The organism is Nonomuraea sp. B10E15 (assembly GCF_039871615.1).
GTDB lineage: Bacteria > Actinomycetota > Actinomycetes > Streptosporangiales > Streptosporangiaceae > Nonomuraea.
In genome coordinates this window covers 222420-279182 of the sequence record NZ_JBDPMB010000003.1, presented here as the reverse complement: position 1 = coordinate 279182, position 56763 = coordinate 222420, and the positions used below count along the sequence as shown (strand labels likewise).

The window sequence follows — 56763 nt, the reverse complement described above, 5'->3', positions numbered from 1 at the left end:
CTCCCTTTCGGAGTCGGGCAGGTCGGTCGCGGCCTGTTCGGCGATGGTCCGCCAGGCGCCCACGGCTTGGCCGAACTGCGCCTGGTCGGCGGTAGTCAGCCGCCTCTCGGCGAGCGCGCCGGCAAGGAGCGCGTCCTCCCGGGTGAGGAGCTCTCCGGCGCGGCTCAGAGCGACGAGGGTGCGGACGTCTTTGGCGATCTCCTTGTCGTCGAGCGTCCCTATCGAGCCGTAGAGGTCGTAGACGGGGTCGATGACGTCGTTGTACGCGTTCGTCGCCTGCACGCGGCCGAGATTGCCCGCGTCGATGGCCTCGCGTATCTTCTTGACCGAGTCGAGCTGCCCGAGCAGGTGGGCGAGCCGCTTCTGGCCCTCATCGTCCAGTGCCCAGCTGACCAGCCCGGCGCTGGCCGACTCCCGGAAAGCGGCGATGATGTGGTCGTTCTGCTTACGCTGTGTTTCGAGCTCTTTGCGGGACCGGGCGGTCTTCTCGCCCAGCCGCACGGCCGAAAGCCGACGCTCTTTTTGCAGGCCGAAGAGCACCGGATCGCTGGGGGCTGCTATCGCGGAGTCGAGTTGGGAGGTCCACAGGAGGTTTACTCCCTCACGGAGGGTGACCCATGCAGCGAAGACCCACAGGGCCGTCAAGGAGAGCAGCAGAGCCGTGATCTTGGTCCGCAGCCCCGTCTTGCGGAAACGCATTATCGTAACCACCCTGTGAATGTCATATCTCTGTGTCGGTCACCTTGCGTGCGGCAGGTTGCATGCAGTGTCGGTCGCGTAACTCTAGCGCACTGGCAAAGTACCTCTCAAGCAACATTAATCACATATGTCCGAACTTCTCCATGTATAGTCAAGGTTGTAACAAAAGAGGTCAGAAATCGGAATCCTTCACAACCGGCCCACCCTCTCTCCAGATATTTAGTGCTCAGCCGTCGCCTGACCTTCACGGGTCGCCGGGCGCGGGGCGGAGAAGCCCTCTTTCCCGCCACCGACGCCAGCCTCTGCCGTGGCGGCGCGGGGGCACGCCATGGACACCAGGCGTGTTCGCCGGTTCATCGACGCCCCAGACGATGGCCATGGAGATCGGGCCTGGCCCGCCGCTCGCCGGACCGGCGCGTACCGTGGGCGCCGCCCACGTTGTGTCATCTCGGTCGCGGTGTGATCATGAGCTGATTCCGAACAACGCGCAGCGCTGAACCCCCGGTATCCCCTGTGGCCGGGAGTACCTGTTAGGAGCCGTCATGAGCCCCTCGCCGTCCCTCCCTGGCGAGCTTTCGTCCGGTGAGATGTCCGCCCGCGCAGCGGGATGTGCCCGTGACCTCCGCCACACCGCCGCGAGCTACCCCGAGCTCTTCGACACCGGTGAGTTCGCCGAAACCCCTGGTCACGTAGCGAACATGATGGTCTATGGCACCCCGCGCCATGGTGCGGACGTGTTGCGGAGCCCCTCCCGGCTGGCGTTGTGGATCTTCCCGCTCGACGCTGCCGTCGACCGTGATGCGACCCAGCGATCCCAGGTACGCGCCATCGTCGAGGAGTGCAAGGACGTCATCGCCGGCGACGACCCGCATACGCCCCTGGCCCGGCTACTCGCTCACATCCGCGACGACCTGGCTCACGCGCCCGCGTTCGGTCGTCTGGGACCGGCATGGCGCACCGAGTTGGCCGCGATGCTCGATGCGATGGCGCGGGAATGGGAGTGGAAGACCGCGGCCCGGCAGACCGCCGCCGTGCCCACCCTGGAGGCGTACCTGGGTAATGCGGCGAACTTCGGCTCCACGTGTGTCGGAGTGGCCCGTTTGATCAGCACCGACGAGCCGGAGGCCACTCGCGAGCACCTGCCGGCGATCATCGACGCCGCCAATGCGACGCAACGGGTCATGCGCCTGGTCAACGACCTGCGCACCTTCGAACGCGACCGCCAATGGACGGACCTGAACGCACGAATGCTGGGGCTCGACGAGCACGCTCTGCTGGAACTGACCACCGAAGAGCGCAAGGCATGTGACCTGGTGCTGGATCGGCTTGCGCGGTCCTGTCCCGGCGTGGCCGGAGATCTCCGCCACCAGATGATGGCCACCTGGGGCTTCTACTTCAACGGCAGTGATTTCTGGACCGTCTGAGCCCGAGCGGTCGAGGGGCCGGAGGGGCCGGCTCCGCGACAGCGATCGCGGCACCGCCCGCCGACCGTGTGCAGCGGCGGACGGCAGCGCGGGTGCGTGTCCTTCGGCGGCGGCCGGCCAGGGACACGCACGCGTACATCGTCCGGGATCTCGCCGCGGATCTCGGCGCTCATCAGGAGCTGTACCGGGCCTGCCGGATGAGGTGCGACGAGGCGATCATCGCAGCGCGGGTCACGGCGAGCGGAACGTACAAGTCCTTGTCGTGCCAGAGCGGAGGGTGATCGTCGCCGGTCGAGCGAACCAGGTATTCGTGACCCCGATCCGCCGCACGCATGCGCCGCGGATCCGTAGGATCCCCGGGTAGCAGCAGGATCTGCACAGCGTACGCGGTCTCCTCGGCTGTGCCCTCCCAGCGGCCCCAGGAGCCGTCCGGCCGCTGAGTCCTCAGCGTCCACTCGGCCGCCGCGCGCACCGCCTCCCGCGAGACGTCTCCGCCGAAGTCATCGAGCGCCAGCGCGCAGCTTGCGGTGGCATAGTACGGCGACGCGTGCCACCGGTCCGTCCAGCTCCCGTCCGGCTGCTGGCGATCGCGGATCCAGGCGGCGAGTTCGGCGATGGTCTCGTCGTAGTGCGGTGTTGCGGCCGGCCGGCGGCGGACGTACTCACCGAAGGCGTCCAGCACGTGCGCGTTGACGCTGACCGACACGCCCTGCTCACCGGGCCAGGTGGAGAAGTGGGTGCCGGAGCGGAACCCCCACAGGCTGTCCGGTTCGTGCGGCGCGCCGAGCAGTGCCAGGGCGTACAGCGCCACGGATGTCGTGTCGGCGTCGGCGGGCAGCCCGGCTCCCGCGGGCGTGCCGGCAGGACCTATGGCCGCCCTGATGTCGGTCACCATCTCCGGCGGCACGTCGACGGGCACGCCCGCCCGGAGCAGCCAGCTCAGCACCCAGCCTCGTTCGAACACGGTGATGGGGAATCCGACGGGTACGGGCCCGCCGTGCAAGCGGACCACCGCCTCCAGATGCCTGCGGGTCGGCTCGTGCGCGTCGCGTCCCCCGTGCTCTCCCAACCAGGCGGCGGTCGCCGCGGGCGAGGCGCCGACGCCGCCGATGGGCGTGGGCCGGATGCCGGGCGCTTCGGCGGCATCCTCGGCTGCGATCTCCAGGGCGTGGAGCAGCTTCTCCGGCACCTCCGCGCCGGACCTGACCCACGACCGGACAGCGTGGAGGGTGTCGTAGCTCATGGCATCGGGCAACGGTATCGGCGCCCGGCCCGGTAAGCCCTCGATGTGCTGGTTGATGCGGGCGACGAGGGAGGGGACGATGTGCTCGATCGCCGGCATGTCGGGGAGCTCGAGCGGGCTGCTCAGCCAGGTGGCGAGCACCCCCAGGCCGCGGTCCGCCGCGTCGGCGAGGCGTTCGCGGTCCGTGTCCCGGTCCTCGCGCGTCAGCGCGGAGAGGATCCCCTCGGTGGCGCTCAGGGTCGGCACCACGCCGTACCCGTCGGGGGCGCCCCAGGCGCCGTCCTGCCGCTGCGTGCTGATCAGGTAGTCGATGCGTTCCAGGTGGCCGGTCAGCCAGGGGGCGAGGGCGACCAGCCGCCCGGTCTCGTAGACCGAAGGGGAAACCTGCCCCCACGGCCTGAGCATGAGGCTCGAGACGAGGTCGCCCGCTTCCGTGGTGATGTCCGCTGCTTCGCCGATGCTCACGCCGCGAGATTCCGTTCGATCGGGTGTAGCTGGAGGAAGAGCTTCTCCTTGGGCCGCAAGGTGGCCGCCCCCAGCACGGGCGTCAGCTTCTGCGGGTAGGGCAGCGCCGGCCGGTACCTGGTGAACAGATTGGCGATCAACAGGGATGCCTCGATGTAGAACAGATGTTGTCCGAGGCAGACGTGCGGGCCCGCGCCGAAGGGGATGAACGAGTAGCGGTGCCGGCTTCCGGTCTTCTCGTTGGCCCAGCGCTCGGGATCGAACTCCGTCGGCCGGGGCCAGAACTCCTCCAGCCGGTGGGTGGCGTATGGGCTGATCAGCACCTGCGAGCCGGCCTTGATCCGGACGCCGCCGATCTCCGTATCCGCCACGGTCTGGCGAGGGACGACCCAGGCGCTCGGATAGATCCGCACGACCTCCTGCAGGACCATACGGATATACGGCATCTCGGCGACGTGCGACGGCCGCACCGGGCCCCCGCCCACCACACGGTCGACCTCCTCCTGCAGCCGGGCGTTCACCTCCGGGTGGTCGTGTAGCACGGTCCACAGCCACATCAGCGACATCGCCGTGTTCTCCGAAGCGGCGCCGTAGACGTTCACCAGGTCGTCGCGGATCTGCCGCACGTCGGCATCGCCCCCCTGCCCGAGCCTGGCCGTGAGCAGCGCCGAGACGACGTCCTTGCCCCCGGATTTCTCGCGCCGCGCCCGCTCGATGAGGGGGTCGACGATCTCGTGGATCTTCTTCGTGGATCGCAGGAAGGCGCGGTCGCCCGGGACCCTGATCGAGTACGGCGCGGAGGGGAAGAGCATGCGGAAGCCGATCGAGCTGGCGCACGTGGCGAACTCGGGCGCCAGCCGTTCGGCGGTGTCACGGGTGATCCGGCCGCCGAACAGCAGTTGGATGACGGCCTGGTTGACGATCGAGGTCATCTGGTGCTCGACGTCGATCGGGCGGCCCGTCCGCGCGAAGTCGTCGAGCTCGACGATGCGCTCGGCGATGATGTCGGCCATGTCCTCAGCGAGTGCGGCCGTGTAGCGAGCGGTGAAGAGCGGCTGGAGGATCTTCCGGGCGGATGCCCATGCCTCGCCCTCGCCCATGATGCTCTGACCGATCAGACGCTGCAGCGGCTGCCAGAACATGCCCGCGCGCACGAAGTTGGTCCAGTCCGTCTTGAGCACTTGCTGGACGTGGTCCGGATGCGAGATCAGGTAGGGGCGGAAGGGGCCGAGGTCGAGCCGGACGACCTGCCCGGCGGCGTCGGTGGCCATGCGGGCCAGCTCGGTGATCGGGTCTTTCACTAGCCGGGGGATGGCCCGGTAGAAGGGAACGACATGGGGTCTGATCACGGATGTCCCAGTGGCATGTGGCATGGTGGCGGTCCCCGATCGGGATGGCGATGGACGTAGAGTCAGGTGAAGATATCTAGCGACTTATGCTGTTCTCGGACAAAAGTCCGTTTGCGACGGCTATCGCTCATGGGCTTGAGGGTCCCTTCGCGGCAGGAGGACGGCTCGCCCCGTTCTCTGTTGATCGCCCGCCGCGTCGAGAGCTGCGGGCTGAGGTCTGGGCCGAAGGGTGCCCGCGGTGGCGGCACGAGGACCGTCCGGCGCCGCGTGGTGCGATCCGGCGGTCTGCCCGGCCCGTGTGGACGAAGCCAGGCAAGCCAGGAGCGTGGGAGGAACGGACGCGTTCTGATGGGGCGGCGTCGATCGCCACGGGTTATTCCTCCATCGCCTACGGTGTCCATCTCATGGCATGGACATTCCCTGACAAAAGTCAACCGATGAGTGGAGTATCACATGCTTATGCATGTAGGTTCAAGATCGTACCGGGGTAGGAGTACCTGTTGAATCTCAGCCATCCGTTGGGCGGCGGCGCCATGGGCCGCTGCCGGGACTTACTCGAGCCGGCTCTCAGGGAGGCCGTTTCGGTGCTGCATCCGTGGGGCGCCGGCATGGCCGGATTCGCTCTGGGCTGGTCAGACGCGGACGGCAGGCCCGGCAACGGTGAGCGTGGCAAGGCCGTGCGGCCGGCCGTCGCCATGCTCAGCGCCGAGGCCGTAGGAGGCACGGCGGAGTCGGCGCTGCCGGGCGCCGTGGCGGTGGAGCTGGTGCATGCGTTCTCGCTGGTGCACGACGACATCATCGACCACGACGAGCGGCGCAGGCACCGCGAGGCGCTCTGGAAGGCGTACGGCGTGGGGCCTGCCCTGCTCGCCGGCGACGCGCTCCTGGCGCTGGCCGTCGGCCAGCTCGCCGCGCAGTCCGAGGCGATCCCCTACCTGTCGAAGGCGCTGGTCGAGCTCGTCCAGGGGCAGACGGCCGACATGGCCTTCGAGGACCGTCCGTGGCGAGGGCCGGACGAGGTCACGGTCGCCGAGTACGCCGACATGGCCGCGGGCAAGACCGGCGGCCTGCTGGGCGCCGCCGCGGCCACGGGCGTGGCGCTGGGCGGCGCGCCCGAGCTCGCGGACCGCCTGTGGGACATGGGGCGCGACCTCGGGGTGGCGTTCCAGATCGTGGACGACATGCTCGGCATCTGGGGTGACCCTGACGTGACGGGCAAACCCGTGCACAGCGACCTGCGGCGTGCGAAGAAAACGTTTCCGGTGCTGGCCGCCCTGGCCGCCGACGTCCCGGCCGCCCGCGAGTTGTCCGCGCTCCTGTCGGCGGGAGGCATGGACGAAGACTCCCTGCGGCACGCCGCCGACCTCGTGGAGGAGGCGGGCGGCCGCGACGCCGCCCGCTCCCTGGCGGACCGCTACATGTCGTCCGCGCTGGAGGTGGTCGACCGGCACCTGCCGGACGCCGAGGAACTGCGCGCGGTGTGCGACTCCCTGGTCAACCGTGTCCACTGAAAGGCCAGGACCAGGGGTCGCGGCGAGCCGTCTCGGGCGAGTGCGGATAATGACGGGATGAGATCGCTCGGCACTACCGGACTGTCCGTTTTCCCGCTGTCGCTCGGCGCCAACGTGTTCGGCTGGACGGCCGACAAGGAGACCTCGTTCGCGATCCTGGACGCCTACGTCGCGGGCGGCGGGAACTTCATCGACACCGCCGACGTCTACCCGTCCTGGGAGACCGGCGAGTCCACCTCGGAAACGATCATCGGTGAGTGGCTGGCCGCCCGCGGCAACCGCGAGTCCATCGTGCTCGCCACCAAGGTCGGCATGCTGGAAGGCCTGCGCGGGCTCGCCCCCGCCACCATCCGCACGGCGGTCGAGGGCTCGCTGCGGCGGCTCCGTACCGACTACATCGACCTCTACTGGGCGCACGTGGACGACCAGGACACGCCGCTGGCGGAGTCGCTGGCGGCGTTCGACGCCCTGGTCCGGGAGGGCAAGGTGCGCCACGTCGGGGCGTCCAACTACGGGGCGGCCCGGCTCGCCGAGGCGCTCGCGATCTCCGACGCCGAAGGACTGGCCAGGTACGCGGCCCTCCAACAGCAGTACAACCTGGTCGAGCGCGCCTACGAGGGCGAGCTGAGGGACGTGGTGACCAGGGAAGGCCTGGCCACCACACCGTACTTCGGGCTGGCGCGCGGCTTCCTGACCGGCAAGTACGCGCCCGGGGTCCAGGTCGACAGCCCCAGGGCGGGCAAGGCCTCCGCGTACCTGGCGACGGCACACGGGCCGAGGACGCTGGAGGCGCTGGGCAAGGTGGCGGCCGACCGGGACGTCGCGCCGGCCACGGTGGCCCTGGCCTGGGTCGCCGCCCAGCCGACGATCACGGCGACGATCGCGAGCGCGCGCGACGTCGGGCAACTGGAGACGCTGATGGAGGCCGCGTCGCTCACGCTCAGCGTCGGCGAGCTGGCCCTCCTCGACGAGGCCTCCCGCCCCTGACCCCGCAACACGATCCGCACCGGACCGCCCGCTCCTCGCCCGCCCGCCGCCTGGCCGGCCCACGGCGTACGCGCCCGCCGCCTGGACGCTTCGCGTCTCACGCGCCCGCCGGGCGCCCCGCTGCCCGCCGCTCGTCTGGCGTACGGGCGGCGCCCGCGTTCAGGCCAGGCCGTGCCGGCGGCACCACTCCTCGACGCTCTCGCCCCCGCGCTCCACGGCGCGCACCCAGTGGGCGTCGGCCGCGATCGCGTCAAGGACGGTGTCGTGGATCGGGAACACGGCGGTGAGGCCGGTGATCGTGAAGATGCGGACGATCCGGTCAGTGCCCATCACGAGGGCGAGTGACCCCTCGTGGGAGCGCAGCCGCTTGAGCGCGCCCACGAGCACCCCCAGGCCGGTCGAGTCGAGGAACTCCACGCCGCCCAGATCGACCACGAGGTGGACGACCCCCTTGGCCACGAGGTCGAGCACCTGCTCGCGCAGCCGTGGCGCGGTGAAGACGTCGATCTCTCCGACGACCTTGACGGCGGCGCAGTCGCCGGTCGGCCCGAAGACCTCTAACTCGATCTCTCGCATCTGGAACCCCTCAGCTCACTCAGTCGCGTCATTCGTGGTGATGACGGGGGAAACTGTACGTTGACATTATGCGGTGAGCGGCGTTCGCGTCAATAAACAGCTTTCGGCGTCATTGTGCACGATGACAGGAGTGGGGGATGGGATGCGCGTCGAGGAGGCCATCGGGTTGCAGATCGCACACCTGCGGGCAGAGCGGCGGATGTCGCTGACCGAGCTGGGTGAGGCGCTGGGCCGCTACCTGGACAGGCCGTGGAGCCGGCAGGCCGTCCACCAGGCCGAGCGCGGGCAGCGGGCGTTCACGGCCGCCGAGCTGACCGCCCTCGCGCTGGCTCTCGACACTTCCGTCCCGGCGCTGTTCCGCGCCGACGGCGACCGGATCGAGCTGCCGGGTGGGGCGGTCTCTCCCGAGGAATACCGCGGCATCCTGCTGAACAGGGAGCGGAACACGCCCCTGGACGGGGTCGAGGAGCTGATCATCGCGCTGCACGACATCGGGGAGGTTCTCTCCCGTCCCGCCCTGGTCCGCCTGGCGCGCATCGGCGAGGTGGCCGACCAGGTAGCCGGCCCGGAGCCGCGCCGGCCCTGACCCCCACCCCGCCGGCCCGGCAGGCTGTCCGGGGCCGGCGGGGTGATGGCCGTCCGGCCTGCCCGGCAGTTGATCAGGGCCGGCGCGGCCACGTCTCCTCCACGGCGTCCCCGGCGCTGCCCGGGATGTCGTCGGCGAGGCTGAACAGCAGGTCGCGGTGGGCGGGGAAAGGGTCGCGGGTCATCGGGCGGCGTGGCCGGAGACGCGCAGCGCGCGCAGGGCGCCCTCGGCGGCCATGATCGCGCTGTTGATGGAGATCTCGCCGCGCATGCCGGGCGCGGCCACCATGTCGCCCGCCAGGAACACGCCGTGGCCCCGGTCGACCGCCGGACGGTCGCGCCAGGTCTGACCGGGCAGGTCGAGTGCTCCGGTACGGTGCTTGGCCGTCCCGGAGCGCTGCCAGGTGACGCGCTCGCGCCAGCCGGGCACCGCCAGGTCGGCCAGCGCCCGCACCCGCCGGGCCGCCTCGGCCCTGGTCTCCTCGTGCCGGACCGGCATGTCGATCTGGAACAGGGTCTCCCCTCTGGGAGCGGCGGTGGGATCTTGCATGGAATAGCTCTCGTGGAAGCCGCCGCCGTCGAGGTCGAAGCAGATGAAGCGGTCGCCGCGCGCCGAGCGTACGGCGAGGTCGAGCAGCACGACGTTGCCGCTCCGCCAGTGCAGGCCGTCGTCGCCGAGCAGTCTCCGGGCCGAGGACAGTTCCGTCGCCACGATGGTGGGCTCGCCCGGCAGGTCGTGCACGCGGGAGCCGAGCTCGACGTGTACGCCGAGGTCGCGGGCGCGGGCGGCGAGCCGGTCCATCACCGACTGCCAGCCGCCGACCACCCAGCGGACCGTCGGTACGCGGAAGGCGAACACCCGGCGCAGCAGCTCCCACACGAACGCGGCCGACAGACGTCCCGTGTCGGCGTCGTACGTCACCACGCCGATCGCGTTGGCGGCAGCCCTGGCCGTGTCCTCGCCGTACCGGGCGGAGGCCCACGTGTGGAAGTCCACGTCCACCGGCGCCGTGCGGGGGCCCGTCGCCAGCATCCGGAGGAACCCGGCCGGCGGCAGCGACCGCAGCCGGCCGTCGCGTACGAACCCCAACCTGGCATCACGCACCGCCGGCCGGCCCAGCGCCCCGACCAGGCCCCGCTCCCGCAACCACGTCCAGTGCGGGCCGTCGGCGTAGAAGACATGAGGACCCTCATGCGCCAGATAGGGCCCGCCGGTCGCCCGCCCTCGCCCGCCGAGCCGCTGGTGCGCCTCGTGCAGCGTCACCTCCGCACCCGCCTCCGCGCAGACGATGGCCGCTACCAGGCCGGCCAGCCCGCCGCCGACCACCACGATCTTCTTCGTCACCACTTTCCCCTTCCTTCTCACCCCATAAGAAGGAACGAGGCGCCGCCGATGTGACATCACCCGCTCGGCGTGCTGCCGCGCCTCCCCTCTTCCGCGCGCAGCGCGAGATCGTGCGCGGCGGAGGAGCCCACAGGGCGACGGCGGCCCGGCGTGAGCAGCCACACCGCGACCGTGCCGGCCAGCAGCAGAACCGCTCCCGCCCCGCCGGCCGGCACGAGCGACTCGGTGAACGCCGCCCGCGCCTGCTCCGCCAGCGGCCCGCCCTCCGCCCCGAGGCTCCGGGCCACGGCGAGCGCCGCACCCAGCGACTCGCGTACGCCCTCCCCGCCGGGCCCCTCGTACGCCAGCCCGCTCCGGTAGGCCGCGGCCGCGACGCTGCCCAGGACGGCCACGCCGAGCGCCCCGCCGACCTCGTAACTGGTCTCCTCGATGGCCGCCGCGCTGCCCGCCTTGGCCGCCGGCGTGCCCGACATGATGACCGAGGACGCGGTCGCGAGGGCGCCGTTGCCGACGCCGATGAGCACCAGGGCGCCCGCGATCGGCCAGTAGGTCAGCGGCCCGGGGGCGGCGAACAGCAGCAGGAAACCCAGCCCGGTGAGGCCCAGCCCGCCCGCCAGCACCGCCCGCGCGCCGACCAGGGCCGCCACCCCGGGAGCCAGCGGCGAGGCGACGATCGCGGCCAGCGCGGCGGGCAGCAGGCGCACGCCCGTCTCCAGCGGGGAATAGCCCTGGACGAGCTGCATCCACTGCGCCAGCAGCAGCAACACCGCCGCCATCGCGATCGACGTGGTCAGCGCCGTCACCACTCCGGCCGAGAACGGGCCGCTGCGGAACAACCTGATCTCCAGCAGCGGATCCGGCCTGCGCAGGCACCGTGCCACGAACCAGCCCAGCGTCACCGCCGCCACGGCGGTCGCCGCCAGGGCGGCGGGGGAGCCCAGGCCGTACTTGCCGAAGTCCTTCACGGCGAACACCAGCGCGACCATGCCCGCCATCGACAGGACCGTGGCGAGCGCGTCCCACCGGCCGGGCGCCGGGTTCCTGGACTCCGGCAGCAGGAACAGCCCGGCCGCGATCGCGACCGCCATGACGGGCACGTTCACCAGGAACGCCGAATGCCAGCTGAAGTGCTCAAGCAACAACCCGGCCAGGATCGGCCCCAGCGCCGCCCCGACCGCGGCCATCGCCGCCCAGACGCCGAGCGCCCTGGCGCGCTCCGCGGGGTCGGTGAACATGCTGCGGATCATCGACAGCGTCGACGGCATGATCATCGCCCCGCCCACCCCGAGCAGCGCCCGTACGGCGATCACCTGCAGCGGGCTGCCCGCGGCCAGCACCGCCAGCGAGGCCAGCCCGAACACCGCGAACCCGGCAAGCAACATGCGCTTGCGCCCCCACCGGTCGCCGAGCGCGCTCACCGTGACCAGCAGCCCCGAGAGCACCAGCGCGTACGCGTCCACCATCCACAGCAGCTCGATCGAGCCCGGCCGCAGGTCCGCGGACATGGCCGGGAGCGCGACGTTGAGCACGGTCATGTCCATGACCACGAGCAGCACGCTGGCGGAGAGCACGGCCAGGCCCAGCCGGCGCCTCGTGACGGAGACCGGCGACGCGGTCGCCGTCATGGCTCCTCCCGCCGGGCCGCGCCGTCCTCGAACGTGGTGAGCAGCAGCCGGGGCACGTCCCGGCGTGCGACGTCGCCGCGGCGCAGGCTCTCGCGCACGGCCACGAGCAGGCCGTACACCGTGCTGCTGATCCATCGGGCGGGCAGGTCGGCGCGGAGCAGCCCCGCACGCTGCGCCGCGGCGTAGAAGGCGATCTCGCGCTCCTCCAGCTCGTCGGAGCGGCGCTTCAGCTCGGGATCGACCAGCATGGCGTAGTCGGTCAGGCCGAACCCGTAGGCGTCGGCAACCGCGATCAGCCCGCCCAGCATGGCGTCGAGCGCCTTGCCGATCACCTCGCGATCCCCGGAGGCGGTCGCGTCGACCAGGCCGCTGCGCTCCTGCACCTGTTCCCACTGCTCGTGCGCGCGATGGCCGAGGGCGAGCATCAGCTCCTCCCGGCTGCTGAACTGCCGGTGCAGCGTGGCCCTGCTGATCCCGGCCGCCTCGGCGAGCTGCGCCATGGAGGCGAGCGGGTTCTCGTTGAGGTGCCGGATCGCCGCACTCATGATCTGCGCCCGGCTCATCGCCATCGCGCAGCACTCTCGTATGAGACTCTCATGTCTCATACGATACATCATCGCTTCATTCGGGTCGCTCGTGTCGCCCTGCGAGCGGTGGACGAACCTCCTCGACCGGACCGCTCGTCCCGGATGGGGAAGGCGCCGCCGTTCAAGGTCGCGGCCGCGGATCGCCTGGCCGCGGGAGGCGCGGGTGATCGGCTGCCCGGGCGGGGACTAGCATGCCCGTATGCGCCTCACTGTTCGAGAGTGTGACGGCCCTGCCGATCGCACGCTCCTGGTGGTTCATGGCGGGCCTGGCTGGGACCACAGCTACCTGGTCGAGCCGCTGCGCGAGCTGGCGGGTGATCGGCGCCTGCTCTTTCCCGACCTCCGTGGATGCGGTCGCTCCCCTGCCGCTGAGCCGCTCACCCCTGATGCGATGGTGGCCGATCTCATCGAGCTGATCGGATCGCCGGCTGTGGACGTGCTCGGTTTCTCGTACGGCGGCCTCATCGCCCAGCGCCTGGCCATTCAGGCGCCGCATCTGGTCCGGCGTCTGATTGTCGCCTCAAGCAGTGTCCTGCCCGTGCCCGCCGGCGCCTTCGACGGATGGGAGGAATATGAGCGCCGCGCCGCTGCCCATCCCTCCCTTTGGGAGGATCCGGCCCTGGACGGTGTGGAGCTTGTCAGGGCTGAGGCGTTCCGGAACGCGCCGCTCAACGTCTGGCGGGAGCAGTCGTTACCCGGCTATCGCAGGCGGCTGGAGCGGGTGATGTTCACCGCCACATATCTGCGGGCCTGGCGGGAGGGCCGCCTTCCTTCCGCTCGTCATCCTGACGCGGTCGAGCGTCTTTCCGGAATCCCGCTGTTCTTGTTGCATGGACGATATGACATGACCTTTCCCGCCTCTTTGGTGGCACTTACGCCGTGCACGGATGCGATTGTCCTGGACGAGGCTGGCCATATGGCACATATAGACCAGCCGGAGGCATGGCTTGCGGCTGTTTCCCGATTTCTGGGGAATGACGAAAATTCACGCGATCGCGTGATCGGCCAGTAATAATAAATATAGGGCATGCCTGCCCTTTCGGGGGCGATTCGGCGCAGTGAATGCGGCACCTCTATCCGGTGACCACGTCAAGGGGATGGCGGACGACGGCGTCGAAGTGATATCCGAAAGGATGGTGGGGCGTGACGAGGGGCTGGGTGGCGCCGCTCGCGTCGGTCGCGCGCGCCATGAGCACGTGAGCTCCCGTGCGCCGGGGAGTCCACGCGATGTGCCACGGCAGCCAGGTGCTGACCAGGTGCCGGCCGTGGTGCTGGGCCTCGCGCCAGCTCGCTCCGCCGTCGAAGCTGACCTCCACCCGGACGATCCGGCCTCGCCCCGACCATGACCGGCCGTGCAGGATGTGCGGCCCGCCGACGGGCAGGCGGGCATTCCAGGCGAGCTCGAAAGCGCTCTTGGCCGGATTTGTCGTGACATCGGCATAGAAGACCGTGTTCCATGGCGTCTGAAGCTCGCTCGTCGAAACCTCTATATCGCCGAGCCACTTGATGGACGCCACGCCCACCCACCCCGGCACCACCAGCCGCGCCGGGAATCCATGGTCGGCGGGGAGCGGCACGCCGTTCATCTCGTAGGCGACGAGGACGTCGTCCATGGCTTTGTCGATCGGCAGCGGGCGGCTCACGTGCCCGTAGCGCTCGAAGGGGGCGTCGAGGCCGGTGGGCAGCACGTCCACCGCCCCTGGACGCACGCCCACCTCCTTGAGCAGGTCTTTCAGCAGCACGCCCCGCCAGCGCGCGACCCCGATCGCGCCCAACCCCCACTGGGTGCCGGGAGCGGCGTCGTGCTGCTGCGTGCCGTAGAACCGCCGGCCGTTGCCCGCGCACTCGATCGCCACGTCGAACGTCCGCGACCGCATGCCCCGCAGCTCGTCGTAGCCGAACTCGCGCGGACATCGAACCCCCGCGCCATGGACGCGCAGGCGCCAGGTCGTCGCGTCGATGAGCGGTGTGGAGGTGTGGTTGCGCACGAAGAACCGGTCGTTGGGGGTGTGGTAGCCCACCCCGGACATGGCTTCCCATCGCATCTCGGCGCTCTCACCGTGCACCCTGAACAGATGGTCGGGCAGCGGCTTGACGATCGTCGCCGTGGCCTGCTTCATGGACGTCACCTCCGGCACTCGGTATTTCCTACCTGGAAACCATTTAATCTCCTCTCGTGCCCTGACGGTGCTTCTCGCGGCAATCCGTGTCCGACCGGTTAGGAACGTGCTCCACTTGTGCAGCACCGTTACCCCTGCCCCCACCTGCAGGAGCACATGCCCGGCCACGCTAGCCGGGGAACGGCTCACCGGCGTTGAGACGCTCGATCAGGGTCGCTAACGCGGCCCGGCCGCCGTGGTCGCGCAACCAGCGGCTCACCTGGCAGGCGGACTTCGCGTACGTGCCGGCGTCGCGGCTTGCGGCGGCCAGCCACTCCTCCAGCGTGACAGGCAGAGCGCCGGTGGGCTCGACCAGGCAGCGGTCCCCGGCGGACGCGGGGGCCAGGTAGCGGGCGTCGCCGGAGACCACCACGGCCAGGCCCTCGTCGAACCACTGCGGCATGTCAGCCCCGGCGGAGAGCCGGGCGTGCAACTCGACGTGGGCCATCTCGTGGGAGGCGATCACCGCGTTCACCCCGCGGGGCGAGAGCATCACCGACCGGTTGAGCACCGCCACCCCGCGCTCCTTGCCCCCGCCGATGCGCGCATAGCAGTCTTCCGTCAGGCAGACGAGCAGGTCGGGGGCGCTGACCGGAGCGCCGTAGAAGGCGCTGACCCGCCGGCGTGCCTGCTCGGCCACCTGCTTCACCCGGGCCCGCTCGGCGTCCTCAAGATCGGGCTCCGTGTAGATGCCCTCCTCCGCCTCGGTCAGGCCGTAACAGCCCGGGCACGTCGTCGCGGCCATGGAGGGATAGGCGAGCGCGACACCGGCGACGGCCGCGATGAGCAGCGCGGCGACAGCGGCGAGAACGCGCGCCCCCAGCTTGCGCGCCTTCCTTGTCGGGGAACCCATCGTGTCCTCCTCGGGGTGGCCGGCTCGGCGAGGACACTCTCCCGCATTCCCGGCCGCCGCACATCCACCCGGGGTCGGTCAACCCCTGGTAGGAGACCGGCCGCGGAGGAGGTCAGCGCCCCAGGAAGGACAGGAGGCGGTCGAGGGGCCAGGTGTTGATGACATCGTCGGTGGTCAGCCACGCCCGCTGCGCGATCCCCACCCCGAACCGCTGGTTGGCGAGGTGCGGGATCGCGTGCGAGTCGCTGTCGATCGAGAACTTGACCCCATGGTGCCTGGCCAGCCGCACCAGGTCGGCCGGCAGGTCGGAGCGGTCGGGGTAGGAGTCGATCTCCATGGCGGTGCCGGTGCGGGCGGCCGCCCGGAAGACGGCGTCCCAGTCGGCGTCGACGGGCGGGCGCTTGCCGATCTTCCTGGTCGTCGGGTGGCCGATGATGTCGACGTACGGATTCTCGCAGGCGGTGATGAAGCGGCGTGTCATCTCCTCGCGCGGCATCCCGAAGTGGGAGTGCACCGAGGCGACGCACACGTCGAACCCGCGCAGGACCTCCGCCGGCCAGTCGACCGATCCGTCGGGCGCGATGTTGAGCTCGGTGCCGTGCAGCAGCCGCATGCCGGGATGCCGGCGCTGCAGCTCGGCCACCTGGCCCCGCTGCTCCAGCGCCTTGTCCAGGGTCATCCGCTGCATCGCCAGGTCGGGAGCGTGGTCGGTGACCGCGTAGTAGGAGTAGCCGCGGGCGCGGCCGGCCGCCACCATGTCGTCCAGCGAGGCGATGCCGTCGGTCAGGTCGGTGTGGGTGTGCAGGTCGCCCTTGAGGTCGGTGAGCTGGATCAGGGTGGGCAGCTCACCGCGGAGCGCCGCCTTGACCTCGCCGCCGTCCTCCCGCAGCGGCGGTGGCACGAACTGCATGCCGAGCGCGTCGTAGATGTCCTCCTCGGACGCGGCGGCGATCACCCGGTCGCCCTCGAACAGCCCGTATTCGGACAGCTTCCAGCCCTTCTTCACCGCCATCTCCCTGATGGCGACGTTGTGCTCCTTGGAACCGGTGAAGTATTGCATCGCCGCGCCCCACGATCCGGCCGGCACCACCCGCAGGTCGACCTGGACCCCGGACGTGGTGCGGACCGAGGTCTTCTTGTCGCCCGCCGCGATCACCTCGGCGACGTAGGGCTGGGCACGGAAGGCGGCCATGACGGACTCGGGCGCGACGGCGAGGATGTCGATGTCGCCGATCGTGTCCTTCATCCGCCGCAGCGAGCCCGCGTAGGCCATGCGCTCGGCCTCCAGCGAGGCCATCACCTGCTCGGCCAGCGACATGGCGATCCCGATGTGCACCCGGCGGCCCGACTGCTCGAGCTGCTCGACGCCCTTGCGGAGATTGGCCAGCGTCTTGGGGCCCAGCCCCTTGACCCCGTCGAGCCGGCCGGCGGTGATGGCCTCGCTCAGCGCCGTGGGCGAGTCGATGCCGAAGTCCTCGAACAGCATGATGGCCGTCTTCGGCCCCAGCGTCGGCACCCGGGTCAGCCTGCGCACGCCCTCGGGCACCCGGCCGCGCAGATCGTCGAGCTGCCGGAAGCTCCCGCGCCGCAGGAACTCCTCCATCTTCTTGGCGATCGCCTCGCCCACCCCGGGAACGACGCGCACGTCGGTGACCGAGATGTCCTCGGGGAACCCGGCGATCGCCTTGGCCGCCTTCTGGTAACTCCGCACCCGGAAGGCGTCGCCGCCGCAGAGCGCGAACAGCTCCGCGTATTCCTGCAGCGCCGCCGCCGCATCCTCATTCGCCCGCATGGAACCACCCTAGGGTCCGGGGCCGACAATCTCGCCTCTCAGAAGCGCACCTCACGCGGCCGGTACGGGGCCGCGAGGAAGTCGAGCTCGTCGGCCGACAACGTCACCGACACGGCGGCCACCGCGTCGTCGACGTGCCGGTCCTTCGTGGCGCCCACGATCGGGGCGGTCACGGCAGGCTGGTGCAGCAGCCAGGCCAGGGCCACCTGGGCGGGCGGCAGGCCGCGGTCGCTCGCCACCTGCGCCACCCGGTCGATCACGACCTTGTCGTTCTCCGGGTCGTACAGGTGGTCGATGCGCGCGTCGGACCCCGTCCTGGCCGTCGTGGCGTGGGAGCCCGCCCTGGCGAGCACGCCGCGCGCGAGCGGGCTCCACGGGATCACGCCCACGCCCTGGTCGGCGCAGAGCGGCACCATCTCGCGCTCCTCCTCGCGGTAGAGGAGGTTGTAGTGCGGCTGCATCGAGACGAATTTCGTCCAGCCGTGGGCCTCCGCCACGTGCTGCGCCTTGGCGAACTGCCAGGCCCACATGGACGAGGCGCCGACGTAGCGGGCCTTGCCCGCCTTGACCACGTCGTGCAACGCCTCCATGGTCTCCTCGATCGGCGTCTCGTCGTCCCACCGGTGGATCTGGTAAAGGTCGACGTGGTCGGTGCCGAGCCGGGAGAGCGAGGCGTCGATGGCGGCGTGGATGTGCTTGCGCGACAGGCCGCCGTCGTTGACCCCCTTGCCCATGGGGAAATAGACCTTGGTGGCCAGCACATAGTCCTCGCGCCGCGGGAAGATCGCGCGCAGCGCGTTTCCGGTCACGACCTCGCTCTCACCCCGGCTGTAGATGTCGGCGGTGTCGAAGAAGTTCACCCCGGCGTCGGCGGCCCTGCGGATCATCGGCTCGGCCTCGGGCTGCGGCAGCGCCCACTTCTGCCGGGCCGGATCGCCGTAGCTCATCATGCCGAGGCAGATCCGCGACACGTTCAGGCCCGTGTTGCCAAGTCGTCTGTAGTCCATGGCCTGATTTTATGACTCCGGCCGGCGCTCAGGGCGCTCCGTGCGGAGCCCTGGGAACGATCATCGTGACGCCCGGCACCGAGCCGATCGAGACCAGTGCCTTGCCGGCGTCGGCCAGCCCGATCGTGCGGGTGATCAGCTGGTCGGGATGGAGGATGCCGGCCCTGATCATCTCCAGCATCGGCGGGTAGGCGTGCGCGGCCATGCCGTGGCTGCCGAGCAGCCGCAGCTCGTGGCCGATCACGCGGTCCATCGGCACCGGCGTCGGCCCTCCGGGCAGCAGCCCCACCTGGACGTGCCTGCCCCGCCTGCGCAGGCTCTCGACGGATGCCAGGCACGTCTGAGGGCTGCCCAGCGCGTCGACGGACAGGTGGGCGCCGCCTCTGGTCAGCTCCCTGACCTGGGCCGCCGCGTCGCCGGCCGAGCCGTTGACGAAGTGCGTCGCACCCGCCTGCTCGGCCAGGTGCAGCGCGTCGGTGCTGATGTCCACGGCCACCACGCGCGCCCCGGCCGCCGTCGCGATCATGACGGCCGACAACCCCACGCCGCCGCAGCCGTGCACCGCCACCCACTCGCCGGGACGCACCTCCCCGACCTGCGAGACGGCGCGGAAGGCGGTGGCGAAGCGGCAGCCCAGCCCCGCGGCGGTGACGTAGGCCATGTCCTCGGGCACCGCGACGAGGTTGACGTCGGCGTGCTCGACCGCCACGAACTCGGCGTACGAACCCCAGTGGGTGAAGCCCGGCTGCGTCTGCCGCTCGCACACCTGCTGGTCGCCGGTGACACAGGACGAGCACGAGCCGCAGGCGCAGACGAACGGCAGGGTCACCCGCGCGCCGGGCAGCCAGCCGCGCACGTCGGAGCCGACCGCCTCCACCACGCCCGCCAGCTCGTGGCCCGGCACGTGGGGAAGGGAGGTGATGTCGGGGTCGTGACCCTGCCAGCCGTGCCAGTCGGAGCGGCACAACCCCGTCGCCTCGACCCTGATCACCGCCCCGTGCGGGGCGGGCGACGGGTCGGGCAGCTCGCGAACGTCGAGTTCGCCACCGAAGAGGTCAAAGGCAACCGCTCTCATCTCACGAGCTTAGGGTCAACTCCCGCAGCTCGCGCAAGGCCCGGTGTGCGGGCGAGCCCGGTGCGGTCGTGTAGGGGACCAGGCGGAGGTCGTCGCGGTCGGGCACCGGCATGACCTGGCAGATCGCGTCGATCGTGCCCACCTGGGGGTGGTGGATGCGCTTGCGCTGCTCCCTGCGGATCCCGACCTCGTGGCGAGCCCACAGGGCCGCGAACTCGGGACTGAGGCCACCATCTCGGTGATCAGCGCCTGCAGTTTGCGGTCACCGGGGTAGCGGCCCGACCCTCGGCGCCGACGGCCCTACCGGCTCCTACCAGCAGGACGACGGCTTCCTTCCCCGGTGAGGTGTCAACCATGACGAGGGGGACAGTTAGGGGTGATGGGACGAGATCTGGATAAGGAGCGCTTCACCGAAGCGGAGTACGTCCGTTTCGGCGAACGCCTCCAGGAGCAGGTGGGCGTGCTCCGTGAGCTGCTGGCCACCCCCGGCTTCGGTCAGGGCCCCGCCACGATCGGGGCGGAGCTCGAGCTGTTCCTCATCGACGAGCGGGGCAGGCCGCTGCCGCGCAACAGCCAGGTGCGGGAGGCGCTCGGCGACGAGCGCGTCGTGCTGGAGCTCGGCCGCTTCAACCTCGAGGTGAACCTCACCCCCACGCCGCTCGCGGGCACGCCGTTCGAGACGCTGAGCGCCGAGGTCCAGGAGACGATCAGCAAGGTGGACGGCGCCGTCGAGGGTGGTGGCGCCCTGCCCATCGGCATCCTCCCCACCCTCAGCGCCGACGACTTCACGGTGGGCGCGATGAGCGACCAGAACCGTTACCGCGCGATGAGCAGGGGCTTTCGCCGGCTGCGGCTTGAACCGTTCCTGGTCAAGATCGAGGATCTGGAGCTGTCGGTGGAGGACGTGATCCTCGAGGCCGCCAACACCTCGTGGCAGGTGCACATCCGTACGCCGCCGGAGCGGTTCGCCCGGCTGTTCAACGCCGCCCAGCTCGCCATCGGCCCGGTGCTGGCCGTCTGCGGCAACTCGCCGTTCTTCCTGGGGCGCGAGCTGTGGGAGGAGACCCGCATCGCGCTGATGGAGGAGGCCGCCGACGACCGGGACGTGGCGCGGCTCGGGCGCAGGGACGGGCGGGTCACGTTCGGCTCGGACTGGGTGCATGAGGGCGCGCACGAGCTGTTCGAGCGGTACGTACGCGACTACGAGCCGATCGTGCCCGACCTCACCGAGGATCCGCGCCCGCACGAGGTGCCCGAGCTGCGGCTGCACCAGGGCACGATCTGGCAGTGGAACCGGCCCGTCTACGACCCGGCCGACAGCGGTCACCTGCGGATCGAGATGCGCGCGCTGCCCGCGGGGCCGTCCTGCGCGGACATGGCCGCGAACACGGCCTTCCTCCTGGGGCTGACGTTGTCGCAGGCGGAGCGCGACCTGACCGGCTACCGCTTCGCGCAGGCGTACCAGAACTTCTACCGCGCGGCCATGCACGGGCTGGACGCGAAGCTCTCGTGGCCGGGCAGCGACGCCGAGTTCGAGGCGGGGGAGCTGGTGCTCTCGCTGCTGCCCGAGGCGCGGGAGGGGTTGCTCGCGGCCGGGGTGGCGGCGCACGACGCCGACCGGGCGCTGGGCGTCATCGCGCAGCGGACCCGGCTGCGGCGTACGGGCTCGGTGTGGCAGCGCGAGGCGCTCGCGCGATTCGGCGGCGACCGGGAGCGGCTCGTGCGCAGCTACCGTGAGCTGGCACTTTCGGGATTGCCCGTGCATTTGTGGGATTGAGCGCAACCTCTGCCCTGCCTGCTCCGTCAAATCCAGTCAAGGGACGGGAAAGTGAGGGAGATATGGCGGCAAAGGGGATGGTTCCCACCGATAAGGCCCCCTATGCCTTGTCGCGCGCGACCGGCGACCTGCCCGAGGGGGCGGCCAAGCTGGCGGGAGAGATCGGCGCCACCGCTGTGGAGGCGGTGCTGGCCCAGGCCAACAGGACCGCCGTGCGCAAGGGCGCGGCGGGCGCGCTGGGGTCGATGCAGCCGGAACCGGCCGAGTGGTACGCCTTCGACGACGGCGACCAGCGCACCCCCGACTGGTACCCGCAGGGCCTGACCGGCGGGGCGGACTCCGGCACCATCGGCGTGCCGGTGTTCATCGTGAGCTGGTACTTCCGGCCGGAGGCCGGCGAGCGGGGCATCAGGGTGAGCTTCCTGAGCCCGCAGACGCTGAAGTACCGGCACGCGCTGCTGGTCACGGCCGAGCCCGACGGCTCGTACGCGCCGATCGACATCCACGCGGGCGGCATCGCCTGCCACGGCGACCTGCTCTACGTGGCCGACACCGTCAGGGGCCTGCGGGTCTTCGACCTGCGCAACCTCCTCGACCTGCGCACCGCCCAGAACGACCTGGGCGACCCCGGGCGGGTGGGACGGCACGACGGCAAGTTCCACGCCTTCGGCTACCGCTACGTGATCCCGCAGACCGACCTGTGGCAGGTCGCCGCGGCGGGGCCGCGGTTCTCGTTCGTGTCGGTCGACCGCAGCGGGGCCACCCCACTGCTGATCACGGGCGAGTTCCGGGGGGACGACCCCGGCGGCTGGGTCGCGCGCTGGACCCTGGATCTGGCCGGCGGCGAGCCCCAGGACGCGTTCGTGCTGGGTCACCCCAAGATCCAGGGGGCGCTGTCGTCCGGCGGCACGTGGTACCTGAGCCAGTCGGCCGGCTCGACCGCGAACGGCAAGCTGCTCGTCCACGCCGGCGAGACGACGCGGACCAGACCCTTCCCGATCGGGCCCGAGGACCTGACCGTGCAGGACGGCAGGCTGTGGAGCGTCACCGAGTACACGAACAAGCGGGTGATCTTCGGGGTCGGCCTCTGACATGCCGGTCGGGCTCCCCTGTCAGAGCTCGTCCGCCGGGCGACTCCGGGCCGTCCCGGACCCGGAGTCCCTGGTCAGGGTGTAGCCGCGGGTGACCGCGGTGAGATCGCCGTCCTCCCTGGTGGCCGCGACCAGGTGAGGAGGCCTGGGGACGAAGCCCGGCACCGCGGTCAACCCGTCGGTCTCACCGATGACGGTGAGGCGGATCCGGTCCGCCTCCGGTGTGCGCACGGTGATCTGGACTCCCTGGGCAGGGATGCCGCGGAAGCGGATCTCCGAGGGCCAGGTCCCGGCTCGCGTACCGGTGACGGGCACGCTCGCCGACCCGTACCGGCCGGCTGACGCGGTGGCGTGGGTGATCGGCCGATCGAGCCGCAGCGTCACCGAGCGCGCGCCCTTCCCCGCTCTCACGTGCAGTTTGAGCGTGTCCTCGCTGTGGGCCAGGACGGCGGCTCGCGGGCCTGTGGCGGCGATCGCCGGCGCGCGCCCGGTCCACAGCGTGCCTCGTGCGTATCCGGGGGGCAGCTTGGAGGTGTCGTGGCCGGACACGTACCGCCTGGTCCACCGCGCCGGGTCCGCGTCGGCGCTGACCCAGTGGGCGGTGCGGGTGCCGGCGTCCATGACGTACGCCAGATGCGTGCGCTGGGGCTGGTCGGCGTCGAAATCGTCCACCACGAGCCCGGAGGCGACCAGCGCCGCCGTGAGGAGCAGCGCCGTCATGGGCACGAGGAGCAGGGCGGCCCGTTCGCGCCGGGTGGCGGGATCGGGCAGGAACAGTTCCGCGATCGGCACCAGGACCAGCCCGAACACCGTCAGCACCAGCGCGCTCGCCCCGCCGAGTGCCAGCCCCATCCCGTCGAAGACGTCCCCGGCCAGGGACGGCAGCAACATCGCGGCCGTGATCGGGCCCAGCATCGCCGCGACGGTCCGCGCCCAGGCGGGCGTGCGGAGCAGTACCGCGGCCAGCCAGCCGAGCGCGCCCGCCAGCGCCGGCAGGGCGAACAGGAAGGACGCCCCGGGAGCGACCCACGCGCACAGCACGCCCAGCCCGGCGAGCCAGAACAGCGCCCCGACCGCCGGCGCCGCCGGACCGAACCTGCGCCGCAGCACCAGGTACCAGCCGAGGACCGCCAGGGCGCACAGGACCGCGATCGCCGCCTGGTACGGCCCCGGACGGTGCAGCAGCCCGCCCATCAGGTCGTAGGCGGGCCGCCAGGCCACCAGCAGTTCCCACAGTCCCTGCGCCAAGGCGGCCGACAGCACCAGCGGCACCACGGCCGAGACCGTGGCCGCGATCAGCCGGGGCAGGCTCAGCAGCCGCCTGACGCGGGCCAGCAGCGCCAGGCCCGCCACCGCGGTGAAGGCCAGCGCCGCCAGCGGCCAGACGAGCTCACCTGGATAGGTGATCATGGTGCCGAGCGCGCGGAAATAGGTGACGTCATGGTCGGAGTCCAGCGTCCGCAGGTCCGCGTCGCCGAGGGCGCGCGCCAGCGCCAGCATGTTGGTGCCGTGATGTTGCAGGCTGCCCCGGTTGAGGTTGGCGATGGAGTCGCCCGCGGTGTGATAGAGCGAGGAACGCTGGATGTAGGCGAAGTTCATACCGGCGAAACCGGCCTTGGTCAGCGGGGTGAAGTCGGTGTTGTTGGGCAGCAGCCGATACAGCTCCACCATGGCGGAGTGACCGCGCGGCGCGGGGACCGCACGGACGAAGGTCTCGACCAGGCGGGCGTTGTTCGCCGAGGTCTCGAACATCAGCGAGGGGCCGCTGACACCGCGGGCCTCCCAGTTCAGCAGCACGCCGCCGGCCTTGCCCAGGGGGTGGCCGCGGACAAAGGCGTCGGCGCCGAGCACGCCGTCCTCCTCGCCGTCCGACATGAGCAGCACGATGTCGTTGCGCGGCCGGGGACCGTCGCGCAGCGCCCGGACGGTCTCGATCATCGCGGCCACCGCGGCGCCGTCGTCGGAGGCGCCCGGTCCCATGGCCGCCGAGTCGTAGTGCGCGGCGATGAGCACGGTTCCGGTCGAGCCCGTTCCCGGGAGCCGGCCCACGATGTTGTCGGCCTGGCCGAACGTCGCCAGCCCCGCGGCGGTCCGGGCGCCGACCGAACGCTGGATCTCGACCCGCAACCCTGCCGCGCGCAGTTGCCCGGCCAGGTAGTCCCGGGCGCGGCCGCTCGCCGGGCTGCCGATGGGGCGCGGTTCAGCGGCGAACTTCTTGAGGTGAACCAGCGCTCGCTCGGCGCTGAACCGCTCGCCCGGGGCGGTGGCCGGCAGGGGCTGCATGGTGCTGTCGGCCATGGCGGACACCATGACCACCACCATCAGGGCGAGCAGGGCCGCCGTCCCGGCCGGCAGCCGCCGCGGGACGTCGAACAACTTACTGATCATGGCCAGGAAGGCTAAGCCGGGTCACTCGCCCTGCGGAATGAGGCGCCTGCCCGCGCGCACCTGGGGTTTTCCACAGCTATGAGACGGCGATGCGCCTCATTCCAGGCCTGCCGCACCACTCGTACCCTCTGATGCATGACACGTCGGCCGGCTGAGAGCGCGCCGCGCAAGGAGCGGTCGGCGCGGTGTCCGTCGAACCATCGTGCACGGCGGTGGCCGGACGTCGCCGCCCCAGCGAGAGGCATGAGGAGAACCTAGGTGGAAGACCCTGTGAACAGCCCGGCGGCAGACCAGGCCGGCAGGCCGGGCGGGCCGTCGCTCGTAGGCGCCCTCCGTCTCCCGGACGGCTCCTGGATCCGCGGCCGTGGCCTGCGCCATCCGCTGCCGGAGGGGCCGGTGCCCGATTTCGGCCTCTACCTCGGCTCCGACCGGCTCCGCCGGCGCCACGAGGACGGGCTGCGGTGGCCGCACGCGTGGGTCCTGTGGCCCGACTTCCTGCTGCCGCGCGACCGCGATCTGGCCGTACAGCAGATCCGCGCGCTGCACGAACGAGCGCGCACGGGCGCCGCGGTGGAGGTCGCCTGCGGAGGCGGCATCGGACGCACCGGTACGGTCATCGCCTGCCTCGCCGTCCTGGCCGGGCTGGACCCCTCCGACGCCGTCGCCTGGACGCGCGAGCACCACCACCACCGGGCCGTCGAAACCCCGTGGCAGCGCCGCTGGGTACTGCGCTTCCCGCCGGCCCGCGACAGCCGTTGACCTCCTTCGGCACACCGCGGATCAGGTCGCCCGCCGACGGCGAGAGGAGGGTGGAGCGATCCGGCCGCGTCGGCGCCCCTCGAGCGGGTCAGCCGCTGAGATGCCGGTTGAGCACCTCTCGGTAGCTGCGGTCGAAGGCGTCGTAACGGACCCGCAGCTCCGCGCCCGGCCAGCCGGGCGGCAGCAGCTCGTCCGGCAGCAGCGGATCGGCCATCAGGTGGCGCAGCACCGCGGCCGACACGACGAACCCCTCGGCCAGGCCGTCCGCGTGGTCCAGCGCGCGCTCCAGCCGGCGGGCCTCGGCCGCCCAGCCGTCCAGGTCCCACAGCAGGGGAGTGGGGTCGTCGTGCGGGCGGCCGTCGATCAGCGTGCACTGCGCGGTGACGATCTCCGGCCACGCGCCGCGCACCAGGTTGGCCGGCCGTAGCCAGGCGCCCTCGCGCAATTCGGCCAGTCGCAGCGCGGTCATCGTGTGCCGCAGGGCGGCCCGGTCGGCGGGCGCGCGCCGCTCGGCGGTGACGACGGCCACCTCCCATGTGCCGTCCCACGGCCTGGTGTGCGGATCCCGGCTCTCGTCCTGCCTGGCCTGGCGCTCGACCAGCCGCTCCGACAGCGTGTAGAAGCCGTCCTCCTGAACCAGGTCACCGGCCGCGACCATGCGCGACAGGGCCACCCGCACGGTGCCCTCGGCGATGCCGAACAGCCCGCCGATGCGCACCAGGTGACGGGCCGGCAGGCGCGGCGGGTGGCTGCCCAGCAGCGCGCTGAGCACGGCCGACCTGGCACTCAGGGTGTTACGCTCTTCCATCGCGTGTCGAGTATATGTAACACTCCGGATATGAGGCGCTATCTCAGCGAGCCGTTCGACGGCAGTGACCGCTACGCCACCGAGCGCTACCAGGGCGCCGCCGGGCGCAACTGGTGGGCCTGCGACCCCACGCTCCGCCTGCTCATGCGGCGGCACCTGGGCGACGGCTACACCTGGGCGGAGCCGCACCTCGACCGGCTCGGGGCGCTGATGGGCGGGCTCGTCGCCGAATGCGCCGAGGAGACCGACCGCAACCCGCCGCGGCTGGAGAAGCACGACAAGTGGGGCAGGGACGTCAGCGAGGTCGTCATGCCGCCGTCGTTCCTGACCGCCAGGCAGGCGCTCATGGAGAACAACTTCACCGCGCCGTCGTTCGCCGAGGAGGCGCGGGCGCATGGAGCCGATCCGTCCGCGCTCGCCGCCGCGTGGACGTACCTGCTCGACCAGGCCGACATCGGGATGGGCTGCGCACTTGGCACGGGCGGCGACATGGTGGTCTCCCTGGCCGAGAAGCACGCGCCCGAGGACGTACGCGAAAAGGTGCGGGAGATCTTCGCCAACGGCTTCTACTCCGGCGAGGCCGCTCAGATGTTCACCGAACGGACGGGCGGCTCCGACCTGGCCGCCCTGGAAACCGCCGCCCTCCCCGACGGCGACGCGTGGAGCCTGTCCGGGCTCAAGTGGTTCGCCTCCAACGCCAACGGCTCCGCGTTCGTCGTGCTCGCCCGGCTCCCCGACGGTGACGTGGCGCCCTTCCTGGTGTTGTGGGAGCGGCGCGACGGCACGCGCAACGGCGTGCGGATCCGGCGGCTCAAGGACAAGCTCGGCACCAGATCGGTCGCCTCGGCCGAGGTCGAGTTCACCGCGGCGGAGGCGTTCCTGCTGGCCGGATCGGATCCGGGCGCGGGCTCCGGCCTCGGCACCATGATGAAGCTCACCAACGCCTCCAGGCTCGGCGTGGCCATGATGGGCCTCGGCGTGGCCAGGCGGGCGCTGGTCGAGTCGATCTGCTACGCCAGGGCGCGCGAGGCGTTCGGGCGCCCTCTCATCGAGCAGCCGCTGATGCGCCGCAAGCTGGCCGAGCTGATCGTCGAGGTCGAGGCGGCGCAGGCGATGGTGTTCGACGCGCACGTCAGCCCCCGGCTGCGCCTCGCGCCCGCCCTGACCAAGCTGCGCGCCGCCCGGCTCGGCGTCACCGCCGCCGGCGACGCGATCGAGGTGCACGGCGGCAACGGCTACATCGAGCAGTGGCCGGTCGCCAGGCTGCTGCGCGACGCGCAGGTCAACCCGATCTGGGAGGGCGGGGACAACATCCTCTGCCTCGACGTGCGGCGGGCCATGCTCAAGGAGCAGGCGCACCTGCCCTTCCTCGACCGGCTGCGCTCCTTGGCCACCTCCGGCCTGGTCGGGGCCCGCATCGACGACCTGGCCAAGGCCATCGAGACGTGGCACACGCTGGACCGCGAGGTGGCGGAGGAGCGGCTCTACCCGCTCGCGCAGTTCATGGCCGACGTCTACGCCGCCGCGCTGCTGGAGGACCAGGCCCGCTGGGGGCTCGACGACGGCCGCAAGGCGCTCGTGGCCCGCTCGTACGCCGAGGCGCACCTCGTGGATCACGGCCCCCTGCGCGGACTCGACCGCCCCGCCGGGGACCCGCAGCGGTTCGACGACCTGCTGTCGGGGGTGTTCACCGGCTGACCATCCCGCCACCGCCCTCCGTCACGCGCGCAGTACGGTGATGTGGCGGCCGGAGGGTGTGGTCGCCTGCTCGAAGCCGCCTCGATCCTTCCAGGGCGGGGCTTCGGGGCGCCGGTCGAAGATGACCAGCACACCGGTGGTGAGGGTGAGCCGGTCCAGATAGCGGTCGAGTTGTGCGAGACCGTCGGGCTTCGGGTCGTTCTCTCCGGCGCGCCATACCTTGAGTTCCATGGCCTCGCGCTGCATGAGCCGTTCGCCGCCTGGGCCGGCGTAGGGCCAGCGGATCAGTACGTCGAGGCGTTTGGTGCCGGCGGCGTATTCGCGGTCGAGATGACCTCCGCCGTTGACCAGGCGGTGCAGGAAGGCCATGAGGATGATCTGGCAGGCGGCTTCGTGGTAGCCCTCCTGCTGGATGAGGACCTCGCCGTGCTCGCGCCAGAACACGACGAACTCCTGCAACAGGCGCGGCAGGTCGAACCGGCCGTCCGGCAGGAGGAAGCTGCGCGGATCGGCCATCACGTACTGTTCCGACGGGGCTCCCAGCACCCGAAGGACGACCTCCCGGTAGATCGGGTTCGCCACCTCCAGCGGAGGATTCTGCTTGATCAGGCCCAGGTCGCGGACGTAGGACAGATCGTCGGAGAAGGTGAAGTCGATGTCGGGCAGGACCCCGGCCACCATGGGCTCCATCACCCGCTTGACCCGTGGCTCGTGCAGCCGGGCCACCAGGGCGTCCAGGTGGGTGGCCCGCTTGCGGATCAGCCGCTCCTTGGCCTCTTCCACCTCCTCGGCGGTGACGGCGCCGGTCGTCCCTCTCTGGAGGATGATGTCGAAGGCGAGGGCGTTGACCAGCCATGGTTGTCCCTGGGTGAGCTCGAAGACCCGGTCGATCGCGTCCTTGGTGAACTCCTGGCCGGTGGCCTGGGTGTGCTGGCCGTAGAGCTCGGCGATCTCGTCGGGGGTGAAGTCGCTCAGGCGCAGAGACTCGGCGACGATGTTGAACGGGCTGGCCGGATTGCTCCTTTCGGGGTCGCCACCTGAGGCGACCTTGTAGTCGCGCAGGTCACGCAGGCCGCACAGTGCCACGGATGCGGGGAACGGGTGGCCCTCATGCCGGGCGTTGTGGCCGTGGCGGAGCTGGCTGAGGATGCTGACCAGGCTGTTGCCCTGCAGGGCGTCGATCTCGTCGAGGAACAGCACCACCCGGCGCGGGCAGCGGCGGCACCACTCGCTCAGGGCCGAGCCGAACCGGGCGCCCGGCGTGACCTGCGGCCGGGGATCCGGCGGCAGCAGGTTCTCCGGCCATCCCGTCCGCTCGGCGGCCTCGCGGAGGGAATCCAGCAGCAGCGACTCCGCGGCGGCGTAGTCGTCGCCGGCCGCCTTGGCGCGTTCGCAGGAGAACAGCAGGGCCGCGGTGTCGCCCTCGGCGGTCAGCTCGGACGCCAGGGCGCCCAGTGTGGTGGTCTTGCCGGTCTGCCGGGGCGCGTGCAGCACGAAGTAGCGGTCCATGTCGATGAGCTCGCGCGCCTGAGGGAGCCGCTGAGCGGGGGACAGCATGTAGTGGTGCTGTGGGCCGCAGGGACCGGTGGTGTTGAAGTATCTCGCTCGGGGTGGGCGCATGCTCACATTCTGTCATCATGCGCCGTTCTGGTGTGAGGTTCCGCGTCGAGACCGTCGGCGCCTGCCCGGATCGCGCCCGTTCGAGCTCAAGGAGCTGGTGTCCCTTTCGCCGGCGGTGTGAGCCTGGCCTGGCCGCACTCGTTCATCGCCGCCCGCGCCTGGGAGATCGACATCGGGGGAACGGGTAGCCCGTGGGCCGCGGTCGAGCGCAGACCGTCGAGGGTGAGGGCGAGGTGCCGCCGCCAGGCCCCGGGCGCGGTCCCGAACGTGGCCCGCACGGTCGCCGCCACGCCCCAGATCACGAAAGCCATGTCGGCGAGCGTCACGTCACCGCGCAGAGCCCCGGATCCCTGGGCTCGTTCGATGATGCGCACCATCGGCTCGATTCCCTTGCCGTCTCGTGCGGCGAGGTCGTTGTAGCCGAGGTCGGCCGCCTGCAACTCGCAGACGCCGGTGAGGAACGCGACGAAGCCCTCCCATGGGTCGTCCGCGGTCAGGGCCTGTTCGGCGATCGCGGCGACCGTGGCCGCCCGGTCCTCGAAGACCGCCTCCACGAGGTCCTCCCGGGTGGCGAAGCGGTTGTAGAGCGTTCCGATGCTCACCCCTGCCGTCCGGGCGATCTCTTCGAGCGGCACGTCTAGCCCTCGGTCGGCGAACAGCCGCCGGGCCGCCTCCAGGAGTCGCTCGCGGTTGTGTACGGCGTCCTTGCGCATGCCCGCCAGCCTAGCTAAGTTGAGGCTCTATTCAACTTGAGGAGAGTCTCAACTTATGTCCCGAACGATCCTGATCACGGGTGGAACCCATGGCATCGGCCGGGCCCTCGCCCGCCACTACGACGAGCGCGGCGACCGGGTGATCGCGGTGGGCAGCCGCGACGCCGACCTCAGCTCGCTCGAGCAGACCCGTGACCTGGCCGAACGGGTCAGCGCGGAACACCCGGTGATCGACGCTCTGGTGCTCGGCGCCTTCAGGTACCACCCGAGGAGGATCGAGACCGAGGAGGGTTTCGAGGCGACCTTCGCCCTTTACGTGCTCAGCCGCCGGCTCCTGGCCGTGGCCCTGCGCACCTCGCTGGAACGGGCCGGCAGGCCGGTGATCGTCAACCTGTGCGGGACCGGCCCCGGGCGGATCCACTGGGACGATCTCCAGCTGACCACCAGGTACCGCCCTCTCGCCGCCATCACCCAGGGCGCCCGAGCCAACGCGCTCCTGGGTGCCGCCTACGCCTCGGAACGGACACGGTACGTGCTCTACAACCCGGTCTTCGTGGCGACCGGCCTCCACCGGCCCTTCAAGCAGCCGGTACGAGGCATCGTCCGCGCGGCGTCCGCGCTGTTCGCCCAGCCCCCGGCCGAAGCCGTGCCGCCGATCGCCGCGCTCATCGACGATCCCCCCGCCGGACGGCTCACCGCGTACAAGAAGGGAAAGCCCGTCAGGCTCGACGCCGATCCGGGTGAAGCCCGGCGATTCGAGGAGCTCGTCCGATCGATGACGGATCACGCGCGGCGCTGCGGGTAGCGGCGGGGCGCGGTCTCCGACGCCCGACGGGTGGGCGCGGTCGACCGCAGGACGGCCCCGCGCGTTCGGTGACGTCGATCCGTCTGTCGCAGCGGTTCGGCGCTCCAGGTCAGCGGGACCGGCGGCCCCGGTTGCCGCCCTTGCCGCCCTTGCCGCTCCTTCCGCGAGCGGACGGCGCCGACCTGCGGCCGGATCCGCCCTGGGGCTTGCGAGCCTGTCGCTGCGACGACTGCTGCGCTGACTTCTGGGCTGACTTCTGGGCCGGCTTCTGGGCGGGCTTCTCCGATGGTGTCGCGGGGGCGCGGCCGCGCGAGCTGTTCGCCGTGCGGCCGCGTACGATGCCGATGAAGTCCTCCACCAGATCGGTCGTCCGGTCGGTGGGCCAGGCCAGCGCCACCTGCGACTGCGGCGCGTCCGTCACCGGCCGGTAGGTGAGGTCCTTACGGTGGTGCAGTCGCGCCAGAGACTGGGGGACCAGGACGAGCCCCGTCCCGGCGGCGACGAGCCGGATCGTGTCCGCTGTCGTGGGCGGGCGTTCGAACGCGGGCAGTCCCGGGCGGGTCGTCCAGTCGAGGACGTCGTCCAGCGGGTGGAACACCTCATCGTCCGCCAGATCGGCGACGGTCACCTCGTCGGCCGCGGTCACCGCGTGGTCTTTCGGCACCACGACAACCGTGGTCTCCACGTACAGGGGAATCACGCTGAGCCCGTCCCGCTCGACCGGCAGCCGGACGAACCCGGCGTCGGCGCCTCCGCCGCGCAGCAGCTCCACCACGTCGGCGGCGGGAACCGAGACCAGGCTGAGCGGCACGCCGGGCATCCGCTCGGCCCAGATGCCGGCCCATTTCGCGGGCGTCACCCCGGGCGCGTACGCCAGCCGGAAGACGTCGCCGCTCTCCTCGTGAGTCACTCCGCCAGGGTAGCGACGTCAGGAGGACCAACGTTCACTGACTACCCTGGACACCATGACCTCGCCCAGACCCAAGACGACCCAGACGATGAAGCCCGCGACCGCGGCCAAGAAGCTGGGCATCCTCCTCTCGGCCACACCCGCCGACTTCCAGGAAGGCGTCGTCTCCAGGAGCGAGCTGAACGCGATGCAGGCGGCCCCGCCCGCCTGGCTGGCCGATCTGCGCCGTAACGGCCCGCACCCCAAGCAGGTCGTCGCCGCGAAGCTCGGGGTCTCCATCTCCGGCCTGGCCAGAGCCGGGATCACCGAGCCGCTCACCACCGCCGAGATCGACGCGATCAAGGCGGAGAACCCCGCGTGGCTGGAGCACGAGCGCTCCGTCCAGGCCGAGGTCCGCAAAGAAGCGCAGCGCCTCAAACAGAGCTAGTCATCCACTCGGATCCTGGACAACCGGTCATGCGCGTAGAACGGTGACGTGGCGGCCGGGTGGTGTGATGGCCTGCTCGAACGTGCCTCGTTCCTTCCACGGCGGGGCCTCAGGGCGCCGGTCGAAGATGACCAGCACGCCGGTGGTGAGGGTGAGGCGGTCGAGATAGCGGTCGAGTTGGGCGAGGCCGTCGGGCAGCGGGTCGTCCTTGCCTGCGCGCCACACCTTCAGCTCCATCGCCTCCCGTTGCATCCGTCGTTCGCCGTCCGGACCCGGGTAGGGCCAGCGGATCAGCACGTCGAGGCGTTTGGTGCCGGCGGCGTATTCGCGGTCGAGGTGGCCGCCGCCGTTGACCAGGCGATGCAGGAAGGCCATGAGGATGATCTGGCAGGCGGCCTCGTGATAGCCCTCCTGCTGGATGAGGACTTCACCGTGCTCGCGCCAGAACACGACGAACTCCTGCAACAGGCGCACCAGGTCGAACCGGCCATCAGGCAGGACGAAGCTGCGCGGGTCGGCCTTGACGAATCGCTCCGTGCGGTCACCCAGGACCCGTAGCAGGACCTCCCGGTAGATCGGGTTGGCGATCTCCAGGTCCCTGGTCCCCCGGATGAGGCCGAGATCGTGAACGTAGGAGACGTCATCGTCGAAAGACGTGTCCGTGCCTGGCCACGTTCCCGCCACGATCGGTTCGATCACCCGTTCCACCCGTGGTTCGTACAGGCGCGCCACGAGAGCGTCCAGGTGGGTGGCTCGCGCTCTGATCAGCCGCTCCTTGGCTTCTTCCACCTGCCCGGCGGTGATGGCGCCGGTCACCCCCATCTTGAAGGTGATCTCGTGGGCGAGGGCGTTGACCAGCCATGGTTGTCCCTGGGTGAGCTCGAAGACCCGGTCGATCGCGTCCTTGGTGAACTCCTGGCCGGTGGCCTGGGTGTGCTGGCCGTAGAGCTCGGCGATCTGGTCGGCGGTGAAGTCGCTCAGGCGCAGAGACTCGGCGACGATGTTGAACGGGCTGGCCGGGTTGGACCGGCCGGCCTCGCCACCTGAGGCGACCTTGTAGTCGCGCAGGTCACGCAGGCCGCACAACACCACGGAGGCGGGGAACGCATGCCCCTTGTGCCGCGCGTTGTGGCCGTCGCGGAGCTGGCTGAGGATGCTGACCAGGCTGTTGCCCTGCAGGGCGTCGATCTCGTCGAGGAACAACACCACCCGGCGCGGGCAGCGGCGGCACCACTCGCTCAGGGCCGAGCCGAAGCGGCTGCCCGGCGTGACCTGCGGCCAAGGCTCCGGCGGCAGCAGCTCCTCCGGCCATCCCGTCCGCTCGGCGGCCTCGCGGAGGGAATCCAGCAGCAGCGACTCCGCCCAGGCGACGTCGTCACCGGCCGTCTTGGCACGCTCGCAGGAGAACAGCAGGGCCGCGGTGTCGCCCTCGGCGGTCAGCTCGGACGCCAGGGTATCCAGCGCGGTGGTCTTGCCGGTCTGCCGGGGCGCGTGCAGCACGAAGTAGCGGTCCATCTCGATGAGCACTCGCGCCTGGGGGAGCCGCTGCGCGGGAGGCACCATGTAATGGTGCCGCCGGTCGCAGGGGCCGGTGGTGTTGAAGTATCTCGCTCGGGGTGCGCGCATAGATACATACTGTCACTGCTTGCTGGGTCAGCAGTGATTTCGCGCCTTAAGCCGGACGCCTCCGCGCTGTTCCAGGGCTCCTCGGCGACGTCACCGTCACGCTGCCCTTTCCTCCGCCGCACGGGCCTTCGCCAATTGGCGCTCCCGCACTGTGCACGCGAGGCGCACGACCATCGAGCGGACGGCTTCGGCGGGACGGTTCGACGGCACGAACAACTGCTTCTTCACCCGGGCGAGGTGCTGATGCCTGACGATGGACGGGCGCAGCCGCGATTCCCAGGCGGTCAGCGCGGCGTCGAGGTCGCCGGGGTTCTCCCGCAACTCCCGGCCGAACTCGGCGCCACCTCGCAGGGCGAAGGTGGCGCCCATCCCCGAGTAGAGGTTCAGGCACCACGCCGCATCGCCCACGAGCACCGCCTTTCCTCTGCTCCACCGGGGCATCTTCACCTGGTGCACCGAGTCGAACAGGAAATCCGGCGTCTCTTCCAGGGAGTTCAGGGCGTGCCGCACCACGGGGTCGTCCATGTCGGAGAACGCGGTGCGCAGCCGCTCGATCCTGGATCCGGTGAACTCTCCTTCGACGTCCTCGGTCCGGTAGGTCAGCAGGGCGGTCGGGGGCCGGTCGGCGAACCCGAACACCCACGCCCCACGGCCCGCGCGGGCGCTGATGATGCTGTCCGCCTCCTTGAACGACGGCACTTGTTCCTTGAGCTGGAACGCGCAGATCACCGCGTTCCACCCGGTCATGTAGTCCTCGTGCGGGCCGAAGACCATGCGGCGCACGCTCGATCGCATGCCGTCGGCGCCCACGACCAGGTCGAAGCTCTCGCGGTGCCACTGGCCGGTGCCGGTGTCTTCGAGCAGCACGCGCACGTCGACACCGGTGTCGTCGATCTCGACGGGTTCCGTGGCGAACCGCACGGCGATGGGCTCGCCCGTCCCGTCCCCGTGGATGCCCTCCCAGAGCGCGGCTTCGATGTCCCCGCGGACCATCGCCGCGGGGTTGCCCGGCTGGTGCAGGAATCCCAGGCCCGGCTCAAGGCTCCCCCGCCGGGTCAGCGACCACGCCTTCCCGCCGCCGGGCGGGTTGCGGGTGTGCAGGTGGTCGCGGATGCCGAGGTCGGCGGCGGCCTGCCTGCCCTCCGGCATGAGGCCGACGAAGTAGCCGCCTCTTCGGCGTTCCTGGGCCCGTTCGACGATGACCGGCTGCCATCCGGCCCGCCGTAGCCCGATCGCCGCGGACATGCCGGCGATCCCGAGCCCGACGACCAATGCGCGTTTCCGCATGATGTCGTTCTCCCTTCGTCTTCGGCGTGGTCAGTCGGGGACGATGACGGCGCGGGTGCGACCTTGGTGCGCCCAGGCCTCGCCGACGCGGCTGAGCGGGTAGGTGGTGTACGGCGCGTCGAAGGTGCCGTCGGCGAACCGGGCGATCATCTCGGGGAACTCGGTGATCATTTCGGTCTTGGAGACCGAGCCCATTCCGCTGCCGGTGATCCGGATCCGCCGGCTGCGCAGGAGCGCCGCGGGCAGCGCCGCCTCGGTTCCCGCGAGCGAGCCGATCTGCACGTAGGAGGTCGCCTCGATGCCGTCGTCAGGGCGGGTGCTTCCCAGTGCGGCGAAGGCGGCCTCGGCCACGGGGCCCCACACGAAGTCGAGGATGAGTCCGGGCTGCGCCTCGGCGACGGCGGTGGCGAGGGCGCTCGCCCCGGCCTCGGGTGCCGGGTCCGCGAGCGGGACGGTGACGGCACCGAAGTCGCGCAGCCGTTCCAGTGCCTCGCGATCGCGTCCGGCCGCGATGACCTGCTTCGCGCCGAGAGCCAGCGCCGCCCGCGCGGCCAGGCCGCCCGACATGCCGGTCGCCCCGAGCACCAGCACGGTGCCGAGTTCGCCCGCCTCCTTGCGGTGGGCGACCAGCGGCATCCAGCCCGCCGAAGCGGGGTTCATGCCGGCGGCGACGGCGAGCGGATCGGCTCCGGCGGGCAGGTCCACCTCGAACGGGGTGACCATCAATTCGGCCATCGTTCCCCAGGGCGACCGGGCGAGGCCCGTGTAGACCAGTCGCCCGTCCTCGGTCCTGGCCACGGCGTCCACGCCCGGAACCAGGGGGAACGCCGTGCCGCCGCGGTAGTGGCGGCCGGAGGCCATCCCGCGGACGACGTGGTGCAGACCCGCGCCCACGAGTCTCAGCGGCGCCCGGCCCGGCTGTGGTTGCGGGTCGGGGAAGTCCGCGCAGACGGGTGTCGATTCTGGGGTGTTCACGACTGCGGCACGCATGACACGCTCCTGAACAAAGTTCAATTCTGGCGCCACCCACCGTGCCTGAACTTTGTTAAGCTGTCAACCGTGGCGAAGGGCATCACGCGAGAGCGGATCGTGGCGGCGGCACTCGAACTGCTCAACGACAAGGGCATGGACGCTCTCACCGTCCGTGCCCTCGCGTCCCGGCTCGGTGTGGGAGCCCCCGCGCTGTACTGGCACGTCCGCAACAAGCAGGAACTGCTCGACGAGATGAGCACGTTCGTCATGCGCCGCGTGATCCATGCCCTGTCGGAGATCGATCCGGGCGCCGACTGGCGTGACGCCATGGCCGCCTACGCGCGCGTCCTGCGCTCGGAATACCTGAAGTACCGGGACGGAGCGCGCATCTTCAGCGGCACCCGCTTCTCCGAGCCCGAGGTGGTGAAGGAGAAGGAGCCCTGGCTCGGGCGCTTGACCGCGGCCGGGTTCTCACTGGCCGAGGCGGACGACGCCCTCGACCTGATCACCGCGTTCGTGGTCGGCTTCGTGATCGAGGAGCAGGAGCGCAACCGGCCCGCCGGCGACGACCCGGATCGCTACTCACTCGCCGAGCGCGACGCGTGGCTGGGTGAAGGCGCCGATCTGGTCAAGGCCGCCGGACATCTGCGCGACGACGGGGATCAGAGGTTCGAGCGGCAGCTCGGTGTCGTTCTCGACGGGCTGGCGGCCCGGTTGCGTTGACGGCCCGTCGTCGTGGCCGCCGGGTGTACCAAACGTCGGTGCTCCGGGCGCGGGAAGCACCGACGTGGACGTGGACGTTCGGCCGCTACTTCGGCAGCCAGTCGGCTATTTCGAGGGAATGCGGGACCTTGAGTTCGAGGGTGTCACCGACCACGCTGTCGAGCGCGTCAACCATTCCCTTGGCGTCCTTGCCGGAGGCCGTCTGCGCCAGTTGCAGGGCGAGGGCCTGCTTGACGGCCGTTCCCGAGCCGCGGTAGATGCCGTGGCGGGTATTTCTGTCGGCGAACACCTTGCTCGCGTCGGCGGTGCTGTTCGCGGTGTTCAATCCGCCAAGCAGGTCGCCTGAGACCCAGCATTCGTCGATTTCATCGATATTCCATTCTCCGTACCACGCGCAGTCGCCGAGCCATTTGCGGTGGGGGACCTCGCCGCCGATCGAAATGATGTAGAAGGTGAAGCCGATGTTGCCGACCTTCTTCCAGTCCGCGAGATTAGTGTGCTGCAGGGTTATTCCCTTGCTGACGAGGCTGAAAGCGGAGAGTGTGGTGGTGAAGTCGGGCTTGTCGCCGGGCCTGTTCTTCGGGGCCGGGGCGTAGTGACGAATGGTCCATGGCAACGCGAGGATGGGGCCCAGACCCCTTTTGCGAACGGCCGGTACGCCGTCGAACTCTTTGGCGGCGTCCGGGATCCGGTTGAGGATGTCGAGTCCGGGGAACTGCGTTTCCGTGAGTGCTGTCATGATCTCCCAGGCATCGGTCTTCCCGGCTCTGGCGAGCGCTTCGACGAGTTCGGTCTCGCTGGCGGCGTCCTGGATAAGCTTTTCGAAGGGCATGGACATCGCACTTCACCGTCCCATCCTTGAGAAGGAATTCGACCGTCAAATTAACATTCGAGCCTTCGCTGGGCAAGTGCTCAATTGATTTGGCTATAAGAGATGCCATCTCCATATAGCCTGATTAATCACCTTCTGTCCATATAAATCATGTAAGGGGGTGGGTGATGGGTCGGCACGCGGACGATCTGGCGCGGGAGATCGTCCGGTTTTCGCGAGCGTGTCCGCGTGGCGGGTGGCAGCTTTGGTCCGAGGCCGCGGTGTGGGCGTACGCTCGGCGCGTTCGGCGAAGGAGGCTCGTATGACGGTACGCGTGGAGCGTGAGGGACCGGTCACCACCGTGGTGCTCAGCAGGCCGCAGGCGCGTAACGCGGTCGACCGTGAGACGGCCGGCGCGCTGGCCGGCGCGTTCCGTGATTTCGAGGAGTCCGACGCGGCGGTGGCGGTGTTGTGGGGGGAGGGCGGCACGTTCTGCGCCGGGGCGGATCTCAAGGCGTTGGACAACCGGGTGGGCGAGGAGGGCGACGGGCCGATGGGGCCGACGCGGATGCGGCTGACGAAGCCGGTCATCGCCGCCGTCGCGGGGCACGCGGTGGCGGGCGGGCTGGAGCTGGCTCTCTGGTGCGACCTGCGGGTGGCGGAGGAGGGGGCGGTGTTCGGGGTGTTCTGCCGCCGGTGGGGCGTGCCGCTGGTCGACGGCGGCACGGTGCGGTTGCCGCGGCTCGTCGGGGCGTCCCGGGCGATGGACATGATTCTCACCGGGCGGCCGGTCGGGGCGCGGGAGGCGTACGCGTGGGGGCTGGCCAACCGGCTCGTGCCGGAGGGCACCGCTCGGCGGCACGCGGAGGAGCTGGCCCGTGAGATCTCCCGGTTCCCGCAGGCGTGCCTGCGCGGCGACCGGTTGTCGGCTCTGGAGCAGGAGGGGCTGGGGGAGGAGGAGGCGATGCGGAACGAGATGCGGCACGGGCTGGTCTCGCTGCCGGACGCTGCTGCGGGCGCGGCCCGCTTCGCCGCCGGCGCGGGACGGCACGGCGCCTTCGGCGAACCCTGAACGCTGGCGCGCCGTCGACTTGTACGTTCTGTCAATCTGCAGTCGGCTAGCTGTGCCTGTCCCGAGAGCGCGCTCGACGACGTGCTGTCCGGCAGCACCTGCCTCAGGGAGCTGAGCCGGAACATTTGCATACCGGTCCGATGTGTCGGCGTGGAAAGCCATACTGGGTCTGGCCATCGCTTGGCAGCGGCTCGATCGGGATGCGTAGATGTTCCAGCACAAAGGAGTCTCGTGGTGAACGGCAGCGTGCACTTGTCAGTCCGCGTCCCCTGGCATGATTCGGGCTGGTCGGGGAGGGTCTGTCATGATCCGCTGGGAAACGCGTCCTGTATCCTGCTCAAGAACGTCGGCCGGCATCGCGACGACAGATACGAAGCTGAACACGCCGGAAGGTCACTAGATGAGGTAGAGGTCCACCGCATCGCCTGTGTGCAGGAGCGTGGAACGTTCCTCAGCGCGCACCCCTACACGTTCAACATGAAGCACCCGTACGCATGGCATAAGGCGCTGAAGGGCATAGAGGCCACGCCTCTCACAGTCCCGGCTTACGGTGTTCATACGATTCCTTACTTCTGGTTGAACCGGGACGGAGTCAACAACGTTCTTAGCGAGTTCGACGTTGACTTTGACGAGCACCTCGAAGACCAGGTCGACAAGCTTCTCTTCAAGGGCGAGTGGGTGATGCACGCCCGAAACCAGCAAGCGCTGATAACGCGCTTCTTCGAGGACGTCACTCCACACGAGTCCCTGGTCTTCTTCTACGCCAAGCACTCACCGTTCGATGGCAGCCGCGTCGAAGGACCGCTTCTGGTCGGCGCCGCCCAGATCACTGGCAAGCAGCTTCCCGGGTTGTGGCGGACTGACGGTCACACCGCGTTCCCGACCCACATGTGGGAAACCTCTCTCACCCATTCGCTCCGGCCGGATGGCACCGGAGGAATCCTCCTTCCGGTGGCTGAGCTCGCCGAGCTCGACGCTCGTGGCGAAGATGTGAGCGAGGCGCTGGCCTGGGCGCCGGAGACCAAAGGACGCGAATTCGCCTACGTCACCGAGCACGTCGCCCATGACACCGCGATCGCCACCTTGGAAAGGCTCTTCACAGCTGCTCGCCACTGCCATGAGTTGGGGATCGACGTGCCAGAGGCGTCGCTGGCATGGCTCGACGATCGCATCGGCGAACTGTGGACCATGCGTGGTCCGGCACCTGGATTGGGCGCCGTGCTGGGCGCGCTGAAGTTTCCGCACAGTAAGGTGCTGGCCCGGGCGGTCGCCAGGCAGACGGCTGCGGACACTGATCCGTGGGAGACGCTGACCGAAGCCATCACCCACCGTGGGCGTTACCCCGATGAGCTCGACCGGCTCATACCCGAGACGCATCGCAAGATTTGGCAGCAGTTCACTGCGGAACAGCTCCAGGTCCTGCGCCTGCTGTCGAGATTCCAGCTCACCACCGAGCAGGCCGAGATGCTCTTCCAAAAGAAGATCACCGACCTTGAGCACGACGAGTTGCTGGATAATCCGTACTTGGCGCACATCTGGACAGCCGATCAGCTCGTAGCCGTGAGCTTCGAGGTGATAGACCGCGGCTGCTTCCCCAGCGCCGCGATCCGGCACTCGTTCCCGATGCCTGAGCCGAGCGCGATGGAGGATGGCGGTGACCCGAGGCGTGTCCTGGCACTGCTGGTCACTGTCCTTGAGGAGGCCGCAGCCGACGGCGACACCGTGGTCACGATGGAGAGCGTCATCGCCAGGATCGAGGCGCGGAAGCTGTCCGTTGCGTGCCCGATCTCTGAAGAACTCCTCCTTGCGTGTCGCTTCCATCCGACACAACTGGACTACGATCCCGAGCAGCCTTACTGGCCGCCAGTAACAGGTACCAAGCTTGAGGATGGGAGCCCTTCTTACAAGCTGGCGCGCCTGGAGACGATGGCCTACCTCATCCGAAGCGTGATCAAAAGCCAGCATGCTCGGCCATACCATGCTGTCCCGGAAGACCTCGGGACCAAACTGGACGAGGTGCTTCCTAGCGATGTGCCTGCGGACGATGACGATGCCGAGACCGAGAAGCGGGCACGCGCCGAGAAGAAGGCGGCGCTGGCCGAACTGTACGCTGCCCCCTTGAGCGTTCTCAACGGGCGCGCGGGAACCGGTAAGACCACTCTGATCAAGGCACTGGTCCGCCGGGAGGAGGTTGCGAACAGAGGTGTTCTGCTTCTCGCTCCCACGGGGAAGGCGCGAGTCCAGCTGCAGAACAAAGTGGATTATCCCGCGCAGACTATTGCTCAATTCTTAATAGGACATGGACGCTATAATTCCGACACCCAGACCTACGCGCTTTCCCAGGCGCCCAAGGCGCCCTTTACTGGGACCGTCATTATTGACGAGGCGTCGATGCTCACCGAGGAGCAACTGGGCGCGATCCTGGACGCTCTTACGCCACCCGACCGGCTCATCCTGGTAGGAGACCCGCGTCAGCTCCCGCCGATTGGCGCGGGGCGGCCCTTCGTCGATCTCATCCACTGGCTCAAATCGGAGGCGAACGAGCCGCACTTCCCTCGGGTCGTGCGCGGACACGCCGAACTCATCGAACTACGTCGCCAGAAGGGGCATATTCGTGATGATCTGATGCTGGCCGCCTGGTTTTCTGGGGATGAGGTGCCGCCGGGTTTTGATGAGGTTTGGGAGAAGCTTCGCTCCGGGGAGCGCTCGGACGCGCTGGCTGCGCTGCCCTGGCGTGGGTCCCGGCCGCTGGAGGTCATCGAGCAGGCCTTGGCCGATGAACTGGGCGTGTGCGGTCCTGACGCGGCTAGGCACTTCGAAGTCTCCTACGGCGGCCACGTTGATGGGGCGTACATCAACTTCCCTGAAGGAAAGGACGGCGCTGCGGATCAGTGCGAGAAGTGGCAGGTGCTTTCGCCGACGCGTGGACACGGGTGGGGAACCGTCGAAATCAACCGCCACTTGAAGCGCACTTTCCGGCAGCGGGAGATGCGACGGGCGACGGCATCCAAGTGGCAGCGCACCACGCCGCCGCCTCTCGGCGCCGAGCAGATCGTCCTCGGTGACAAAGTACTCAACACCCAGAACGGAAGGCTGCCGAAGGTCCCCTGGTCAGCTGGCCTGGGCTACGTGGCCAACGGCGAGATCGGCGTCGTGGTCGGACGGCTCGGCAAGAAGGGCAGCAACCCGAGAGACACCCTCGTCGAGTTCTCCTCGCAGGTCGGCACGACTTACAAGTACGCGGCGCTGGCCGAGGACGATCCGGCGCTGGAGCTCGCATGGGCGATCACCATCCACAAGTCCCAGGGGTCGGAATTCCGCAAGGTCTTCGTCCTGCTGCCCAGCTCGGCTCGGAAGCTGTCGCGAGAGATGCTTTACACCGCGCTCACCCGCCAGCAGGACCAGGTGATCCTTCTACATGAAGGCTCGATCGATGAGCTTCTTGAGCTGACCATCTCGACCGGCTCGGAAACCGCGCGCCGGCTGACCGACCTCTTCGGCCTACCCATGCCACGTGAGGTCTTCTTCCCTGACGGAACTTCGGCGGGGAAGCTGGATGCCAGGCTGATCCACATCACCGGAAACGGAACGCTGGTCCGCAGCAAGAACGAGGTGATCATCGCTAACATCCTGGACAACCTGGTCCGTGGGCACTGGCGTTATGAGCTTCCGCTGGAGATCAACGGCAAGACTCTCCGGCCAGATTTCACCATCCGTGCACCAGGCGGCAGGACGATCTACTGGGAGCACCTTGGCATGATCGAAAGTCCGGCCTACAGGCAGACGTGGGAGCGCAAGGAGGCCTGGTACCGCAGCGGCGGCATCCTTCCCGTCGAAGACGGCTCCGTGCATGAAGGCTCGCTGATCCTGACCACGGACAACCTCGACGGGGTGGACGTGCCGCAGTGGACCGAGCTGGCGCGCAAGGTGATCGGTGAGGTCCCGTCAGGCCCTGTCATACCACCCAAGAAGAAAGTGAAGAAGACCCTGCCTGGAGTCTGAATCCGGTATATCGCGTCCGGGCGGTCACAGACAGACAGGCCGCAGGAGTCTGTGTTAACACCGTCAAATCGCTGCTGCGATTGACGTCCGATTGTTCGTGTACTGTTACAGCCATGAACGCGGAGTCCCCGGTCTCAGCCGCAGAGATCGCGCGGCTGGCCGGAGTGACGCGGGCGGCGGTCTCCAACTGGCGCAGAAGGTATGATGACTTTCCCGCGCCGGTGAGCGGCGGCCCGCGCAGCCCTCTTTTCTCGATGTCCGAGGTGAACCTGTGGCTGGATCGGCACCGCAAGCGCGTTGAGGTTTCGCACGAGGTGCTGGCCTGGCAGGGCCTGCGTGGTGTGTACGGAAGTGACATGATCCGCGGTCTCGCGGATGCCGCTCAGTTGTTCGTCACCGGACACTCGGAGTTCCTGGACGACGACATCCAGCCGCTGCTGGAACAGTACGCCGCGGAGAGCTCGCCGGCCGAAGCGCTCGCCGGGCTCACCGAACGCTTCATCAACTCCGCCGCGGGCTCAGACCGTGTGTCGGCTCCTCGCCTGATTCGTGCGGTCAAACACTTCGCGGGCTCGGTGAAGGGCACGGTGTTCGACCCCGCATGCGGCATCGGCAGCTTGCTCTTCGCCCTCGGAGACACCCTGGCCGGGCAGGAGGTCAACCCGTCGGCGGCGCGGCTCACCGAATATCGGGCGAAGCTCGCGGGACTCCATGATGTGGCGATCAGGGTAGGGGATGCCCTGCGGGCGGACCAGTGGCCGGACCTCCGCGCCGACCTCGTGGTGTGCGACCCGCCCACGAACGTGCGCGACTGGGGTCGCGAAGAGCTGCTGCTGGACGCCCGGTGGGAGCTGGGGCCGCCCACCCGCGCCGAGAGCGAGCTGGCCTGGCTGCAGCACTGCTACGCGCACGCGGCGCCGGGAGGCAGGGTGATCATCGTGATGCCCGCCTCGGTCGCCTACCGTAAGGCGGGCCGCCGGATCCGTGCCGAGGTCGTACGGCGCGGCATTCTCACCGACGTGGTCGCCCTGCCTGCGGGAATGGTGACGTCCCATGCCCAGCCCGTTCATCTGTGGCAACTGAGCAGGCCTGTGTCCCCCGACGACGTGGGATCCTCGATCCGCATGGTGGACCTGACGGCCAACGACCCGGACTGCCCTTTCGAACCCTCTCCAGACCAGGTTGTGGACGTGCAGCTGGTTGATCTGCTCGATGAGGAGGTGGATCTCACCCCCGCGAACTATGTCGCGGCCTCTCACACCGATCATGTCGCGGAGTACTCGTCCGCCAGGCAAGCTCTCGCGAGCCGGCTCCAGAATCTGCTGGAGCTGTTGCCGCCTCTCGCCTCAGGGCCCGGCTCTCTCGACGGCGCCACGATCACGGTGGCCGACCTGGCCAGGGCGGGGCTCGTCGACGTCTCCGAGGGCCGGGCCCTGCCCACCGGCGATCAGCTCGATGACGCCTATGTGGAAGGGTTCGTGCGCAGCAGCGCCAACATCAGACGCTCGACGAGCGCCAGCGGCAGCTTCCGCGCCGATGTCCGAGGCGCGCGCATCCCGCAGATGTCCATTGAGGACCAACGACTCTACGGGCAGGCGTTCCGGGCGCTCGAAGCGTTCGAGCACCGCGTCAAAGAGCTCGCCGCACTGGGCGAACGGGCGGCCGCGCTGGCACGTGAAGGTCTCACCAGCGGCGCTCTGCGCCCTCCGACGGAGGAGTGACCGGCAGGAACGGGCTCGGTGTCCCGCTCCACGACACATGCAGCGCCTCCCTGGCCCGCGTGCACGCCACGAAGAGCACGCAGCGTTCCCTGAGCATGTCGCTGTCGTGCTGGATCCGATCCACATGCGGAGGCGTGATCTCCTTCGAGAAGGGCACGGCGCTCAATGTCACCCCTGCCACCGCGACGCAGCGGAACTCCAGCCCCTTCATGGCGTGCATCGTCGCCAGCCGGACGGCGTCGGTGTCGGCCGCGGGCTGATCCCTGACCTTGACCACGGGCACGCCCGCCGCCGTCAGCCGGTCGCGGACCTTGTCCAGCAGGATGTTGAAGCGGGTGCAGACGGCGATCTCGCCAGGGCGCACGCCCTGCCCGATCCACTCCTTCACCCGCTCCACGACCGCTGTGACCTCGGCCTGCTCGGCGGGGAACCCCGTGCTGCGGGGCTGCTTGCCGTGCAGCAGCGACCGGTAGCCGGCGAGACTGTCGCTGCCGTCACCTCCGAGGTCCTCGACCAGGGAGTCGTCGAGCAGCCTGGCCGACCATGAGAGGATCTCGGCCGTGCTGCGGTAGTTGATGCGCAGCCGGCTGCTCCGCCCCGCGACAGAGATGCCGAGAGCGCCGAGCGACACCTTGGAGTCGTAGATCCGCTGGTGGGGGTCACCGGTGACGAAGAGGTCATCGGGCCCGTCGAGCACGGCCGCGCGCAGCACCCGCCACTGGGCCGGATGCAGATCCTGCGCCTCGTCGACGACCACGTGGTCGAAGCCGTGCCTCCTGAGGTTGGAACCGCCGAGCAGGCGGGTGGCCTCGGCGCAGATCTGCAGATGGGTGCTGACGCCCGCGGTACGCACCTCGGCGGCGAACTCCTCCATCGCCTGCCACACCCGCTCCCGCTGGCGCGGCCCGAGCGCCGTGCCACGGCCTCGCCGGCTCGCCCGCAGATACTCCCCCCAGGTGGCGACACGCTGGGCAAGGACGACGTGCCGGTGCTCCTGATGCAGGAACTGCTCGTTCCAGGGCAGGTCGAGACGGCGCACGATGCGCCGCCAGATCTGCCGCTCGTCGGCGTCGCCGATGATGTTCGGGACGCGGCCGGCCAGCTCGCGGACGATCCGGTAGGCGAAGGCGTTCACCGTGGTGACGTCCACGCGCGCCAGCTGCTGCGGGTCGTCGAGGAGCAGGGTGAGGTTCTCCCGCAGAGACGCGGCGAGCGCGGTGGTGTAGGTGGTGAGCAGGACGCGGCTTTCCGGGTAGCGGGAGAGCAGGTGCTTGACCCGGTGCAGGGCGACCACCGTCTTGCCCGTACCAGGACCACCCGTCACCTGCGCCGACCCGTTGAAGGAAGGGCGGTAGGCGACCCGCCGCTGCGACGGATGCAGGAAGATCCGCCACGCCGCGAACGGCTTGTCCAGGATGTCGGCCAGCTCCTGCGGCCCGGTGACCAGCGTGATCCGGCTCGTGGTGTTGGCGATCGCCATCTCCAGGCTCGGCTCGCCGGCCTGGTCGCCGGCGGGCCGGCGTTCCGCGACCACGTCCCGGTAGACCTCCTCGGGCGTGAAGCCCTCGGCGAGATATTGAAGCACCTCGAACTGGTCCTCGGGGAACAGGCTCGCGAAGGCCTCCAGCTGGGTCTTGTCGATGATGGTCCGTACGGGACGCAGCAACTGGTCGTCGATGCCGAGGTCGCGCAGCACGGTGTCGGAGAAGCCGGCGAACAGCAGCTCCGGCGCCTGGGAAGCGGCCTTCTCCAAGGCGGGGGTGAGCTCCTCGATGGCCACCACGTTGCGCACCTCCAGTGCCAGGGTGGCGCTGTTGATGCTGATCCGGCGCTTCTTCGCCCAGTCGTAGGCGTCGTCGTGCGGCAGGATGTTCAGCAGCAGGAAGACGTCACTGCCGTCGTCGGGGGCCAGCACGACGCCGCGCCAGAAACCGGTGACCCGGACGGTCCGGATCCGCGGATCCTTGGCCTGCGCGACCGATTCGAGGTGCACGCCCTTCTTGCCGTGGAGCTGGTCGACGGTGAGCTCCTGGAACCGTTGCATCACCTTGCGCACCCCCGCCTTGACGTCCTTCTCCAGGGCGTCGTAGCTCTCCCAGAAGGTGCTGGCGAAGGCGAGCTGCGGCACGAGGGGCCTCCCGGGGGTGAGTAGTGGATCACCAGGGTACGGCTGAGCCGTTCACGAAATCTACGGTCATACACGTAGGACGGTGACCTGGCGGCCGGACGGTGTGGTCGCCTGCTCGAAACTCCCTCGTTCCTTCCAGGGTGGGGCTTCGGGGCGCCGGTCGAAGATCACTAGTACGCCGGTGGTGAGGGTGAGGCGGTCGAGGTAGCGGTCGAGCTGGGCCAGGCCCTCCGGCTTCGGGTCGTTCTCCCCGGCTCGCCAGACCTTGAGCTCCATCGCCTCCCGCTGCATGAGCCGGTCGCCGTCCGGACCCGGGTAGGGCCAGCGGACGAGGACGTCGAGGCGTTTGGTGCCGGCGGCGTACTCGCGGTCGAGGTGGCCGCCGCCGTTGACCAGGCGGTGCAGGAAGGCCATGAGGATGATCTGGCAGGCGGCTTCGTGGTAGCCCTCCTGCTGGATGAGGACCTCGCCGTGCTCGCGCCAGAACACGACGAACTCCTGCAGCAGGCGTGGCAGGTCGAAGCGGCCGTCCGGGAGCACGAAGCTGCGCGGATCGGCCATCACGTACTGCTCCGACGGGGCTCCCAGCACCCGCAGGATGACCTCCCGGTAGATCGGGTTGGCCACCTCCAGCGGGGGTTTCTGCTTGACCAGGCCAAGATCGCGGACGTAGGACAGGTCGTCGGAGAAGGTGAAGTCGACGTCGGGGAAGGCTCCGGCCACCACGGGCTCCATCACCCGCTTGACCCGGGGCTCGTGCAGCCGCGCCACGAGGGCGTCCAGATGGACGGCCCGCTTGCGGATCAGCCGCTCTTTGGCCTCTTCCACCTCCTCGGCGTTGATGGCGCTGGTCGTCCCTATCTGGAGGATGATTTCGAAGGCGAGGGCGTTGACCAGCCAGGGTTGTCCCTGGGTGAGTTCGAAGACCCGGTCGACGGCGTCTTTGGTGAACTCCTGGCCGGTGGCCTGGGTGTGCTGGTCGTAGAGCTCGGTGATCTGGTCGGTGGTGAAGTCGCTCAGGCGCAGTGACTCGGCGATGATGTTGAAGGGGCTGGCCGGGTTCGTCCGGCCGGGGTCTCCGCCTGAGGCGACCTTGTAGTCACGTAGGTTGCGCAGGCCGCACAGCACTACGGAGGCGGGGAACGTGTGGCCCTCATGCCGCGTGTTGTGGCCGTCGCGGAGCTGGCTGAGAATGCTGACCAGGCTGTTGCCTTGCAGGGCGTCGATCTCGTCGAGGAACAGCACCACCCGGCGCGGGTTGCGGCGGCACCATTCGGTCAGCGCCGAACCGAACCGGGTGCCCGGCGGAGCCTGCGGCCAGGGGTCCGGCGGCAGCAGCTCCTCCGGCCAGCCCGTCCGCGCGGCGGCTTGACGGAGGGACTTCAACAGAATGTCCTCGGCGGCGGCGTAGTCGTCGCCGACCGCCTTGGCGCGCTCGCAGGAGAGCATCAGGGCGGCGATGTCGCCCTCGGCGGTCAGCTCGGAGGCCAGGGTGTCCAGCGTGGTGGTCTTGCCGGTCTGCCGGGGCGCGTGCAGCACGAAGTAGCGGTCCATCTCGATGAGCTCGCGCGCTTGCGGGAGCCGCTGCGCGGGGGACAGCATGTAGTGGTGGGCAGGGCCGCAGGGGCCGGTGGTGTTGAAGTATCTCGCTCGGGGTGTCCGCATGGTCACATTCTGCCATCACGTGCTGTACCGAATGCGAGATTCCGCGTCGAGACGGCGGAGGTCGTTGAGCGTGCGCGTGCGGCTCTCGACCCGACTCGAGCGGCCTCTCCCGTCCGGGTTTCCGGCCTTGGTCGGGAAGATGCGACGGTGAACCTTTGGGTGCCGCTCTGCGTACATCCTGGCGTCTGCGCGTCTGAGGCCGGGGATGACCATGCTGTTCTGTTATGCGCCGCTTACGGGGGTTCCTGGGCTGGGGGATAATCCGGTTGTTCTCGACCATGCCGGAGAGCTGTGATGACGACCCCGCCGTCGCCGATCCCGCAGCCGTCGCCTGAGCAGCCACCAGTGAAACCTCCGGCCCGGGCGGACGAGACCCCGGCGCCTCCTTCCCTGACCCCGCCCGCGGTCGCGCAGCCGCCCGACTGGGGGTATGCGGGGATCGATCCGGAGTTGATGCACGACTTCGAGCGCGACCTCGGCCAGGCGGAGACCACGCTCGGCAGGCACGAGCCGACGATCCGGCGTACGTTGCAGGATCTCGATCTGGACACCTCGCGGCTGAACGCGCTGCGCGAACTGGGCAACTGGATCGGCGCGAAACGGCCGGAGTTACGCAGCCGCAACGAGACGATCCAGGCGGCGAACCCGGAGTGGGACGCGGCGGGGGCCGGTGGGATGAAGCCGTTCGACGAAGGTCTGTACGCCGCCGCCTCCGGGGACGCCGACGTGTACGCGGCGGCGGTCAAGCTGGGCAAGCTCGACCGCAACGGCGAAGTGGACGAGAAGACCGTCGCCGAGCTGGAGAAACGTGCGGGTGACGCGGGGTTTGCCACGTCGCTGATGTACGCGCTCGGGACGGAGAAGTTCCGCCACCTCATGGCGGCGCTGACATACCAGAAGGATGAGCGGAAGCAACGGCTGCAGGCGGCGCTGGGCAGGGCGCTCGGCTCGGCCAGCTCGCGGCTGAGCACGTCCTGGCGGAAGGAACTGCTGGGCGGGCTGCGGGTGCCGGTGGATCAGCACGCGCTCGCGGAGGTGCTTCCGTACGGCAAGTACGACCGGGACTTTCTGGTGGCGGTGGCCAAGACCCTGGACGGCCTGGACCGGAAGACCTGGAAAGACCCGGCGTTGGCCGGGAATCCGCACGATCCGATGATCGGGGTCATGAGGGCGCTGGCCAACGACCCCAAGGCGGCCCAGGACTTCTTCGCCGGCGACCCCGGCATCATGAAGCGCTACGTCACCGAACGACCGATGTACGACGACGGGGCGGCGTTCGGCAAGGCGCTGGAGGCGGCGACGATGACGTACCGCGACCGTGACGGCTCATCCCAGGAACCATCGCCGGGATTCATCTCGGCCGCGATCGCCTCAGATTTCGTCCATTGGGAGGCTCAGCGGGTGCTGGCCGGCACCGAAGGACCTTCCTACGCCACCACAGGCACTGCGGCACGAATCCTGGCTACTTACATCAGCGACGTAAACCGCGTCGCCTCGGCGGCCAGTGATGATGACTCTCCCGTGTTCAAAGCGAATCGTATTCATATCCCGAAAGAGGATCAGGTGTGGGGTGCGCAGCTCCAGAAGCAGGATGTGCGCGTGGTCATGGAGGATGCGTTCAAGCATGATCCGAAGGCGTTGGCGGCTATCGCGGCGGCACAGACTGCGTGGGCAAAGAAAATGCTCGACCACGGCGCAGCGCAGGCAGCGGGCGGTGAGGGTGACAGGACGCTTCAAGTAAATGCCGAAGAGATCGGTGCAGGCTTCGGGCTGATTACTGATGCGAGCGGGTTGGCCGCGATCGAAAAAGGGAAAAAGCTAGATGAAAGTCAGGAGCGGAATATGAAGATCTTCATGGCGGCGGTCAATACTGGACTCGCGATTCCTCAGGCTGCTGCCTGGGCTGTGACCGCTGGAACCATAGGTGCATGGACTAGCCTGATCGAAGACTCCGCCAAAGCTGACAAGAATCAGAACAAGGCGGTTCATGATGCCAACACGGCAAAGGACAAGGCCAAATTTTTATCCTATCAGATCACGGTGGATGCCATGCTGAAGCATGGGCTGTTTGGCGAAGCAAAATCTGCCGCCGCCACACACCCGTGGAGTTCCCTGCCGGAGTTGGAGAAAGGGGAAGATCCTCAGAAATCTCCTCACAACTTCCTGAAAGACGAGAGATCGCTGATGGAGCGACGGGAGATGGCTCCCTACAGCGGAGGAGTTCATCCGCGACTCCAGGCCTACGAGAGATGGCTCAATGAAGGGCTTGCCGGAGGTCGTTGGGAGAAGGTCGCCGACAATCTGGATGCGGGCTTCGAGAGAGGGTTCTCGGAGTACAAGCCGTCATGAGGATGTCGTCTGCGTTCTCTGCTGTGATGCTTAGCGTATTAGCTCTGCTATCTGCATGTCAGCAGCAGGAGACGCCTTCGGCGAACAAGGCGCTGCTCCCATCGACAGCAACTCCACCCTATATTTGTGACCACATCCCTCTCGACGCGGTACGCCTCATGACAGGTGTGCATGATCCCATTGTGAGCGGGCGCTTCAAAACGTCGGAGAACGAAGGCTCGGGTTCTGGCGGATGCTTCGTGTATCAATCGACCGGCAAAAAGCCGAAGGTGCTGGATGTCACGCTGTCCCCTGCTGGGTCGAAGGAAGAAGTGGAGTACCGTATCCGTGAGGGAGCTAAGCGCCTGCCAGATATTGTTCCTGGCGCAGTCGGTTTCTACTTCCAAGACGGCAGTGCCGACAACACCCAGGCCGCCGCGATACTGGTGCATGGGTACGACCGCGTGATTGTAGAGCTAGTGCGAGGAGTCAAAGGGCGGGACAACGCGGCCGATGTGGTGGCCATGATGAAGCTGGTCGCGCCGAAGCTGATCCTCGACGCGACCCCCGCTCCTGAGAAGACCAAGGACTGAGCCGATGGCCGCGATGGTGCGCAACCCGCTGTACGAGGCGCTCCAGCAGGCCGTTCGTACGGTCGGCTCGATGATCGAGCAGATCGACGCCGATGTTGACCGGCCGTGCCGGATGTTCCGTTCGGGCAAGGTCTGGACCGGGCCGGCCGCCAAGCAGTTCGACGCGCAGCTCGCCCAGTTCAGCTCCCAGGCCCGGGCATCCGGGCAAGCGATCATGGACGAGCTGTGTCAGGCGCTGAGCCGTACGCCAACCGAGGTGCCCGAGGAGGAGGCCGCCTTGATCAGGCGAAAGTACGGGCTCGCCTGAGTTTCGCTGCGGCTCTCTCTCCAGGCGACCCAGCGGAAACGATCAAGTTCCGCGGGGCACGCTAGAAGTCGAAGATGCCGTTCTTGGCCCCGGCTATGAACTTGTCCCAGACCGCTCGACGGACAACCCACGGCTCGGCGTCCGGTTGCTCGGTGTCGCGCAAGGCGACGCGGCCGTCCGACAAATGCTTGGCCTCCAGGCACTCGCCACCCTGACCACTTGACGCGGTGATCCATCCCGCGGCGTCTGAGATCTCCGTCGCGATGTCCTTGCTCAACTCCACGCCGCCACTCTCTCCTTGATCCGCTGCATCGACAGGTATTCGGGAAGTGCCGCCTTGCGTACGCATTCGAGTCGATTCACGAGCCGCTTGATCTCCTCTGGCTTGTCTATGACGCGGCCGTGCAACGCTGATTCGACGTACGCGGCGATCGGCACTCCGTTTTCCTGGGCCAAGACGACCGGGCCCACCAGCACGGCCGTACACAAGGCCTCGTACGGGATGAGCTGGACGCTGAACCAGTTGTTCTCCGCCATGGTGATCAGATGTTCCAGTTGACGGCGGGTCACAGACCCGTCTCCAATCGGACGATACATGATGCCTTCGTCCATGACAGCTAGGTATTGTGGTGGATTGGGCCGGTTGAAGATAGTTTGCCGTTCCAGCCGGGCTTGAACGGCTTCTTCGACTTGCTGGGGCGTGGCGTCTGGCTCCCCGGTGAAGATCGCGCGAGCGTACTCCTCAGTCTGTGCCAGTCCTGGCACGATGAGCGGGGCCACGCTGATGATCTGCTCAGCTTTCCGCTCGATAGGTGGCCACGGTCGATACCACTCTGGCACCCGGTTGCCGCTGATAGCGGGCCAATGGGTGAGCAGGGCACCGTCGAGGCCCAGCGCCTGCTCGCAGAGCTCGATCAGCTCGTGCGTGGGGTTTTCATCGCCGCGTTCCACATTGCCGATACGACTCTTGCTGTAGCCGATGCGGTCGGCGAGCTCGGCCTGAGTCAATTTAGCGGCATATCGGTGTTTGCGTAGATCGGCGCCGAAGCGTGCCGCCGGCCCGGCGGTCGGGTCCAGTTCTTTGGGGGCTGGCATCTATTCTCTCGTGGCCACGTCCATTCCAGTCTTTCTGGCTTGGTGCCAGTTGAAGTCTGGGATTGCTCTGGGATTGTTTCGCAGAAAAATCTAGCGTCTGGTGGGCAAGGTTGGGAATGGCTGCCGGAGATTCGTTGATCCGCGTATCCCCATCGCAGAAGTCGAGCAGGGCGGCCCGTGGCACGTGGCAAAAGCGACCAAAACGGGAAGGTAGGTGATGGAAATGTCAGGTATGCGCATAATTGGCGAGATGCGGTTTCCTGGGTGCCCCGAGATAGTCCGCGATGTGCGGACATATATCGCAAGCTGGCTCGTTATGGAGCTGCCGGAGACCGCCGACGACCATGACCTTCTGGACAACGTGCGGCTGCTGGCCAGCGAACTCGCCGCCAACGCGATCAAGCACACCGTCTCGGGTCGCTGGGGACGCGGTTCCTTCCGGGTCCGCATGCTGCTCGGCGCAGGCCAAGCCCGTGTCGAGGTCGTGGATCAAGGGTGGTGGTCAGGGCCGAGACTGCGTGACGACCCCCTCGGCTCTTGCGGTCGCGGACTCCATCTGCTGGCAGCCATGGTGACGAAATGGGGCGTCAGACGGCACTGGCTCGGCCGGATCGTGTGGTTCGAGCTACCTGTCCAGGTCCATACGGTGGCACGCCGAGAACTTGACAGAAGGTCCATGTGGCACGACGACCCCTGACCTCTACGGCCTGCGCATCACATCATGATTGGGGCCAGGTTCCCCGGGGTGCCACGAACGTGCCCCGCCCTTGGATGGTGATCACCCACCCTTCCTCGCGGAGGAGTTCCATGGCACGCCGGACGGAACCGCGTGCGATGCCGTGCTCCTGCTGCAGTGAGGTCTCGGAGGGTACGAGTTGCCGCTCTTCCAGGTCGCCGGCCTTGATCTTATCCCTGATGATCCGCGCGAGCTGCTCGTAGATCGGCGTTGGGTCAAGCTGGTCGACTTTCACGCTCTACACGTTAGTGACGTGCATGTATGGCTGTTACGCACGGTACGTGCAGGACAGGTTGTACGTAATGGACGAGCTGTACGTTCTTGACGTAGGATCCGTTCATTACGCTCGCGGGGCGCCTGCCGGGCGGCCGTCAAGATTGGATGTTGCGTCGGATATGGAAGTTTCCGGACAACTGGCCAGATCGGCCATGGACCTGCGCTTCTCACCTCTCCTCGTTGCGGATGTCCAGGCCGTGCTGGAGAAGCACGGCTACCGGCTGCCTTCGGGCGGCGGTCACGCACGCGACCTCGTCATGGACCGCGTCAATCTAGCCCTGAAGAACCTCGTCGAGATCTTCGAGGGAAGGACCGCGTGACATGGCGGCGATCCCCGACTTCCACGGCCCGCACGTTGAGCCGCCGCTGACTGGGCACGTCAAGTTGACCTGGTACGCCCCCGTTTCTCGGACGCCGCGCATCCGGGTGATGTCGCACACCTGTGAATGTCGCGTTACGACGTACGAGCTGTGTGCCGCCGCCGGCCTCGGCTTCGTTCGCCGTTCCGACCGCCAGAAGAAGACGGTCCACGAAACCGTGTGGACGTCGACTGCGAACGCCAGGCGCACCTTCGACCAGATCTTGAACGGGGAAGCCCGCTGATCCAGGCGGAATCACCGTCAGGACGGTCGGAGGGGTGAGTGACAGCAGCCATGAAGGGGGGGTGCGCGGCATGGACGACGTCAGGACTCGGAACGGCCTGCTCAACCAGAGCGAAGCCGCCCGCTTCCTCAGCATTCCGCAGCAGACGTTCAACCACTGGGCACGCGGCTACGAACGAAGCCGTCCCCTGCTGCATGTCCTTCCTCAGCCCGCCGAGCATCGGATGGCCACCGTTCCGTTCGTGGCCATGGCGGAGGCATATGTGCTGGACGCGCTGAGGGTCGCGGGGGTGAAGCCGCGCAAGATCCGTCCCGCGCTGGAACGTCTTCAACGCGAGTTCGGAGAATATGTTCTCGTCGCCCCGGAACTCGCCACGGACGGCATCGATGTCCTCTGGGACTTCTCGAGGACTTCTCCGGAAGGGGAAGGGCTGATCGGGGGCAGCGCCGGACAGCAGGTGATCCGCGAAATCGTGACCGACTACCTGCAGTACCTCGTGCGCGCGGAGGACGGCTACCCTGCGATGCTTCGCCTGCGCCACTGGACGCCTTCGAACATCATCGTGGATCCGCTGCGAGCCTTCGGGCAACCCATCTTCGAGGAGTCTCGTACCCGTGTGGCGGATGTCGCCGCCATGGTGAGGGCGGGGGGAGGATTTCGAGGTGATCGCCGATGAGCTCGGAGTCACCATCGAAGACGTCCGGACCGCCGCCCGCATCCTCGTGGGCCACGCCGCCTGAGTTTTACCTCGACGATAACAGCGTCAGCTGCACTATTCGTAAATTGCTTACCGGTATGGGATATCGGGTTCACAGTCCTGCTGAGCTGTACGGGTCAAGGGGACAGTCCCGCGAGACATCCTCGGGTCGCTGGAGTGCCTAAGCATTCGGTGGTCCGGCGTGGCGGGGGCCGTAGCCGGGCGGGGGAGTAAGGGTTGAAGCGTATTTCTCACCGTCGATGAGCGGGGTGTCAAGGCTGAGCCCCGCCGTGGCCATGCGATCGTACTCGGCCAGGACGAGGTCCTTGGTGCGGTAAGTGCCGTACTTGGCGATCTCGTTGTTCTTGAGCCCGCCGGTCTCGGACTGGAAGGTCTCCAAGACGTATTCCACGTCGTCGTGGGCGATCCCGTAGAGGTGGAAGAAGTAGGCGTCCAACTCGGCCCGGATCTGTGCGCGTCGGTCATCGCTCCATCGGAACGGCGCGCCCAAATCTCCGAGGTCGCAAGCGAGTGAGACCATATCATGAGCGGTATATACCAATTCGAGAACCCGAGGCACGAGGAAGGCGGTGTGTAGTTGCAGCATGTCCGGCGTAGGAACTGGAAGCTGCTTCCAAGTCATGAGAGCCATATGGATACCGCCCACCTTCTGGCGGCTAACAAAGTCGAAGATCAGAGAGCTTTGCGCAGCGATGAGCGCTGCAGTAAGCGTCGGCGGGACGTGTGGAAGCATCAGTGGGAAAGTGTGTCCTACGGCGGTTCGTGGAATGAATGCAGGTGTGGCCGTGCGCTCGTTGGTTGACGAGGTAACGTCGCACCAGCCGCAAAGCCACTCGTTATCCCATTTCAGGCCATCCAGACGTACCGAGACGCCTGGGATTTCGACATCCTTATCTTTGCGGCGTGTGGGGACCGCTCCTTTATCGACGACCCAGTTTAGCGAAAGTGCAAACCGGTTCGGGTTCTGGAGCTCGCTTTGGGTCAAATAGCGTGGTTGATTCTGCCGATTAACCGCAGTTTCGCTCTTGATGACGTCGGCGGTGCGATGGTTGAAAAAGTTGACCATTTTCGCCTCGTATAGTGGCAGCATTCGCTCATCGTCTCGTGTGAAAATATTTCCGAGTAGCTCCCAGCCGTCGGCCTCCAGTTGAGCTCGTGTTCGGAATATGTCCGAGTCATCGGTCATATGGAAGAGCGTCGGCACGAAATCGATATTCCAAGGGTTATTTTTCTCTTTGGACTCATCCCAAAGTACAGGAAGGCGGCGATATATCGCGACAGTAAGGTCGGCGTCGCGGCGCGACCTGAAAATAGGAAGGTTCCCGGTATTAGGGCTAAGGAGTGTGATCTCGTCCGGGCTCAGCTTAAAGGTGCGACCGGTGTCGTCTAGGTCGGTAGCATCCAGTAGGAAGAAGGCGAACCTCGCCGCTGGTTCGCGCATGCCTTGTCCAGTCATCGAAAGCAGACAAAACTTGTAGCGGGAGTCCACGCCGACGAAAATCGGCTTTCGGTTCTCGAAGTCATACAAAGATGAAATTGCGCCGCGCCGAGTGAGGTTGCCGAATAGGAATTGTGCGCCTGCGCTGGTGGCGATTGCGGTGGGGATGATGCAGCCGGTCCGGCCTTGAGAGGTGACAATCGAGGAAAAACGCTCGGCAAAAAGCTGGTCAATTTGGAGCATTGTGACCCCTTTGGCCGACAAACCCTTGGCACAGAAAGGGAACATTCCAGACCCGCTGGCGAATAGGAATGTCGACTTCACTCGGCGGCGTGCGGCCCAATATTCTTCGCCAGCGTCGGAGTTCTCCGTCGTCCATTGGGC

At 68.6% G+C, this 56763-nt stretch carries 48 protein-coding genes and 2 pseudogenes (2 of these 50 running past the window's edge); 22 read left to right on the top strand and 28 right to left on the bottom strand.

Annotated elements, in window-relative coordinates:
• Positions 1-699 carry the beginning of a nitrate- and nitrite sensing domain-containing protein gene (locus ABGB14_RS14185; protein WP_347644074.1) on the bottom strand. It extends 1686 nt beyond the left edge of the window, so only the first 699 of its 2385 coding nucleotides appear in the window; its start codon is at positions 697-699; its stop codon lies beyond the left edge, outside the window.
• A 542-nt stretch (positions 700-1241) separates the two neighbouring features.
• Between ABGB14_RS14185 and ABGB14_RS14180 the strand changes: the two genes are divergently transcribed.
• Positions 1242-2123 carry a terpene synthase family protein gene (locus ABGB14_RS14180; protein ID WP_347644073.1) on the top strand — a complete coding sequence of 294 codons (882 nt, stop codon included), beginning with the start codon at positions 1242-1244 and terminating at the stop codon, positions 2121-2123.
• A gap of 172 nt (positions 2124-2295) precedes the next feature.
• On the opposite strand, the gene ABGB14_RS14175 is transcribed toward ABGB14_RS14180, so the two are convergent.
• On the bottom strand, positions 2296-3831 hold the full coding sequence (locus ABGB14_RS14175) for a prenyltransferase/squalene oxidase repeat-containing protein (protein WP_347644072.1): 1536 nt from the start codon (positions 3829-3831) through the stop codon (positions 2296-2298).
• Positions 3828-5180 (bottom strand): cytochrome P450, encoded by a 1353-nt coding sequence (locus tag ABGB14_RS14170; protein WP_347644071.1) that lies wholly within the window; start codon positions 5178-5180, stop codon positions 3828-3830. Before ABGB14_RS14170 ends, ABGB14_RS14175 begins: the two co-directional genes overlap by 4 nt.
• A gap of 584 nt (positions 5181-5764) precedes the next feature.
• On the opposite strand from ABGB14_RS14170, the gene ABGB14_RS14165 reads away from it, so the two are divergent.
• Together ABGB14_RS14165 and ABGB14_RS14160 are read left to right on the top strand one after the other, a co-directional pair.
• Entirely contained in the window at positions 5765-6691 is a 927-nt protein-coding gene (locus ABGB14_RS14165; RefSeq protein ID WP_347644070.1) for a polyprenyl synthetase family protein, read from the top strand.
• Between the two features lie 57 nt (positions 6692-6748).
• Positions 6749-7678, top strand: a complete 930-nt coding sequence (locus ABGB14_RS14160) for an aldo/keto reductase (protein WP_347644069.1) — start codon at positions 6749-6751, stop codon at positions 7676-7678.
• A 237-nt stretch (positions 7679-7915) separates the two neighbouring features.
• On the opposite strand, the pseudogene ABGB14_RS14155 reads toward ABGB14_RS14160, so the two are convergent.
• Positions 7916-8254 (bottom strand): annotated as a pseudogene (locus ABGB14_RS14155) (STAS domain-containing protein); the annotation flags it as partial.
• A 142-nt stretch (positions 8255-8396) separates the two neighbouring features.
• Here ABGB14_RS14155 and ABGB14_RS14150 point away from each other — a divergent pair.
• Positions 8397-8840, top strand: a complete 444-nt coding sequence (locus tag ABGB14_RS14150) for a helix-turn-helix domain-containing protein (RefSeq protein ID WP_347644068.1) — start codon at positions 8397-8399, stop codon at positions 8838-8840.
• A 180-nt stretch (positions 8841-9020) separates the two neighbouring features.
• On the opposite strand, the gene ABGB14_RS14145 is transcribed toward ABGB14_RS14150, so the two are convergent.
• Genes ABGB14_RS14145 through ABGB14_RS14135 form a run of 3 tightly spaced genes read right to left on the bottom strand, consistent with a single transcriptional unit; the run spans position 9021 to position 12414 of the window.
• Positions 9021-10184, bottom strand: coding sequence for an FAD-dependent oxidoreductase (locus ABGB14_RS14145; protein ID WP_347644067.1), 1164 nt, complete (start codon positions 10182-10184; stop codon positions 9021-9023).
• Between the two features lie 56 nt (positions 10185-10240).
• Positions 10241-11809 carry an MFS transporter gene (locus ABGB14_RS14140; protein ID WP_347644066.1) on the bottom strand — a complete coding sequence of 523 codons (1569 nt, stop codon included), beginning with the start codon at positions 11807-11809 and terminating at the stop codon, positions 10241-10243.
• Entirely contained in the window at positions 11806-12414 is a 609-nt protein-coding gene (locus tag ABGB14_RS14135) for a helix-turn-helix domain-containing protein (protein WP_347644065.1), read from the bottom strand. The genes ABGB14_RS14140 and ABGB14_RS14135 overlap by 4 nt, the downstream gene beginning before the upstream one ends.
• 181 nt (positions 12415-12595) lie before the next feature.
• Here ABGB14_RS14135 and ABGB14_RS14130 point away from each other — a divergent pair, with 181 nt between their 5' ends.
• Positions 12596-13408 (top strand): alpha/beta hydrolase, encoded by an 813-nt coding sequence (locus tag ABGB14_RS14130; protein ID WP_347644064.1) that lies wholly within the window; start codon positions 12596-12598, stop codon positions 13406-13408.
• 61 nt (positions 13409-13469) lie between these two features.
• On the opposite strand, the gene ABGB14_RS14125 is transcribed toward ABGB14_RS14130, so the two are convergent.
• The 6 genes and pseudogenes from ABGB14_RS14125 to ABGB14_RS14100 form a co-directional block, all read right to left on the bottom strand.
• A complete protein-coding gene (locus ABGB14_RS14125) occupies positions 13470-14516 on the bottom strand; it encodes a sulfite oxidase (RefSeq protein WP_347644063.1) in 1047 nt (348 codons plus the stop codon).
• Between the two features lie 169 nt (positions 14517-14685).
• Positions 14686-15408: a hypothetical protein gene (locus ABGB14_RS14120; protein WP_347644062.1), complete on the bottom strand. Its 723-nt coding sequence runs from the start codon at positions 15406-15408 to the stop codon at positions 14686-14688.
• A gap of 112 nt (positions 15409-15520) precedes the next feature.
• Positions 15521-17200, bottom strand: a complete 1680-nt coding sequence (gene polX, locus ABGB14_RS14115) for a DNA polymerase/3'-5' exonuclease PolX (protein ID WP_347644061.1) — start codon at positions 17198-17200, stop codon at positions 15521-15523.
• Between the two features lie 38 nt (positions 17201-17238).
• Positions 17239-18207 (bottom strand): aldo/keto reductase, encoded by a 969-nt coding sequence (locus ABGB14_RS14110; RefSeq protein ID WP_347644060.1) that lies wholly within the window; start codon positions 18205-18207, stop codon positions 17239-17241.
• 28 nt (positions 18208-18235) lie between these two features.
• A complete protein-coding gene (locus ABGB14_RS14105) occupies positions 18236-19282 on the bottom strand; it encodes a zinc-dependent alcohol dehydrogenase family protein (protein WP_347644059.1) in 1047 nt (348 codons plus the stop codon).
• A 1-nt stretch (position 19283) separates the two neighbouring features.
• Positions 19284-19493, bottom strand: a pseudogene (locus ABGB14_RS14100) (hypothetical protein); the annotation flags it as partial.
• A gap of 168 nt (positions 19494-19661) precedes the next feature.
• On the opposite strand from ABGB14_RS14100, the gene ABGB14_RS14095 reads away from it, so the two are divergent.
• Together ABGB14_RS14095 and ABGB14_RS14090 are read left to right on the top strand one after the other, a co-directional pair.
• A complete protein-coding gene (locus ABGB14_RS14095; protein WP_347644058.1) occupies positions 19662-21059 on the top strand; it encodes a glutamate--cysteine ligase in 1398 nt (465 codons plus the stop codon).
• A 77-nt stretch (positions 21060-21136) separates the two neighbouring features.
• Entirely contained in the window at positions 21137-22150 is a 1014-nt protein-coding gene (locus ABGB14_RS14090) for a hypothetical protein (RefSeq protein ID WP_347644057.1), read from the top strand.
• A gap of 21 nt (positions 22151-22171) precedes the next feature.
• On the opposite strand, the gene ABGB14_RS14085 is transcribed toward ABGB14_RS14090, so the two are convergent.
• A complete protein-coding gene (locus tag ABGB14_RS14085) occupies positions 22172-24538 on the bottom strand; it encodes a M20/M25/M40 family metallo-hydrolase (protein WP_347644056.1) in 2367 nt (788 codons plus the stop codon).
• Positions 24539-24796: 258 nt separating this feature from the next.
• Here ABGB14_RS14085 and ABGB14_RS14080 point away from each other — a divergent pair, with 258 nt between their 5' ends.
• Positions 24797-25297 carry a protein-tyrosine phosphatase family protein gene (locus ABGB14_RS14080; RefSeq protein ID WP_347644055.1) on the top strand — a complete coding sequence of 167 codons (501 nt, stop codon included), beginning with the start codon at positions 24797-24799 and terminating at the stop codon, positions 25295-25297.
• A gap of 88 nt (positions 25298-25385) precedes the next feature.
• On the opposite strand, the gene ABGB14_RS14075 is transcribed toward ABGB14_RS14080, so the two are convergent.
• On the bottom strand, positions 25386-26105 hold the full coding sequence (locus ABGB14_RS14075) for a PaaX family transcriptional regulator C-terminal domain-containing protein (RefSeq protein WP_347644054.1): 720 nt from the start codon (positions 26103-26105) through the stop codon (positions 25386-25388).
• 30 nt (positions 26106-26135) lie between these two features.
• On the opposite strand from ABGB14_RS14075, the gene ABGB14_RS14070 reads away from it, so the two are divergent.
• Positions 26136-27803 carry an acyl-CoA dehydrogenase family protein gene (locus ABGB14_RS14070; RefSeq protein ID WP_347644053.1) on the top strand — a complete coding sequence of 556 codons (1668 nt, stop codon included), beginning with the start codon at positions 26136-26138 and terminating at the stop codon, positions 27801-27803.
• 21 nt (positions 27804-27824) lie between these two features.
• Here ABGB14_RS14070 and ABGB14_RS14065 read toward each other — a convergent pair whose 3' ends face one another.
• Together ABGB14_RS14065 and ABGB14_RS14060 are read right to left on the bottom strand one after the other, a co-directional pair.
• Positions 27825-29423, bottom strand: a complete 1599-nt coding sequence (locus tag ABGB14_RS14065) for an ATP-binding protein (protein WP_347644052.1) — start codon at positions 29421-29423, stop codon at positions 27825-27827.
• 86 nt (positions 29424-29509) lie between these two features.
• Complete coding sequence (locus tag ABGB14_RS14060) at positions 29510-30136, bottom strand: helix-turn-helix domain-containing protein (protein ID WP_347644051.1); 627 nt, start codon at positions 30134-30136, stop codon at positions 29510-29512.
• 55 nt (positions 30137-30191) lie between these two features.
• Here ABGB14_RS14060 and ABGB14_RS14055 point away from each other — a divergent pair, with 55 nt between their 5' ends.
• Entirely contained in the window at positions 30192-30941 is a 750-nt protein-coding gene (locus ABGB14_RS14055) for an SDR family NAD(P)-dependent oxidoreductase (protein ID WP_347644050.1), read from the top strand.
• A gap of 109 nt (positions 30942-31050) precedes the next feature.
• Here the strand turns inward: ABGB14_RS14055 and ABGB14_RS14050 are convergent, their stop codons facing one another.
• On the bottom strand, positions 31051-31851 hold the full coding sequence (locus ABGB14_RS14050) for a LysR family substrate-binding domain-containing protein (RefSeq protein ID WP_347644049.1): 801 nt from the start codon (positions 31849-31851) through the stop codon (positions 31051-31053).
• Positions 31852-31906: 55 nt separating this feature from the next.
• Between ABGB14_RS14050 and ABGB14_RS14045 the strand changes: the two genes are divergently transcribed.
• The gene (locus ABGB14_RS14045) at positions 31907-32278 is read left to right on the top strand and encodes a DUF5997 family protein (protein ID WP_347644048.1); all 372 of its coding nucleotides are present in this window, start codon (positions 31907-31909) and stop codon (positions 32276-32278) included.
• 27 nt (positions 32279-32305) lie between these two features.
• Here ABGB14_RS14045 and ABGB14_RS14040 read toward each other — a convergent pair whose 3' ends face one another.
• The 3 genes from ABGB14_RS14040 to ABGB14_RS14030 all read right to left on the bottom strand — a co-directional run bounded on the left by ABGB14_RS14040 (position 32306) and on the right by ABGB14_RS14030 (position 36181).
• Entirely contained in the window at positions 32306-33904 is a 1599-nt protein-coding gene (locus ABGB14_RS14040; protein WP_347644047.1) for an AAA family ATPase, read from the bottom strand.
• A 96-nt stretch (positions 33905-34000) separates the two neighbouring features.
• The gene (locus ABGB14_RS14035; protein WP_347644046.1) at positions 34001-35191 is read right to left on the bottom strand and encodes an FAD-dependent monooxygenase; all 1191 of its coding nucleotides are present in this window, start codon (positions 35189-35191) and stop codon (positions 34001-34003) included.
• 30 nt (positions 35192-35221) lie between these two features.
• Entirely contained in the window at positions 35222-36181 is a 960-nt protein-coding gene (locus ABGB14_RS14030; RefSeq protein ID WP_347644045.1) for a hypothetical protein, read from the bottom strand.
• Between the two features lie 69 nt (positions 36182-36250).
• Between ABGB14_RS14030 and ABGB14_RS14025 the strand changes: the two genes are divergently transcribed.
• Positions 36251-36886, top strand: a complete 636-nt coding sequence (locus ABGB14_RS14025; protein WP_347644044.1) for a TetR/AcrR family transcriptional regulator C-terminal domain-containing protein — start codon at positions 36251-36253, stop codon at positions 36884-36886.
• An 85-nt stretch (positions 36887-36971) separates the two neighbouring features.
• Here ABGB14_RS14025 and ABGB14_RS14020 read toward each other — a convergent pair whose 3' ends face one another.
• The gene (locus tag ABGB14_RS14020) at positions 36972-37724 is read right to left on the bottom strand and encodes a hypothetical protein (protein WP_347644043.1); all 753 of its coding nucleotides are present in this window, start codon (positions 37722-37724) and stop codon (positions 36972-36974) included.
• A 295-nt stretch (positions 37725-38019) separates the two neighbouring features.
• On the opposite strand from ABGB14_RS14020, the gene ABGB14_RS14015 reads away from it, so the two are divergent.
• From ABGB14_RS14015 to ABGB14_RS14005, 3 genes are all read left to right on the top strand, one after another.
• Positions 38020-38769 (top strand): crotonase/enoyl-CoA hydratase family protein, encoded by a 750-nt coding sequence (locus ABGB14_RS14015; RefSeq protein ID WP_347644042.1) that lies wholly within the window; start codon positions 38020-38022, stop codon positions 38767-38769.
• 234 nt (positions 38770-39003) lie between these two features.
• Positions 39004-42771, top strand: a complete 3768-nt coding sequence (locus ABGB14_RS14010; protein ID WP_347644041.1) for an AAA family ATPase — start codon at positions 39004-39006, stop codon at positions 42769-42771.
• 113 nt (positions 42772-42884) lie between these two features.
• Positions 42885-44492 carry an N-6 DNA methylase gene (locus ABGB14_RS14005; RefSeq protein ID WP_347644040.1) on the top strand — a complete coding sequence of 536 codons (1608 nt, stop codon included), beginning with the start codon at positions 42885-42887 and terminating at the stop codon, positions 44490-44492.
• Here ABGB14_RS14005 and ABGB14_RS14000 read toward each other — a convergent pair.
• Both ABGB14_RS14000 and ABGB14_RS13995 read right to left on the bottom strand, forming a co-directional pair.
• The gene (locus ABGB14_RS14000) at positions 44455-46620 is read right to left on the bottom strand and encodes a DEAD/DEAH box helicase (protein ID WP_347644039.1); all 2166 of its coding nucleotides are present in this window, start codon (positions 46618-46620) and stop codon (positions 44455-44457) included. The genes ABGB14_RS14005 and ABGB14_RS14000 overlap by 38 nt on opposite strands.
• Before the next feature lie 66 nt (positions 46621-46686).
• Positions 46687-48285, bottom strand: coding sequence for an ATP-binding protein (locus ABGB14_RS13995; RefSeq protein ID WP_347644038.1), 1599 nt, complete (start codon positions 48283-48285; stop codon positions 46687-46689).
• A gap of 294 nt (positions 48286-48579) precedes the next feature.
• Here ABGB14_RS13995 and ABGB14_RS13990 point away from each other — a divergent pair, with 294 nt between their 5' ends.
• From ABGB14_RS13990 to ABGB14_RS13980, 3 genes are all read left to right on the top strand, one after another.
• On the top strand, positions 48580-50634 hold the full coding sequence (locus tag ABGB14_RS13990) for a DUF6571 family protein (RefSeq protein WP_347644037.1): 2055 nt from the start codon (positions 48580-48582) through the stop codon (positions 50632-50634).
• Positions 50635-50816: 182 nt separating this feature from the next.
• The gene (locus ABGB14_RS13985; RefSeq protein WP_347644036.1) at positions 50817-51206 is read left to right on the top strand and encodes a hypothetical protein; all 390 of its coding nucleotides are present in this window, start codon (positions 50817-50819) and stop codon (positions 51204-51206) included.
• A gap of 4 nt (positions 51207-51210) precedes the next feature.
• Positions 51211-51513 (top strand): hypothetical protein, encoded by a 303-nt coding sequence (locus tag ABGB14_RS13980; protein ID WP_347644035.1) that lies wholly within the window; start codon positions 51211-51213, stop codon positions 51511-51513.
• A gap of 61 nt (positions 51514-51574) precedes the next feature.
• Here the strand turns inward: ABGB14_RS13980 and ABGB14_RS13975 are convergent, their stop codons facing one another.
• Both ABGB14_RS13975 and ABGB14_RS13970 read right to left on the bottom strand, forming a co-directional pair.
• Entirely contained in the window at positions 51575-51796 is a 222-nt protein-coding gene (locus ABGB14_RS13975; RefSeq protein ID WP_347644034.1) for a DUF397 domain-containing protein, read from the bottom strand.
• Positions 51787-52608, bottom strand: a complete 822-nt coding sequence (locus ABGB14_RS13970) for a helix-turn-helix transcriptional regulator (protein WP_347644033.1) — start codon at positions 52606-52608, stop codon at positions 51787-51789. Before ABGB14_RS13970 ends, ABGB14_RS13975 begins: the two co-directional genes overlap by 10 nt.
• A 217-nt stretch (positions 52609-52825) precedes the next feature.
• Between ABGB14_RS13970 and ABGB14_RS13965 the strand changes: the two genes are divergently transcribed.
• Positions 52826-53305 (top strand): ATP-binding protein, encoded by a 480-nt coding sequence (locus tag ABGB14_RS13965; protein ID WP_347644032.1) that lies wholly within the window; start codon positions 52826-52828, stop codon positions 53303-53305.
• Positions 53306-53327: 22 nt separating this feature from the next.
• On the opposite strand, the gene ABGB14_RS13960 is transcribed toward ABGB14_RS13965, so the two are convergent.
• Positions 53328-53579 (bottom strand): GntR family transcriptional regulator, encoded by a 252-nt coding sequence (locus tag ABGB14_RS13960; protein WP_347644031.1) that lies wholly within the window; start codon positions 53577-53579, stop codon positions 53328-53330.
• A gap of 67 nt (positions 53580-53646) precedes the next feature.
• Between ABGB14_RS13960 and ABGB14_RS13955 the strand changes: the two genes are divergently transcribed.
• The 3 genes from ABGB14_RS13955 to ABGB14_RS13945 all read left to right on the top strand — a co-directional run bounded on the left by ABGB14_RS13955 (position 53647) and on the right by ABGB14_RS13945 (position 54899).
• Complete coding sequence (locus ABGB14_RS13955; protein ID WP_347644030.1) at positions 53647-53940, top strand: hypothetical protein; 294 nt, start codon at positions 53647-53649, stop codon at positions 53938-53940.
• Between the two features lies 1 nt (position 53941).
• Positions 53942-54223 carry a hypothetical protein gene (locus ABGB14_RS13950; protein WP_347644029.1) on the top strand — a complete coding sequence of 94 codons (282 nt, stop codon included), beginning with the start codon at positions 53942-53944 and terminating at the stop codon, positions 54221-54223.
• Positions 54224-54293: 70 nt separating this feature from the next.
• Positions 54294-54899 (top strand): hypothetical protein, encoded by a 606-nt coding sequence (locus ABGB14_RS13945; RefSeq protein ID WP_347644028.1) that lies wholly within the window; start codon positions 54294-54296, stop codon positions 54897-54899.
• 202 nt (positions 54900-55101) lie between these two features.
• Here the strand turns inward: ABGB14_RS13945 and ABGB14_RS13940 are convergent, their stop codons facing one another.
• Positions 55102-56763, bottom strand: the final stretch of a protein-coding gene (locus ABGB14_RS13940) for a DNA methyltransferase (RefSeq protein ID WP_347644027.1). It continues 2469 nt past the right edge of the window; only the last 1662 of its 4131 coding nucleotides appear in the window; its start codon lies off the right edge, out of view — the gene reads right to left on this strand; its stop codon occupies positions 55102-55104.

Bases quoted from the DNA above. Each gene is read 5' to 3' on its own strand.
- ABGB14_RS14110 (WP_347644060.1), bottom strand. From the start codon at position 18,207: ATGGACTACAGACGACTTGGCAACACGGGCCTGAACGTGTCGCGGATC.
- polX (WP_347644061.1), bottom strand. From the start codon at position 17,200: ATGCGGGCGAATGAGGATGCGGCGGCGGCGCTGCAGGAATACGCGGAG.
- ABGB14_RS14095 (WP_347644058.1), top strand. From the start codon at position 19,662: ATGGGACGAGATCTGGATAAGGAGCGCTTCACCGAAGCGGAGTACGTC.
- ABGB14_RS14085 (WP_347644056.1), bottom strand. From the start codon at position 24,538: ATGATCAGTAAGTTGTTCGACGTCCCGCGGCGGCTGCCGGCCGGGACG.
- ABGB14_RS14105 (WP_347644059.1), bottom strand. From the start codon at position 19,282: ATGAGAGCGGTTGCCTTTGACCTCTTCGGTGGCGAACTCGACGTTCGC.
- ABGB14_RS14015 (WP_347644042.1), top strand. From the start codon at position 38,020: ATGACGGTACGCGTGGAGCGTGAGGGACCGGTCACCACCGTGGTGCTC.
- ABGB14_RS14140 (WP_347644066.1), bottom strand. From the start codon at position 11,809: ATGACGGCGACCGCGTCGCCGGTCTCCGTCACGAGGCGCCGGCTGGGC.
- ABGB14_RS14055 (WP_347644050.1), top strand. From the start codon at position 30,192: ATGTCCCGAACGATCCTGATCACGGGTGGAACCCATGGCATCGGCCGG.
- ABGB14_RS14180 (WP_347644073.1), top strand. From the start codon at position 1,242: ATGAGCCCCTCGCCGTCCCTCCCTGGCGAGCTTTCGTCCGGTGAGATG.
- ABGB14_RS14150 (WP_347644068.1), top strand. From the start codon at position 8,397: ATGCGCGTCGAGGAGGCCATCGGGTTGCAGATCGCACACCTGCGGGCA.
- ABGB14_RS13995 (WP_347644038.1), bottom strand. From the start codon at position 48,285: ATGCGGACACCCCGAGCGAGATACTTCAACACCACCGGCCCCTGCGGC.
- ABGB14_RS14035 (WP_347644046.1), bottom strand. From the start codon at position 35,191: ATGCGGAAACGCGCATTGGTCGTCGGGCTCGGGATCGCCGGCATGTCC.
- ABGB14_RS13945 (WP_347644028.1), top strand. From the start codon at position 54,294: ATGGACGACGTCAGGACTCGGAACGGCCTGCTCAACCAGAGCGAAGCC.
- ABGB14_RS13980 (WP_347644035.1), top strand. From the start codon at position 51,211: ATGGCCGCGATGGTGCGCAACCCGCTGTACGAGGCGCTCCAGCAGGCC.
- ABGB14_RS13990 (WP_347644037.1), top strand. From the start codon at position 48,580: ATGACGACCCCGCCGTCGCCGATCCCGCAGCCGTCGCCTGAGCAGCCA.
- ABGB14_RS14120 (WP_347644062.1), bottom strand. From the start codon at position 15,408: ATGGGTTCCCCGACAAGGAAGGCGCGCAAGCTGGGGGCGCGCGTTCTC.
- ABGB14_RS14070 (WP_347644053.1), top strand. From the start codon at position 26,136: ATGAGGCGCTATCTCAGCGAGCCGTTCGACGGCAGTGACCGCTACGCC.
- ABGB14_RS14130 (WP_347644064.1), top strand. From the start codon at position 12,596: ATGCGCCTCACTGTTCGAGAGTGTGACGGCCCTGCCGATCGCACGCTC.
- ABGB14_RS14160 (WP_347644069.1), top strand. From the start codon at position 6,749: ATGAGATCGCTCGGCACTACCGGACTGTCCGTTTTCCCGCTGTCGCTC.
- ABGB14_RS14005 (WP_347644040.1), top strand. From the start codon at position 42,885: ATGAACGCGGAGTCCCCGGTCTCAGCCGCAGAGATCGCGCGGCTGGCC.
- ABGB14_RS14040 (WP_347644047.1), bottom strand. From the start codon at position 33,904: ATGCGCGCACCCCGAGCGAGATACTTCAACACCACCGGCCCCTGCGAC.
- ABGB14_RS14125 (WP_347644063.1), bottom strand. From the start codon at position 14,516: ATGAAGCAGGCCACGGCGACGATCGTCAAGCCGCTGCCCGACCATCTG.
- ABGB14_RS14090 (WP_347644057.1), top strand. From the start codon at position 21,137: ATGGTTCCCACCGATAAGGCCCCCTATGCCTTGTCGCGCGCGACCGGC.
- ABGB14_RS14075 (WP_347644054.1), bottom strand. From the start codon at position 26,105: ATGGAAGAGCGTAACACCCTGAGTGCCAGGTCGGCCGTGCTCAGCGCG.
- ABGB14_RS13970 (WP_347644033.1), bottom strand. From the start codon at position 52,608: ATGCCAGCCCCCAAAGAACTGGACCCGACCGCCGGGCCGGCGGCACGC.
- ABGB14_RS14020 (WP_347644043.1), bottom strand. From the start codon at position 37,724: ATGTCCATGCCCTTCGAAAAGCTTATCCAGGACGCCGCCAGCGAGACC.
- ABGB14_RS14065 (WP_347644052.1), bottom strand. From the start codon at position 29,423: ATGCGCCCACCCCGAGCGAGATACTTCAACACCACCGGTCCCTGCGGC.
- ABGB14_RS13950 (WP_347644029.1), top strand. From the start codon at position 53,942: ATGGCGGCGATCCCCGACTTCCACGGCCCGCACGTTGAGCCGCCGCTG.
- ABGB14_RS14045 (WP_347644048.1), top strand. From the start codon at position 31,907: ATGACCTCGCCCAGACCCAAGACGACCCAGACGATGAAGCCCGCGACC.
- ABGB14_RS14030 (WP_347644045.1), bottom strand. From the start codon at position 36,181: ATGCGTGCCGCAGTCGTGAACACCCCAGAATCGACACCCGTCTGCGCG.
- ABGB14_RS13955 (WP_347644030.1), top strand. From the start codon at position 53,647: ATGGACGAGCTGTACGTTCTTGACGTAGGATCCGTTCATTACGCTCGC.
- ABGB14_RS14060 (WP_347644051.1), bottom strand. From the start codon at position 30,136: ATGCGCAAGGACGCCGTACACAACCGCGAGCGACTCCTGGAGGCGGCC.
- ABGB14_RS14135 (WP_347644065.1), bottom strand. From the start codon at position 12,414: ATGAGACATGAGAGTCTCATACGAGAGTGCTGCGCGATGGCGATGAGC.
- ABGB14_RS13965 (WP_347644032.1), top strand. From the start codon at position 52,826: ATGGAAATGTCAGGTATGCGCATAATTGGCGAGATGCGGTTTCCTGGG.